Raw genomic sequence first — 57,671 nt, forward strand, 5'->3', positions numbered from 1 at the left:
TAGCATAAATAAATGGTTGAGATTCAATATCTCCAACAGTGCCTCCGACTTCGGTAATGATAAAATTCGCTTTAGATGTTTTTCCCGCCTTTTTTATCTTTTCAATAATTTTATCAGTGACATGAGGAACCACTTGAACTGTGTTTCCGTCAAATTTACCTTGACGTTCTTCATTAAGTAATTCAAACAAAATACTTCCCTGTGTATAACTAGAGTTCTTGGTAAATTTTTCACCAATAAATCTTTCATAATGACCGATATCCAAATCAGTTTCTGCTCCATCTTTTGTAACATAAACCTCACCGTGTTGGTAAGGTGACATTGTTCCTGGATCAGTATTATAATAAGGATCCAATTTTTGAACAAAAACTGAAAAACCAGAGTTCTTAAGCAAGTTACCTAATGAAGCTGCTGAAACACCTTTTCCTAATCCTGATAGAACTCCGCCTGTAACAAATATATATTTTGTTTCCATATTTTCTCCCTAATTTCAATTATATATATATCTAGTTTCTATTTTCAATATAAAAGTTATTTTTTTGATAGAATGTTACTAGAGTCTTTGGGAAATGTGAAAATCATTACCGGTGGTCAAGCCCACGAGCGAAAGCTGATTAGGATAGTTGCCTAAGCCGACGGAATAGTCCGGATAAAGAAGATGATAAGACTCTAGAAAGGGTCTTTTACTATGCCCTATAAAAATATAAATTTTAGAATCGCATTCGCTGGAATATTCCTTGGTGGAGGGCTATTGTTTCAGTTTTTATCAAAATTTATGCCACTAGTTCCACAACTTATGGATATTAATTTATCACTTGTTTTTATTGTTCCTATATTTTTTATATCTGGATACTGAATGGGTATGATGACTTTGATTATTAAATATATCTTAGGTCCAGCCATTGGCAGAGGTTACAATCCGCCTGAAATGATTGGTCAAACTATTTTATTTGTTGCTGGTCTATTATTTATTCATTTATTACTTATCGCACAAAAAGCAAGATTAATAAAAAATAAATATGGAATGTATATCGGTATTACAATTATTACACTTTTCTCATCATTTATCATGACGACATTAAATGGTGTGTTATTTGTTCCACTATATTTTATGGCAGCATCTGATGAACCATTTAAATTTGGTTCCTACAATATATCATGAGGCAATGTGACTCAATATTGAGCTGTTATATACTTGGTATATTTAACTGGTAATATCATTAATTATGGTTTAACATCATTAACTTTGATCGCTATTTTTAAAGTTAAAAAAATATTTTAGCAATTAAGATATTTGATTGCTAATTTGATATAATAATATTAGTTAAAAGGAGATTACATGAAATACACAGTTGTACCTACTAGGGGAGTGATTGTTTTTCCAGGCCATTCATCAGTTGTTGAAGCGGGAAGAAGAGGATCACTAAATGCTGTTGATTTAAGTGTTTTACAATACGAATCAAAACTAGTCATTATTTCCCAAAAGGACCCTATAAAACCTTTTGTGGAAAATGAGGAAGACCTTTATAAGGTTGGAACACTAGTTTCAATTAAAGTTGAAAAAAAATCTGAAAATGGTTCTAAATCGATTTCAATGTATGGAATAAAAAGGGTGAAAATCAAATCAATTGAAATAACTGACAATTTAATAGAAGCTGATGTTGTTGAATTAGCCAGCAAAAGTGTATCATCTGAAGATGAGCAAAAAGTTGTTGATTTAATCTCGCAAAAAATGCAAAACATTATGTCTTCAATGGCTCCAATGCCAAAGGATGTTCTTTCATCACTAGCCACAGGTATTACTGCTGGTGAACTAACCGATTTAGTTGCTCATTATGTACCTTTTAAATTTTCTGATAAGCAAGAAATATTAGAATCATTTGTTTTATATAAAAGACTTGAATTAGTTAATGGCTTATTAATATCTAAAACAAAAGAAAGAGAAGTTGATCACTCTGTTGATATGAAAGTTAAAAAAACACTTGATGATCAACAACGCGAATTTCTTTTAAGAGAAAAACAAAAAGCAATTAAAGAAGAGTTGGGTGAGCTTTCTTCAAAAGATTCAGAAATAGATGAATGAAACAAAAAACTTCAAGATAAAAAATATCCCCATAACGTTAGAGATGTTGTTTTACAAGAAATGAGAAGATATGAATCCATGCCATCAATTTCTGCTGAAGCACATGTTTCAAAGGGATATATTGAATGAATAATGAAATTACCATGAGATACATATAGTGAAGATTTATCTGATTTAAGAAAGGCTCAGAAAGTTTTGGATTCTAATCATTATGGCTTAAAAGAAGTTAAGTCAAGAATTATAGAACATCTTGCTGTCAAGATAAAGACAAATTCTCACTCATCTCCAATTTTAACATTGGTTGGTCCCCCTGGAGTTGGTAAAACATCATTGGCAAAATCAATTTCTCAAACACTTGGAAGAGAAATGATTAAAGTTTCACTTGGTGGAGTTAAAGATGAATCTGAAATTAGAGGTCATAGAAGAACTTATGTAGGAGCAATGCCCGGTAAAATTATTCAAGCAATTAATCGTGCTAAAACTTCTAACCCCATTATTTTATTAGATGAAATTGATAAAATGTCATCTGATTATAAAGGTGATCCCACTTCTGCTATGTTGGAGGTTCTTGACCCAGAGCAAAACAAAAAATTTCAAGACAACTATATCGAACTTGAATATGATTTGTCAAATGTGATGTTTTTAGCAACTGCTAACTACATTGATCAAATACCTAATCCATTAATGGATCGTGTAGAATTGATTAGATTAAATCAATATACAACAGATGAGAAAATTGAAATTGCTAAAAGACACATTATTAGTGATGTCATCAAAGAAAATGGGCTTACAAAAAATTTGTTTAATATTTCTGATGCTACAATTGAATATGTTATTAATAAGTACACACTTGAAGCAGGTGTTCGTGGATTAAAAAGAACATTATCTAAATTAGCAAGGAAAATTGTTGTTCTAAAATTAAATGGAGATGTCAAAAGTTCTTATGTCATCACTATAGAAAAAGCTAAAAAATTATTAGGCAAAGAAAAAGTAACTAAAGAAGTGTTGAAGGGTAAATCAGAAGTGGGGTTGACAAACGGAATGTATTTTTCAAATGTTGGTGGTGGAATACTTCCGATTGAAGTCAAAACATATGCATCGAAAGCAGGAAACATTATATTGACTGGCTCGATTAAAGATGTTATGAAAGAATCACTCACTATAGCAATTGCCTATATTAGATCAAATGCTAAAAAGTTTGGTATTAAATTTGATTTTGAAAAAAATGTTATTCAAGTTCATGTTCCTGAAGGGGCAACGCCAAAAGACGGCCCATCAGCTGGTATTGCTTTTACAACAGCTGTCTTATCGGCACTTTTAGGCAAACCAGTTAAAAGAGATATCGCTCTTACTGGTGAAATAACATTAAGAGGTAAGGTGTTAGAGATCGGTGGATTGAAAGAAAAAACTATTGGTGCAGTTGAAGCAGGAGTTAAAATCATATTCATTCCCGAAACAAACAAAAAAGATATTTCTGATCTTTCTAAAAAGGTCAAGGAAATAGCAAAGATTATTACGGTCTCGAAATATGAAGATGTATATAATAAAATATTCGCCTAGGGCGAATATTTTATTAATCTTTTATTTATAAAGAGTTTTTTTATACTCTGTATTATTAAACATTTTAATGAATTCAACTAGTAAATCCACAGTGGCATCAAAATCTTTTATAGAACCAATTTCAAATGGTGTATGTAAATATCTTGTTGGAATTGCGATTGAGACAACAGGAATTCCACCTTTAGAATATTGTGTAACTCCAGAATCATTTCCTCCCCCAGCTGAAACATATTTGTAAGCCGGTATTTTGTGTTTTTTAGACAAATCAAACAACATGTTAGCAAGCGTTGGATTTGCAATAGCACTATTGTCTTTCATTGTAACTGCAACTCCATGCCCTAATTTAGTATCTCCCTTGATAATACCTGGGGTATCATGAGAAACTGTTGTATCAATGGCAATTGCTATATCTGGTTGAATATGTTGGGTTGATGCTTTGCCACCTCTTAAACCCACTTCTTCTTGAGCAGTTGCAACAGCATAAATAACATTATCGTGTTTGACACCTTTAAGTCTTTCTACGATTTTAGCGATAATGGCAACACCGATTCTGTTATCAACGGCTTTGGCCATATATTTATCACCATCAGCTAGTAATTCAGCTGTTGACATTCTAACAACTTGATCTCCCACATCAATTCCTGCTTTTTTTACTTCTTCAACAGAACCCAACCCAAGGTCAACATAAACATCCATCATTTTCATAACTTTAGTTCTAACTTCAGGTTGTAAAACATGAACAGATGTAGATCCAACTACACCAATGAACTCTTTACCTTTAGTATTAATGACTTTCACCTTCATAGCTAAGATAGTATGTACCCAGTGACCACCAACTGGTGATATTCTTAGCATTCCTTCTTTTTCAATTTGTTGCACAACAAATCCAACTTCATCCATGTGAGCAGCTAACATAATTTTAGGACCTTTTGTTCCTATTTTTGCTATTACTGAACCAAATCCATCTCGTTCAATTATTGCACCGCTTTTCTTAACTTCAGCTTTATATGCTGCAGCGATATCACTTTCATATCCTGAGATTCCATCTCTGTTTAGAAAGTTAGATATATACTTAAATGTTTCTTTATTTGCCATGTTCATCTCCTTGCCATTTATTATATATAATAAAACTATGAATAATGAAAAATTAAGTTTTTATATTGATAAGAAAATAATATATGTTGAAATCGAAAGAACAATCAATAATAATATGTATTTAAAGATCAAAAATAATGCTATCGTGGTTTCTGCTAATAAGATGATAAGAACCAGTTTTATAAGAAAATTTGTAGAAGAACACATTGAAAAGTTTGTTAAGCATTTAGATGATAAGAAAAAGAGTGAACTATATTCATTGGTTGATAATTATATTTGGATTTCAGGAGTTAAATTAAAAATTACGGTATTAACCGGATTTAATAAACCATTAGCTGTTGTTGAAGGAAAAAAATTTTATATCAGGAGCAAAAACGGGACTAACTCTGAATCAATTGAAGTTATCAAACATTTTTTGAAGGAAGACATACTTAAAAGAGTTGACATAATCCAAAGAATATGAGAGAAAAATATGGAAATACCAAAACATACATCATCTGCATCCTACAAAAATTCTTCATGAGCAAGTAATAGCTTAAGAAAACAAAACATCAATTATTCATCGAAGCTATCTCATTACAATGATGAGATTATCAATTATGTTGTTATTCATGAACTTGCTCACTATAAAGTACCAAATCACTCATCATCTTTTTGAAACATAGTTAATCAATATGAACCCAATTACAAAGAAATTAGAGATCGCTTAAAAGATAGTAAAGTACCTATAAAATAATTTTGATTTAACACAAAATAACTCTTTATTTTGTAAAATAATTTTTTTATTCTAAAAATACAAAATCAATATCTAATAGTGCTTTTACTTTATAATTTAAACATATGTTAGATTTTCTAGGAAAAAGACTGCAAAAATCCATGTCAAAAATGAAAGTTAAAACAACTTTATCTGAAGTTGATATTTTAGAAGTCACAAGAGAAATAAAAATGGCCTTATTGGAAGCGGATGTCAATTTAATTGTCGTGAAAGAATTTATTAAATCAATCAAGGAAAAAGCAATTGGTTCAAATATTATTGGGAAATTGAACCCATCTCAGCAAATGGTAAAAATTGTTAAAGATGAATTAACTGATACTCTTGGCGGTGAAACAAAAAGAGCAACAATAAAAAATAAACCACATTTAATCATGATGACAGGACTTCAAGGTTCAGGTAAGACAACTACATCAGCTAAGCTTGCAAAATATTTCATGAAAAAGCTGGACATAAAAAAACCGTTAATGATTGCTGCTGACGTTTATAGACCGGCGGCCATTGAACAACTAATTACCCTTGGTAAGGAATTGAATATTGATGTTTATTCAGAAGGAACAAATGTTGATCCTGTACTTATTGTTCACAACGGACTTAAGAAAGCTAAAATAGATGATTATGACTTGGTTATTATTGACACAGCGGGTAGATTATCAGTTGATGAAAAGTTGATGCAAGAATTGGTGTTAATTAAGAAAGCATCAAAACCAAATGAAATATTCTTTGTTGCAGATGCCTTATCTGGACAAGATATTATTAATGTGGCAAAAATATTTAATGAAAAATTAAATATCACAGGCTCCATTATTACTAAGCTTGATTCTGACGCTAGAGGTGGAGCAACACTATCTATTAGAAAAATGCTAAACATACCGATTAGATTTATTGGTACAGGCGAAAAAATATCTAATCTTGATTTATTTCATCCTAATAGAATGGCCGAAAGAATTCTTGGCATGGGCGATGTATTGTCTTTGATTGAAAAAGCTGAAGAATTTATCGATGAAAAACAGTCGAATAGAATGATGAATAGAATGGTGTCAGGTCATTTTGATTTAAATGATTTATTGGCACAACTTGAACAAATGAAGAAATTCGGTAAAATATCAAAAATTATGAATATGATTCCGGGGATGAGTGGGAAAATATCCAAGGATAAATTAGATGGGGCTGAAGTTAAATTAAAATTATATGAAATACTAATTACATCTATGACAAACCAGGAAAGAAAGAATCCAAAATTATTAAAGACGGCTTCACGCAAAGGCAGAATACTTAAAGGTTCCGGTAGAAGTCCACAAGAGTATAACCAATTAGTAAATGAGTTTGAGAGAATGTCTAAGCAAATGAAATCTGTTGCTAAATCTATGAAAGATGGCTCATTTAATCCTGGAATGATGAATGGGATGATGTAATGAAGACAAGAATGGAACTTTGAAAATCATATCGTGATGATATCCAAAGGAACAATGAGTTGCAAAATGCAGTTCGTCTTTCAAATGCAAAATTCAGGACGCTTTTCGAAAGGCTATCAAAGGTAGATCCATCGTTTGATGAAAAATATTTTAAACAAAATTATAAAAACGATTTTTTATTGAAGGATATTGGCAAGCATAATGAGCTTTCTCATGATAAAATATATGAATTGCTAAATCTCATTAATAAGACTGAAGAAAAATATTCATATTCGCTCAATTACATTGATAAAATTACTTTTTCATCTGAGGAATTGATAGATATATTCGAATCCATGAAAGACGGCATATCAAAAAAAATGGAATATATTGATGATAATACAGCTGTTGACATTTCTATTGAAACAAAAGTAGTCAACTTAGGGAGGCTGAATATGAAATTAAATATCGCGATTGATGGTCCTTCCGGGACTGGTAAATCTTCAGTTGCAAAATTAGTTGCTGAAAAATTTAAGTTAAAATATATTAATACAGGACTTGTTTATAGGTCCATCGCCTTAAATGCTATTGAGCTTAAAGTTGATTTAGATAAACCCGCAAACATCATTGAAGCATTAAAAAATCTCACCATCGAATTATTAGATAATGAAGAAGTTAAAATTAATGATGTGAAGGTCACAAAAAAATTAAGAGGGGACGATGTTTCACAAGCTTCTTCAAAGGTAGCAGCAATTCCAGAAGTAAGAATGTTTGCCCTAAAGATAATGAAGGATGCTGCAAAATATGGTGGAATAATCATGGATGGTAGAGACACAACATTTAGAGTACTACCCAATGCTGATTTAAAATTTTTTATCACAACAGACATCATAACTAGAACAAAAAGAAGAGTTAAGCAAAATAAAAAACTCGGACTTAATGTAGATTATGATAAGGTTTTTAATGAAATACAAAAACGTGATAATAGGGATACCACAAGGGAATTCGATCCTCTTCATGTCGTTGAAGACGCGGTTTTAGTTGATTCATCTAATATGACTCTTAATGATGTGGTTGACGTCATATCCATGAACATAGAGAATTTATTAAAAAGGAGAAAAAATGGATAATCTAGTTGCGATAGTCGGTAGACCAAATGTCGGAAAATCCACATTATTCAACAAGTTAATTGGCAAAAGAGTGTCAATTGTGCATGATCAACCCGGAATAACTCGCGATCGTCTTTACCATGATGCAGAATGAATTGGTAAGAATTTTAAGATTATTGATACTGGTGGCATCACAATAGGTAAGGATGATTTTCAAGAAGATATTGTAATCCAAGCTAGAATAGCCATTGAAGAATCCAAACTAATTATTCTAGTAGTTGATGGGTTAGTTGGATTAACATTTGCAGATCAATTTGTTATTTCCTTGATCAGAAAGTCTAAGAAGAAAGTATTACTTGCTGTCAATAAATTAGAAGGTAACAAAGACATGGACCCATCTATTTATAGTTCAGGTCTTAAAGATATTTTTCAAATATCTGCCATTCATGGTGAAGGTGTTGGAGATTTGTTAGATGAAGTTGCAAGTAATCTTGACGATATAGTTGAAGATGATCAAAAAATTAATCGACTTGCCATTATTGGTCGTCCTAATGCTGGTAAATCTTCACTTCTTAATTCACTTGCCGGTAAAGAAAGATCAATAGTTTCAGAAATATCGGGCACAACAAGGGATTCTGTTTCATCGATCATTGATATTAATGGTGAAAATTTTAAGGTTATTGACACCGCAGGTATATCTAAGAAATCCAAATTAATTGAATCGGTTGATCACTATGCTCTTGCAAGAGCATTTAGCTCATTGGAAAATGCCCATGTAACACTGCTTATAATTGATGTAACATTGGAATTATCACATTTTGATGCTCGATTAGCAGGATATGCAATGGAGAAACAAAAGCCAATCATTATTGTTATTAACAAATGAGACTTAATTCAAAAAGATGTTATGACAATGAAGAATTTTGAAAAGAAAATTCGTAAAGAGTTTAAATTCATGTCTTGAGCACCAATTGTATTCATTTCTGCAATAAAAAGTGATAGACTTTCTAGTTTAAAAGATATAATAATAATCGTAAAAGAAAATATAAGAAAAAAGGTAAAAACCAGTTTATTAAATGAAATGATTATGGATATTCAGGCAATGCAACCAGCTCCATCTTTTAAAGGCGGGAGATTAAATATTGCATTTGCAAAGCAAGTTGAATCTTCTATTCCTAAATTTATCTTATTTGTTAATAATGAAAAATACTTACATTTTTCTTATAAGAGATATATTGAAAATCAATTTCGAGAATACTTTGGCTTTCTAGGAACGCCAATAAAAATTGTTTTAAGAAATAAAAAGGGGTAGCATGACTAAAGAAAAAATAACTATTATTGGATCCGGAGCATTGGGAACATCATTAGGGAAAGTTCTTTTTGATGGAGGTAGTGAAAATATTGTCTTCTATGGCCTAAATAAGAAAGAACTTTTTGATTTATCTAATGGAAGCAACATTAAATATTTTCCTGATTCCATTAAGTTACCAAAATTTAAAACTACAACTTCACTTAAAGACGCAATTGATGGAGCAAAATATGTATTAATTGCAGTTCCTTCATCAGCGATGTCAATTGTTTATCCACAAATAATTGAAAACATTTCAAGTGAAGTACTTATCATTTGTGGATCAAAGGGTTTCTTTCCCGGTACCAAAAAATCATTACACAAGGGAATGAAAGAATTATCAAAAAGAAACAAAAATATTAGAGGGGTCGTTTCTTTAATTGGCCCATCTCACGCTGAAGAAATTGTTAAAGAGGTTCCAACAAGTATAGCAGCAGTTTCAAGAAGCGACCAAAACAACATTGAAGTGCAAAACTTATTCTCAAACAGGTATATGAGAATTTACACACAAAGAGATGTAAAAGGTGCAGAAGTTGGTGCGGCATATAAGAATGTTATAGCAATTGCATCAGGAATTATAAACGGATTAGGTCTTGGTATTAACTACAGCGCAGCATTATTAACAAGAGGAATGAAAGAGATGAGTGTTTTTAATAAATTTCATAAAGGTAAAAGAGAAACCATAATGGGTCTAACCGGACTAGGTGATTTAATTGTTACTGCAACCTCGGAACTATCAAGAAATTTTACATTCGGTAAAGAACTTATAACTATTGGTAAACAAAAAGCTTTAGCATCAAAAGCCACTATCGAAGGGCTTTTTGCACTGGATATTATTTATTTAATTGGTCAAGAAAATGGTCTTGACTTACCAATTGTTTATGCCTTGCATGATATTATTCGAGGCAAAGATGAACCAGAATTTTTTTATGTAAAACTATCAAACAGAAAGTTGGAAGCAGAATAAAAAAACCATTATTAATGGGTTTTTTGATATAATATTATTGATAACACGATATCACAAAAAACAGAATGGAGATTTTATGAAAAAATTAGAATTAGTATTAGCAATCGCTAATGAAACAGGACTTACAAAAGCTGATGCAGAAAGAGCTCTTAACGCGTTCATCAAGGTCGTTACAGAAGAAGTTAAAAAAGGTAATAAAGTTGCAGTTTCTGGGCTTGGTTCATTTGAGAGAGTGGCAAGAGCAGCAAGAAAAGGCATCAACCCAGCAACAGGAGCATCTATTAACATTAAAGCCAAAAATGCACCTAAATTTAAAGCAGCCAAAGGATTTAAAGACTTAGTAGCTTAATTAAAAAATAGCTTATAAACCCGGAAAAAATATTCTACACCTTTAAATAAAAAGGTAAGTTAGAATAAAATTTATAAACACATTCTATGAAAGGAATGTGTTTTCTATTATGGGAAACAACTATCAAAAGAACAATGACTTTGGTGATTTAAAAAATATGATTCAGGACTTATGAATTGTACGGAATATTTTAAAGCATTGCATTTAGAAGATGTTAGTTATGCAAGACAAAAAAAGACAAGGATCTCAAAGATATAAGGGAGCATTACTAAGGATAGTAGAATTTATGAATAAATACAAATTATGAAAAATAGAGGATAATTTATTTATGAACAGTAAAATTGTAACTAGAGGAAGAAAAAAAGAAGAGATCCAAAAAAAAGATTGTAGAAGTTGTTTCTAATTTAACTGAAGAAGAATTGAAAAAAATTGCAGTAAGATATTTAGAAATTATGGAAAAAAAGAACAAAAATCATGAGATCAGCTTAATTAAAATAAGCAATGCTAGAAGGGCATATATATTCTGATTACATAGAACAACTTTTTATAAAGAAAGCAAAGAGAAGGTATATAAAATTAATTATTTAAAAAATGAAATATTTAAAATTTTCTATGAAAACAATAAAATCTATAGAAGTTTGAGAATAGCTGCTAAATTAAATCAAAACGGTCATTCCATATCTGATAGAACCCTTAGGAACTATATGAATAGATGAAAATTAGAATGCATTACATAGGAAGAAGAAAAAAAGATCTGAAAGCAAAAATACAACCGTAGAATTTCAAGATTTTATCAAAAGAAACTTTAATCTTGTTAAAGATAATATTATCACTACTGACGTCATTTACATAGCAACAAATTTTTGTTTACATTTCTGTCGCCATTAGCCATAAAACTAAACTTATTGAGTCCTATAAAATTAGCTTTAATAACGATACCAAATTAATTTACAATACTTTAATGACTTTAAAAACAAGAGAGAATATGATTGCACATTCAGATCATGGTTCTCAATACAATTCAAATGATGCAAGAATCCTGAGCAAAAAAATATAAAATATTGATATGTTGAGTTAAAAACTCATTAGATAACCAATAATTTGAATATTTCTTTGGTAATTTTAAATTATAATGCTTAAATCATCTTCCAACATACAAATATTCATTCAATGAAATTAAAGTAATTATTGATCATTACATACAATGATATAATGCAAAGTAGACTACAATGAAAAGTAACAACCGATGTCAGTGCATATGCATCCTAAAGTGCAGAAATATCTCCCCTAGATTTATTGTTATTTTTTTATATTATTTTTGTAATATATCCAACAAAATCTAATATGCCAGGATATTCAAGTTTCAGTTCATAACATGTACTTCTAGCTTTTTCGATTGTTAGTGATTTTCTTTCCAATGAATCAATCAACTTTTGTTCAACAATAAAGTATTCATTGTAAAGCGTGTAACCAACAATGTAGAAAGCACATCCTCCGTGTTCAAGAATTGTTTTAATATAATCACTTTGGTGAGATTTAATGTTGGATAATGGTAAATTATCGTTAATGGTGCTTTTTGCCTCAAATGCAACAAAAACACTTTGGTAGATACCATAGTAATCTGCTGTTGATTTAGACGAAACAAATCCGTTCTTCACCTTTAATTTATTATGATGCTTTTCTATCCCGCTAAATTTGATTGGAATATGTTTTTTATGGAATATGCAAATCGATTCTCTTTTATACATAATAATTGTTTTATTTATTAATGACTCAAGCATCATTCCTCTATTCTTCATTTTTACCTCCTATATCTATATGTAACAAAACAAGACATGTTTGATATTTTTTTCAATTTTATTGTGATATACTTAAAAAGCAATAATTCCCTCATTGGGATAGCACAAACTACATCCTTAGGAATTCATACAAGTGTTGCTCCAATGCGGAGTCTTGATGTTCGAACTTTGGAGAAGAAAGAAACGGAGAAACAAAATGGAAAATATCCAACAAAAAGATGATTTTAACAAACCCAGAGTAACAAATGAAGTAAAGAATATTGCCTCAAAAGACAAGCTATTAGAAGCAGGTGTTTATTTTGGGACCAACAAATCTCAGTGAAACCCTAAAATGAAACCTTACATATTAACATCTAAAAAAGGTGTTCATATTATCGATATTCATAAAACTAAAAAAACGCTAGAATTTGCTTATAAAATGGTTGTGAAGTATGCAGAAAATAAAGCTAACTTTATTTTTGTTGGCACTAAAAAACAAGCTAAAGCAACAATTAGGGAAAACGCTCTAAGAACTAATTCGCACTATGCATCAGAAAGATGATTAGGTGGAACATTAACTAACAATAAAACTATTTATAACAGAGTAAGAAGAATGGTGACACTTGAAAAAATGGAAGAGAATAATTATGAAGGTTACACCAAAAAAGAAGGTGTAATGTTTGCTAAAGAACTTGCCAAACTGCAAAAAAACTTAAATGGTATTAGAAACATGAGATTCTTGCCAAATGTCATGATTGTTGCTGATCCAATTGGTGATTTAATTGCTATTAAAGAGGCAAGAAGGTTAGGAATTAAAGTTATTGGTATTGTTGATACTAATGTCGATCCTTCAATTGTTGATATTGCGATTCCGGCTAATGATGATTCAATTAAATCTGTTACTTTAATTGTCACAATTTTAGCTGATGGTATTGCTAAAGCTAAAAACGGTGAACAATTATTTGCCTATCAGGATGATTCAAAAATTATTCTTCCTGAAGAACTGAAGCCCGAATGAAAAATTAAAAAAGAAAAAAGACAACAAGTATTAGAGAAGAGAAAATCTCAGTTCAAAACAAGAGAATCATTTAAAAAAGATGAATCAAAAACCATTCCTCAAAAACCAATGGAGGTTAATAAACATGCTGAGGTTAATAACGAAGTTACTAAAGTTGAAACAAAAGCAGATATAGCTGAAGTTACTAGTGAAAATCACACAAAAACTAATTTTGCATCTTTAAAAGTGGATGAACTAAAAAAACTTATCAAAGAAAAAAATATTGTAGTAGAAGGCAAAGGATTAAAAGGTGACCTTGTGAAAGCGCTTGAGGAGAACGAATAATGGCTGATATAAAGTTAATTAAAGAGTTAAGAGATAGAACTGGATCCGGATTTATAGATGTTAAGAATGCTCTTGAAGCATCAAATAATGATTTGGGTAAAGCGGTTGTATGACTACAAGAGCATGGTGTTGCTAAAGCAGCCAAAAAAGCAGGAAATATAGCTGCAGAAGGTGTTGTTAATATCGCTGAAAATGATAAATCAATTGTAATTTATGAAATTAATTCTCAAACAGATTTTGTTGCACAAACTGATTTATTTAAAGATTTAGTTCAGAAAATTGGAAAATGCTTATTGGAAAATATTTTTACCAATATTGATGAAGCAAATCAAGCCAAAGTTAATGGTAAAACCATTAAAGAGTTGACAGATGATGTAACAGCTACAATAGGCGAAAAAATTATCCTTAGAAGAGCTAAAACTATTGCTAAAGATTCAAGCGTTATTGGCGCATATGTGCATACTAATAACCAAGTTGCAGCAATTGTTCTTGCTGAAGGCGGAGACTCTGCATCAATCCGTAATGTAGCAATGCATGTGGCATCAATGAATCCTCTTTATCTAGATGAAAGTCAAGTTCCATCTGATAAATTGGATTTAATGAAAAATGAAATCAGCAATGATGATTCAATCAAAACTAAACCTGAACATATCCAGGGAAAAATCGCTGAAGGAATGTTAAGAAAACAACTATCAGAAATTACGCTAGTTGATCAAGAGTTTGTTATGGAAAAAATATCTGTTTCAAAATACTTAACTTCTAAAGGGGCTAAAGCAACTAAAATGATTAGATTTGAAGTAGGTGAAGGTGTTGAAGTTAAAGAAGTAGATTTTGCAGCTGAAGTAGTTGGGCAAATGAAATCTAAATAATTATTAAGTTGTAATATTATTTTTTTAATATATCTAAGGATCAAGAATTATTATTTTTTGTTTTTTTTCATAAATTTAAGTTGGATTCTTTTTTTCTTTTCAACTATTTTTTTATTTTTCATTTCTTTATTTACTTGTATTTTTTGGAGTTCTCTTTCAATGTTTCTATTATTGATGAATTTTATTCTAACGCCTCTTTTTATTTTTTCGATTTTATGATTACGTCATTTAATAACTTCGTAGTCATATTCTGGATCATACATTTTATTAAATTTTAGAAGGATAATATTATGTAGTAATGTCATAAGACCAAGCAACACTCAAATCAGAAAAAGTCCCAATAATAGTTTTCAAATGTTGCCACCCATGTTACTATGTAAATAAACTAAGTCATATGGGTCCATTCAAATTTGAGATATTAACATATAGTAAAACATGTAGATGACAGGAAAAATCATTCCCTTGAGAACGAACCCTTCTTTTAATAGAGAAGCATCCTTGTCTCTTAACAAGTGTATAATTCAATAAAGCACAAATATTACTGGTATTACTGTATGAGCGAAAATAGTAATCAAAAATTCAAATATATATAATTTTGGAATAAAAAAATTCTCTTTATTACTAAACATAGTTGATCAAAAGATTACCCCCACAATAATCTCATACATAGCCAAAAGCGACAATGTTCTCTGCGTCATAATTCAACTTAATCATTTTGGTAATCTTTCTTCATATTTAAAAAATCTGAATACTAAGAATAAAAGAATAATAATTGTTGTTATTCAGGTGAACTGTGTGAATGTTCACAAAAAATTAGGGTGATGACTAACCATTATATAAAGAACTTCGTTAACGAGTTTGCCATTTTTTGTTAGTGTTGCTATTCTAATGATTTCTTTATCCAATCAAAATGATTGATGTAAAAGATTAGGGTTTGCTTTATTTGTAAGGTGATCAACACCCAATCCCAAATCTAGCATAATCCCATAAATTAATTTAGCTAAAATTGTTATTGTAACTATAAATACAAAAACACCAATAGTTACTTTGTTAATTTTATTCCTTCTTCTAAGAATTGATTCACTTGTCTGGAGTAATTCTTTTTTCATTGTATTAATACCCATAACAATAGTTTATCATATTTTCTCATTAGCGATATATATAAGTGTAAAGCAAAAATGCTTGACATATACCAAAATATGTTATGATAATAAGGAAATAGGAGGCCAATATGGTTAAGATTAGATTAAAAAGAATAGGAAGCAAATTCAATGCTTTCTACAGAATTATTGCGGCTGACGCAAGAGCGCCAAGAGATGGTAGATTTATTGAAGAAATAGGTTATCATAATCCGCACACTAAAGAAACGTTCATTAATTCAGAATTAAGAGTTAAATGAGAAAAAGAAGGTGCGATTGCAACTGAAACTGTTCAAAATATATTTAAAAAATATGACAAAATGTCTAAGAACGGGAAAAGTGATATTGTTGTTTTTGACAAAAAAGTTAAAAAAGCAAAACCTATTGACGCTAAAATTGAAGTTACTAAAGTTGAAACTCCACCTGCAGAAGTTAAAATTGAAGAAATAAAAACAAAAGAGCAATTATGAAAATAAACTTTATAACATTATTTCCAAGATTCTATGAGCCATTTAAGAAGGAGTCTATCACAAAAAGAGCTATCGAAAAGAAATTGGTTGATATCAATGTAATTGATTTTAGAGCATTTACCAAAAATAAGCATAATAAAGTTGACGATATTGTTTATGGGGGCGGTCACGGAATGTTGTTGATGGTAGAGCCCATAGATAGGGCTATACAAGCAACAAACGGTAAAGTTATATTATTATCACCCCAAGGAAAAACATTTACTCAAGCAAAGGCGAAAGAATTGTCCAAATTAGAGGAAATAACATTTGTTGCTGGACACTATGAGGGTTTTGATGAGAGAGTTAGATCATTAATCGATGAAGAAATATCTATTGGAGATTATGTCTTAACCGGAGGGGAACTTCCGTCAATGGTAATAGCAGACTCAATTGTGAGACTTATTCCCGGAGTCATTAAAGAATTGTCTCATCAAAATGATTCATTTGAAAATGGGTTATTGGATTACCCACAATATACAAAGCCAAGAGAATATAAGGGGATGAGTGTTCCTGATGTATTGCTAAACGGAAATCACAAGTTAATTGATGAATGAAAAAAAAACAACAAATTAAAAAAACAAAGCAGGTGAAGCCTGAATTATTAGAAGGAGAACAAAATGAGAAATAAATTAATTGAAGCACTTGATAAAAAACAAATAAAACAAGTGCCTGAATTTAGGGTTGGTGATAACGTGAAGGTTAATGTCCGGATTAAAGAAGGGAACAAAGAAAGAATCCAAACATTTGAAGGCCTTGTAATTACTAAAAAAGGTCAAGGAACAGGATCTTCGCTTGTTGTAAGAAAAATTTCCTATGGGATTGGGGTCGAAAGAACATTTTTAGTTAATTCACCACTAATTTCTGGAATTGAAGTGATCAGGTCTAATAAAGTAAGAAAAGCTAGATTATTTTATATGAGAGACAGAAAAGGTAAATCAGCAAGACTTAAAGAAATTAAAAGATAACAATGTATTACTTTTAAATATATATGTATATATACTATATTAAAAAAACTACGACAATTGTAACATTAGAGTTTGTTCCAATATAAGTATATGTAAAGTCCTTATTCGGACTAAGATCAATTCCAAGGACCGTAGCTTCTGTTGCGGTTGAAACAATTGGGTCTGTTGTTATGGTAACTATCTCTGTTGATTTAAGACCATTAACTCTTGCTTGTTCAGCATTCAGTTTATCTTGCAGAGCAGCAACCTATTTTTTGTGATTGTTTTTACTTCTTTTTGTCCACATGATACAAGTACAATTGCCATCACGGATGCAAAACATAAATTCAATCATTTTTTCTTTATAAAAACTCCTTTTCTTTAAAAACGCAACTAACTGAAGACAAGTTGTATTATGGTAAAATGCATAATCCAGATTATTCATAGTAATTAATTGATATAGGATAGACATCATTTTATGGTTGCTATGACAGTTTATGAGTTTCGCATAATTCCTTCATACATCTCTGATGTTGCAAAATTATTATATATATTAGCTAATTATTCATTTTCATGCTGAATAAAACGGTTATAAAAAAAATTATTGCATTTTTTATGCAATTAATTCTTCAATTGGGTTACTTTTGTTAGTAATTTTATTTATTTTCTGATATTTAAATGAAAATATTAATCTGCGCATTATATATACTTAGCTAAACATGTCAATATCTTTTCATCCATTATTTATGATTTGTTTATTTTGTGAGCAGAAATGATAGATTTATCAAGGCCTCTTTGTATACTTATTATTTTACTAAAATTCATAATTTATTTATCATATGCTTCTTACAACAAATATATATTTAAGTTATTGCTTCATTTCAAATAATTTGTGCCAAAACAACAAAAAATTAAGTTTTATTAAATAACACATGCTTGACATTCACTTTCCAAAATATTTTCACTACCTTCTAATGATTCTTGCCTTACTCTTACATAATAAATGGTTTTGCATTTCTTTTTAAATGCCCTAATGTAAGCTTTATTTAAGTCCCTTGTTGTTGTAGAATCAGTAACAAATAACGTTAATGATATTCCTTGATCTATGTGTTGTTGAGCAGCAGCAACAATATCAATAACCTGATTTGGTTTTATTTCATATGCCCCGTCATTATAATAAATTTCATTTTGATTATTAATTTTATATGCAGGGACATATACTCTCCCTAAACGCGCTTCTTTCCTAATCTCTACAGAAGAAACAACTGGTTGTAAAGATGGAGAACATGATGATAAATAACTAATAGAACCAGTGGGAGCTATTGCCATTAAATAAGCATTTGCAATTCCATCTTTCTTAATTTTTTTTGTCAATTCTATTCAGTCATGTTTTGTAGGAATTGCTATGTTATATTGTTCAAATTTTTCTTTGATGATTGCAGTTTTAGGTGTTCAAAAATTATCCTCACATGTTGTATATTTTTCAAAATAACTACCATCAGCCAATTTACTGTTTTCAAAATTATCAAAGGAACCATATTTGTGTGCCAGATCCAATGATGCTTTAAAAGCATGATAAGCCATTGTATAAAAGAAAATATTAGTAAAATCAATTGCTTCCTCGGAATTATAATAAATATGATTAGTAGCAAGAAAGCCATGTAAATTCATCGCACCAAGACCAATGGCATGATTGGAAGTATTTCCTTTTTCAATTGAAGGAGCGAATGAAAAATTTGAAACTCTGGATACACGATCTAATGCTTTAATGGAATCATTAACTACTTGTCCAAATTCAATCCCAGATTCCATAACTTTTGCAATGTTTAATGATGCTAAATTACAAACAATGTCTTCTCCTGTTTTTTTATATGACGAATCAGCATTATATTGACTTTCAGTACTTACTTGAAGAATTTCTGAACATAAATTGGACATGACAATTCGACCTGAGTTAGAGTTAAGTTCATTAACAGTATCATCAAACATTAAGTATGGATAACCAGATTCAAAATGTAATTCAGCAATACTTTGGAAAAGTTTGCGAGCACTAATGTATGTTTTTTTGATTTTATCGTTATTAATCATATTATCATATTCCTTAGTAATAGAAATATCGGACATAGGTTTTTTGTAAACCTTGTAGACATCATGTGGAGAAAATAAAGCCATCTTTTCATCATTTTTGGCTAACTCAAATGTTATATCAGGAATAATTATTCCTAAAGAAAGTGATTTAATTCTTATTTTTTCATCTGCATTTTCTCTTTTTGTATCTAAAAATTGTATAATTTCTGGATGATGTGCGTGCAAATAAACAGCGCCCGCTCCTTGCCTTTGTCCTAGTTGATTAGCATATGAAAAGCAATCTTCCAATAACTTCATCACAGGAACAAGGCCAGTGGATGCTCCACTGATTTTTTTAATTGGGGATCCAAATTCTCTAATATTGGTTAGACATAAAGCGACCCCGCCACCCCTTTTTGAAAGTTGAAGGGAAGAAATAATGCTTTTTCCAATTGATTCCATATTATCTTCAATACGCAATAAATAACAAGAAGAATATTCACCTCTTTGTTTTTTCCCTGCATTTAAAAATGTTGGAGTTGCCGGTTGGAATCTGCCTGTTATTATTTGTTTAATAAAACTATGAGCATCATTAAAATCGCCATTTGCTAAGAACAAAGCATTCATAACCACTCTATGTTCATAACTTTCTAAATATTTTTTATTGTCAAAAGTTTTTAAACAATAACTATCAAAAAATTTCAAAGCTCCCATGAATGAAGGGAATGAATGTTTAAAGGTATAGGCATAATTAGTTAAGTCTTCAATATGTTTATATGAATACATTCCTATTAGCTTTGCATCATAATAATCATTATCCAATAAGAAATTTAACCTGTCTTTAAAGTTTTTAAATTTTTTAGTGTTCTTTTTTACGTGTTTTCCTACGTATAATTGAGCAGCCAAAATATCCGCACCAAAGTTGTTCTCACCATTTATCTTCATTTTACTAGAAGCATTTAATGATACATATTTTTCTTGTCATTTTTTTTCTTCATTTTTTAACATTTTTCCCCTTTTCTTATCAAATCGTTTTTTTGTTGTTTATTAATTTTTCAAAATTTAATCAAAAGTTTTTGCACATCAGTGACATTTTTATTGACACCAGATAATTCCAATTTATATAAAAATGGTATATTCAATTTTTTAGATAAAATTGATCCCGCCAAACCATATGTTTCTCCGAAATTAGTGTTGCCAGTCGCTATAACGCCTTGACAATAGCTACGATTATTTTTATTATTCAAAAATGTAACTACTTGTTTAGGAATAGCTCCTTTGACAATATCTCCTCCTCCGCTATATGTGGGTACAATAATGACATAGTCTTTATTAACGGTAACTGTGTCATGTAAACTAACAGGCAGTCTCACACTTGAAAATCCCAATTTTTCAATAAAGCGGTGTGTGTTTCCTGTAGCAGAAGAGAAATAAACTAAAAGTATGTCATTAATGATGTTGTTTCTTGTGCTTTTTACATTTAACATTATTTAAAAATCTCAATCTTCATCTTCAGTTTCTTCAGAAACACCCATAACATATGAAGATCCATTTCCAGAAAAAAAATCATGATTTTCAGCAGTTTTTGACGATAATTGTGCAAACACTTCCGGAGAAATTTTCGTTTCTTCTTCGCTAAATGGTGATTCATAACCTAAATTTTGTAAAAACTTACCACCATTATAAACGGAAAATCTGATTGCATCATCAGCGATATCAAATCCGTCATACAATTCCGTTAGAAATTTTTTTTCAAGATCAATTAATTTATACAAAAGATTAAAAACAAAATCTTTCATTTCTATTTGTTTTTCAATTGAAAGTTTTGCAATTTTTTTCTGATATTTATAGCCACTATAATAATTGTGAATAACTTTGTCTCTTAGAATTAAACGAATGATGTCACTTGTGTTTGACATATGGCCTCTTGCTGATAAATAAAACGGCAAATAAAAGCCTCCATATAGTAAAAAACCTGGCATTAATGCTGCTGCTACTTTTGATTTCAAGGGATCATTGCCTGTGTAATATGGCAATAAAATACGTGCTCTTGCTTGTAAGCTTTCACAATCAACAACTCATTCTTGAGCCTTTTGAATTTGTGCAGATGAGCACAAAGTAGAAAAAATTGATCCATATGAACGAGCATGGACTCCCACCATAAAAGCAAAATTAGCATAAATAACTTGTTCGTGATCGGTTAAGGCAGAAGGAATTTGTTGAACATCTCCTACAGTAGCTTGAATTGTGTCTAATAAAGTCAACCCAGTGAAGGTCTTTGTCACAAGATTCTGTCATTTAGAATCTAATTTTCTTCAGGAAACTAGATCATTAGAAACTGGAATTTTTTCTGGAAGCCAAAAGTTTTGTGTGATTCTGTTCCAAACTTCTAAGTCTTTTTCGTCGTTGATTATATTTCAGTTAATGGATCGCAACTTTCCCTTATAATTATTTAAACAATATTCAATGGGCGATACCGACATTTTATAATATTTATCTTTCATTACTTAATCCTTTCTTATTTTTTTCGATAATAATTGTGATGCTGTTTGGTCTCAATATGAAAAAAAAAACTAAAGTGTATTTCTTGCATTGATAATATTCTCAAAAATAACTTTATACTGCTTCTTTTAAATATAATTTGTTCCTTAATATTTTGAGTTTTAAATTTTAAAATCATAATATTGTTCATAACATTACTAATATCATTAACTGTTATCTTTTTGTAAATGATATTGTCATCATAGTTCATATTTAAAATCAACCAATACATATGTTATTAACATTTCATACTCTTTATTCTTTTAGAAAATGCAACTCATGGAAGATGAGTTGCATTATAGTAAAAATACATAATTCAAATCATCCGTAATAATTAATTGATATATGATAAACCCAAATTTAAGGTTGCTAGGACAGTTTATGAGTTTTACATAATTCCTTCATATATATTTGATATTCATTTGTTGCAAAATCATTATATATATATAAATATCCCCGTAGTCAAATATGATGTTATATGTACATAACAACATAAAAAATTCCACATATTTAAAAATTTTGGATCTTTATGCGATGTTTTTTTTGTAAATAATTCTAAATGTTAATGAAATAAGTACAACTTCTATGACTAACCACACTACATATGGATACCATAAGGGAATACTTTGTTTAGATTTTATTTCAACTGCAAATGAAATTACTTTTTCGCTTTCTTTATCACGTATAACATTATTAAAGACAACACTTGACTCATTTCTTGAATAAATCTTTGTATACTATCAATATTTTTTTGGCTACTTGAATATGATGCTCCAAAACATTCTACCCCAATGTGAAGATGGATCAATCCATTTAATAACATCATAAACTTGTACTGAATTAGCATCAGCCATTTTATCATACAGCGAATTAACATCATTATCAGTTCCCATATTAGATTTGCTAGCAATTCCTTTATCTATATTTAGCTTAGATGATTTATCAATATTTAACACTTGCACTATTTTAGATTCACTGATTACTTTTAAAAATGCACTCAAACCAAACAACATATAAGATCCTGTGCTAAATAAACAAAACATAATATCAATAAAAGCTTTATCTTTAAGGGAAATACTAAGATTTAATGCAATGGCACCTACAATTAATCTTATTAATATTTCAATTAATATTGTTACTATTGGCGCTGTAATGTTATATTTACCATCAATAAAATAGATTATTGATAAGGGAACAAGAATTTCGATTATCGATACAATTACTATCATGGTAAATAGTGCTAATGTTCCTTCTGTAATCATTTTTTTCTTAAGCACAGGCTTTGATTGCAATATTAATAGATTTTATCTTCAATTTCATCCCTGAATATTTGACTAGTCTTATATGAAATAAATATTAGGAAGATAGCGAAAGTTAGGAAAGCAATAAAACCATATACATATAAAGGTAAAACTGTTTTTATGGCATCAAACACAAATGCCCACATAATGATGCAAAAAAACCAGTAACATATGTTGAAATAAATTTCACCATTTTATTTAGTGTATATTTATAAAAATCATTATTGAAATTCCTTTTCATAGATGTCCTGAATTGATATTTTATAAAACTCAATTTTATCCATATCACTTTTTTACTTGCTAACTCAGCTACTAAGCTATAAATAGATTTTTTTGTTTTATCAATAGCCTTAATGTATTGGACTTCCTTTTCCATTTTCATTTTTTATACCACTAATCACTTTAGCTTCATTTTTTGAATTAACATATATTTTTAGACTGTATGTTTTCGTAGTTTTCATTCTTTTAGAAATAGTATCAATGGTGCCTGAATATAAGAAATTCTTTTTTTGGCTTCTATTGTATTACAATCATAACCACATACTAAAATCTTTGATTTTTTTGTTCTTGTAGTGTAAGCATCAATAATATTTTTAATTGTTGTAGTTTTTCGGCATCGTTTGGCCTCAATAAACCATGTATCTCACCATTTTTTACTTTAAAAGAAACATTAGAAACAGTTTCTTAATTATGTTTGTCTTAATCAAAAAAAGATAAAAATATGAGAGATTTAGATTATTCAAATTTAATTAAACAAACTGGTGTTGAAATTGAACAAAAGCAAAACAATTTACCATAGTAATATGGTTTTTATTAAAATTTTATTTTAACTTTTATTTATATAATGTTAAAAGGAGGTACTAATGGCAATATTATTAGATGGTAAAAAGTTAAGAGAGAAAAAATACTCAGAAATAGTCAAAAGAGTTAGTAATTTAAAAAATAAAGGTATTACTCCTCATCTTGCCGTTGTGCAAGTGGGTAATGATATGGCCTCTTCTATTTACATTAAACATAAGGAAAATGCCTGCAAGAATATGGGCATTAATTTCACAAAAATAAATTTAGAAGATTCTATAAGTTATAAGAAGCTCAAGGACGAAGTTGCTAAACTAAATGAAAATCCTTTAATTCATGGCATTATAATTCAATTTCCTCTTCCAAAGCAACTCACCGATAAAAATATTAATGCTTTAGTTGATGTTTGAAAAGATGCTGATGGTATTCACCCATTCAATCAAGGTGTGCACATGACAAGAGTTAATACTTATGCTCCTAAATCATGTACTCCTAATGGAATCATGGAATTTTTTAAAGAATATAAAATTGATTTAGAGGGAAAACATGTTGTTGTTGTTGGAAGGTCAAACATTGTTGGAAGACCAATTGCTTATTTAATGGCTAATGAAAATGCCACATTATCACTTTTACATTCTAGAACAACAAAAATAGATTTTCATGCTGAAATTCAAGTTGCGGATATTATTATTTTAGCTACAGGTCAACAAGACATTATTACTCCAGATATGGTGAAGCAAGATGTTATTATCATTGATGTTGGAATCACAAAAACATCCGAAGGAAGACTTCGAGGAGATGTTTTATATAAAGACTTTATGGATAAAGCTTCATATATAACCCCGGTGCCCGGTGGTGTTGGACCCATGACTGTCACAATGCTGATCATTAATGTTGTTGAATTAGCTGAAAAGAGTATTAAGAGAAAATAAATAAGAAGATATTGATCAAAATATTTATTATTAATTTATATATATTAATTACACTATTTTTTCTATGTTTAAAATAGAAAATTACTAATATCAATGAGCATAACAGAAATTTTATAAGAAAGTATAGACAAGCTATTCAAGATCTAGACTTTTATTTTCATAATATCCACAAGCTTGTTGTAAGAGATATTTCAGATACGGATAGCGTTTATTCTTTTATATATAATCGGTGGCCCTTTATTAAAAACAATAATATTTATAGATCTTGATTTGATCTTGCTTTAACTATATTTAAAAATAAAAACCAAATAAAGTAAAATTTAGAGCAAAGCATAATCATTCATTATTAAGATCAATTATACATTGTGGCTAGATTATGACATTAGGATTTAGTCAAGAGCCTTTGGGAGTAAATACAAGAATAAGATAACATTTGGAGCCAAATTACAATACCTAATAGTTAGAATCATATTTTTAAATTTTATTATCAAGTAAGAAAGGAAAATCTTTAAACAAATAATTTATTTCGTAAATTCTTAAAATATATATAATTCAATTACAACAATCATAAAATATAGATTTACTGAAAAAATCAAAACCAGAACAAAACAAGAGAAATATATTTGTGAAAAAATTATCAAGCAACCTAATATGCATATAAAAAATTTAGAAGATTTTTCTGCTATTTTTAAATGCTCAAAGTCCCCTGTTACAAGATTGTCTCAATCTTTAGGATTTCCCTCTTTTCAACATTTTTTTATGAGTTATATGATCAAGAAAATAAAGTTATGAGACATGAAAATAATGACATGGTATGATATAAAGAGCCATCATTAAAATTAGCGTGCAGTTTAAAAAGGAAAATTATTTATTTTCAATTCAAGAAGAACAAAATCCATAGGGAAGTTGATGAGTGAAAGATTTAATAATATTGATATTGATAATGAATATTATCACGACTCTTGGGAAGAACCATACAAGATCAAGTCAAAAGAATTTCTATTAATGATACAGTTATTTTGATAGCAATGAATGGAGCATCGCATCTTGGTGATAAGATTTTACAAGATCTCAAGAAATGTAAAAACATTAGGAAAATTATTGTTTTGACTGCCTCCCATGAAATCCACCCACATGAAAAAATTGAATATTTTTCTTTATCACGAATAGACAAAATAAATTATCAAGTTGACACTTTTGAAAGGTATATTTTTGTTGCCGCTAGAATGATCAGTTTTATTATATGTTTATTAAATGATATATATAAAATACATAAGAAAAATAAATAATTTTTTGAAAAATAGTGATTATTTTACATCATGAATAATTTCTATAAAATCTATTATAATTTTATTATGAAAAAAATTATTGCATTTGATATCGGCGGAAATGGTGTTCAATTTAAATGTGGAAATTATGAAGGTTCTTTTTCTACTATTAATAAAGATAAAGATTTTATATTAAAAAAAATGTCTTCTTTGATAAAAAGACAAAAAGCAACTCACGTTGGCATTTCATCTCCATGTGTTGTAAATTCAAAAACAGGTTATTTAAAAGGACTTTCAGGAATAAAAAATTGGGGTGATTTTAATTTATACGATAGTTTAAGGTCTTTATCCGGAGATGTTGTTATAAAAGCTGTTAATGATGCAAACGCAGCTTTACTTGGTGTTTTATCTTTAGATGAAAATAAAAAATATAAAAATGCGCTAATGATAACGATTGGAACCGGTATTGGAGGAGGTGTTTTTATTAATGGAGATATTTATAATGGAACAAATGGATTCGCAGGAGAATTTGGTTATGGACTAACACAAAATAATGCAGAAAGAAAAAATGTTTCCCTAATATCTTCAGCAAATGCCCTTATGTCAAGAATCAATTCCAAAAACCATGCTATCATTGCAAAAAGTGCAAAAAGTGCATTAAACAGCAATAACGAATTAATCAAAAAAGAAGTAGAAAAATGATTCGAGGACATTGCTAAATTAACTATTACAAAATGATACGATTTTGATCCAGAAGTAATATTTTTGGCTGGAGGAGTATCTAATCATAAAGATTTAGAACCTATTTTAAAAAAATTCATAAAAAATATTTGTTCAGACTACGGTTATGAATATATACCTCATATAAAAATATCTAAAATTAAAAATACGGGAATCTTGGGAGCAGAAACTTTATTTAAAAATTTATAACAAGATTAAATTTTTGATTTTTATTAAATTGGTTAGACGTATTTTGAATTAATAGGAATTTTTTCCATAATATGTATTTTTATCTTTTTATATTTATAATTCAAAAGTAAATAATATTTAGGAGATTTTATGAAATTCAAAATTCACTTAGTTCCTCACACACATTGAGATAGAGAATGGTATTTTACATTTGATTCATCCAATGTATTGTTAAATAATGCCCTTAATGATTTGAAGCATCATAAAAATCAAAAATGACTAATTGATGGGCAGTGATCTTTGTTGGATGACTATATTAAATGAAACCCCAATAAAAAAAATATTATAAAAAAATTGTTAAGGAAAAAATCAATAACGTCTGGACCTTTATATTCTCAACCAGATGTTTTTAATTCACAAGCAGAAACTATTTTTAGAAATTTTGAAATAGGAAAAAACGTGGCTGATTCTTTTGGGATAAAACAAGTAAAAACGGCTTATTTACCTGATACATTTGGATTCGGAGAAAATATACCACAAATATTCAATTTGTCCGGAATTACTAATTTTGTTTTTTGAAGAGGATTATGTCAAGATCAATTGGATAAAAGTGACCATTTTATTTGAGAAGGTCCAAATAACTCAAAGTTAAAATCATTTGTATTAAGGGAAGGATACTATGCTCTTGGAATGTATTATCCATATAACAAAAATAAACTTAATAAAATGAAAAAAAATCCAAATATATTTTTGGGAAAAGTCCAAAAATTAATATCTACTATGAAAGTGGATGGTGAAAATAGTTTGATTTTACCTCTTGGAGGAGATCAAGCGCCTTTCATGATTGATCAAAACAACTTTGTTAATGAATTGAATAAAATATCTGATAAATATGAATTTATTTTGGAATCAAGTTATGATGATTACTTTAAGGACAAAAAGATCAATAGCAAAATATGCGGAGACTTAAGAGAACCGATAACTGGAAAAATTCACAGAACAATTACATCTTCTAGATATGATATTAAAAAAACTTTTAGAAATATAGAAGATTCATTATATTACTTATTAGAACCCCTGGAAATATATTACAAACAATTTGATAGAAACTATGACTTTGAAAATTTTAAAAACGAGAACATAATGAAACCAATGTTAATCGCACAAACTCATGATTCTCTGGGGGGTTGTAATACCGATATAACAAACAACCATCAAATGAATAGAATTGAAAGAGTTAATGAGAATATTTTTTCACAAATAGATTTACTTATAAAAAAAATAATTCAAGAAAGAAATATCAAAGAAGAAAACATAATAATCTTTAATCCCGCTCCATTTAAAACTAGTTTAGTTCAGAAAAAAATAATTTATTCTGCAGTGAATAAAGCAATAAATATATCAAATAAAAATTTCTCTATTTTTACAATAAAGTCAGAAAACATTTCATTAAATCCCAATAAACCATTATATAAACAAGAAACAATCATAATAGCCAATAATTTAAAACCACTTTCTTTTAATGTGTTTAATGTTGCAATGTCTGATGATAGTAAAATAAAATTAACAACTAAAAGCATAGTTCAAAATTATTTCGAAATAAGTAAAAATGTTCATTTTAAATTAAAACTGATTGAAGATAATGGAGATTCTTATGATTTCAGCCCTGGTAAAGATATTCCCTTGAAATTAGAAAATGTTTTCCTTAAAAAAACTTCAATCAAAAAAATAGATATATATATATTATATGGTTTCATAAATAAATCGTTCTTTGAAGTGTTTGCATCAAAAATAAATGGCAATTTTGAATTTGAAATAAATTTAGATAATAAGTTGAAAAATACAAAATTATCATTGATATTTCCAAAAAATACCAAAATAAAAAAATCTTTAAATCTTACATTAACAGATTTTGAGTATAAAGACATTCCGAATAATTGAGAAGACAAATATCAAGAATATCCCGCTAATGTTGGAGCGAATGATGGGCTGATATCTTTTAACGGGATAAACATTTTAACATCGGGAACTAATGAAGTCTTTAATCATAAAGATAAAATGGAATTAACATTATTTAGAACATATGATAAAGTTACAAAAGGAAATATGGAGTGAAGAAAAACCACAAGTGGATTAAGTTGATCAGAAGATTCAATTGATTCTCAGTTGCAAAAAAAACTCACATTTCATTTGGGGTTATATAAATCAGAGCCAATTAATTCTCTTAACATGTTTAAATATAAACCTTATATATATAAAGAACAATCAAGAAATTTTACTGCTAATAAAATGACAAAATTTGTGATCAATAATATTATCAATAAACAAAAAAAGATTATAACGGTTGATTTTTGTAAAGATGTTTTTATATCTTCAATGAGGCAAAATGGAAAAAATATAATTGTCAGAGCTGCAAATATGAAAAACAAAAATATCAAAGCGATATTTAAAATAAATAATCATGCACATGGATATGATTTTAAACCATACGAAATAAAATTATTTACATTAAATATAAAGGAGAATTATGAATAATAAAAAGTTAAATGTACATATGGTACAACACACACACTGGGATAGAGAATGGTATTTTACATCAGATGATAGTAGGACAATGTTATATTATGATATGAAATTTCTTATAGAATATTTAGAAAATCATGATGATAAATTTACGTTTGATGGTCAGTCTTCCATTATTGACGATTTCTTAAAATTTTCTCCCGATTGAGAAGATCGTTTCAAAAGAGTTGTCAAAGATGGAAAAATTTTGATTGGACCTTTTTATACTCAAACTGACAATGTTTTACCCAATGGCGAATCTATAATTCGAAACATTGAAATAGGCAATGCAATGGCAAAAAAGATTGGTCACAGTATGCAAGTTGGATATTTACCAGACACATTTGGGCATAATAATCAAACACCTCAAATTTTAAGACTGAATGGCATAGACAATTTTTCCTTTTATAGAGGTTTAGATCCAGAAGACACAAATGACACACTTTATTTTACATATAAAGGATTAGATGGTAGTGAAGTATTGGGCCATTGGCAAACCCACTATTCAACAAAAGGCGGTGCTTTTGATTACACATTAGAAGCATTTGATAAGAATATTGTTAGTGACTATGAAAAACCAGGAGAATTTTCTCCATCTGTAAAATCTTATGCAAAAAGAAATCACAGCTTGCCTATAGCCATTCCAGTTGGCAGTGATCAAAAACCATTTAGAAAAGAAGTAAAAAATATTTTAAAAGATTTAAATAAAAAATATATAGAATTTAACTTCATTGCTTCTGATTATGAAACTATGATTAAGGAAATCGTTAAAGATGTAAAAGAAAACAAAATTGAACTACCAATTATTCAAACAGAATTAAGACAAGCTTTAACCGGTAGAGTTCACCGAAGTGTTTTATCATCAAGAATGGATATAAAGCAACTGATTTTTGAATTAGAAACACTCCTTATTGATACATTTGAACCACTATCAATTTTATGTACTATGAATGGGATTGATGTTCCATGAAAAATAATAGAACACTCTTGAAAAGAGTTATTTAAATCATCTGCTCATGATTCATATGGAACAACTAATGAAGATTTCTCCAATCTAAAATTAAAATCTAGACTTGTTAATGCTATTAGAACATCCAATGGCGCTATAGCAATGTTGACCAGAATTTACGCTAATTCTATTATCAAAGAAAAAAAAGATGCATATAATAAACTTATTTTATTTAATTTTCTTCCTAAAAAATATAGTGGTATATATCAATTTACAACTACAGTTAAATCTGGATTTGAAAATAATAAATTTAAAATATTTGATGATAAAAAAGAAATCACATATTCAATTTTAAAGAGAAATAATGTGGGAACACACGAAAGAGATGCTTTAACTTTGTTAATTAACGTTGAAGATGTAGCTGCTTTTTCGCACAAATTATTATCAATTAAATATTTTAAAAATAAACAATATAATTTAACACAAAAAGATGAAATATCTAAAAACGGAGTATATATTCAAGTAAAAAATAATACTATTATCATTAATAATTCAGGAAAAATAAGCAAAAACATGTTTAAAGTAGCAATGGATCCATCTGTCGGAGATACATATGATCATTCTCCCATTACTCATAACGATAAAAAATATTTATTAAATAATTATGATATTATTGAAACTAACAAGGAGGCAGGGTACATTAAATTTAAGGCAAGTGGAATCATCCCTACAACAAAAAATAATTGAGAAAACAATATCGCTACAGAAAAACAAGAACTAACTATTCAATTAACAATAGTGAATAAAAATATTCATGCTAAAATAATTGTCCAAAATAATATCGACGATGGAAGAATGATTTTAATTGTAGATTCTTTTTCTGATTCAGAGGCTTGAAAACACGACCAACAATTTGGTACATATAAAAGGAATATTCATAATAAGTATATGGACACATGAAAAAAACCAAATAAATACGGATACAAATGAGATGAATATCCAACAAATCTTTCTCCACATCAATCATTTATAACTAATAATGAATCCAATTTTACTATATATACAAAAGGGACCAAGGAACACGAATTAATAAAATATAACAATAAAAATCAATTTGCCATTACTTTATATCGTGCTTTTGGTGTATTTGGAAGATCAAAGTTTTTATATAGACCCGGAAGAGGATCAGGAGCACATACAGATGCACCAGATTGCCAAATGAAGAATGATGTTCTTGAGTTTGATTTTATATTTGTTTTCAGTAAAGTTAATGAGTATCAACAGTTTGAATATGCCAAACAATTAGCTAATAAAACATTTTATATACCAAGACAATGAGGCCTTGATAGAACCATTCTTCGTTGGGACACAAATATAGATTATTATGATAAAACAAAAAAAAGAGGAAAGAAATTAGACATTCCACAAAAAATATTAAATAATAATTTTATATCTACTGCTCTATATAAAGATCCAAATAACAGAATTATCGCTAGATTTCTAAATTTAGGAAAAGAAATTATTATTCCAGGATTAGACTATAAAATTTCAAGAAATGTTGTAGAATTTAAAAACAAAGATGTGTCCGTACCCACTTATGGACTTATAAATGTTTGGATCAGGGAGGACTAATGATTTTCAATATACAACACATTTTTTTAGATAAAAAATTTAAAATAAAAAAAGAACTTTTTGATTTTCTTGGAGAAGAAGCTGTTAAAAAAGGTGTTTCAAATAGTTCAAAAGCAATTATAGATTCTTTCTTAAAGAGAGAAAATGAAGGAACAACTGGGTTTGAAGATGGGTTCGCTATTCCTCATGCAAGAGTTGCTGAGGTGGCAAATCCGTCTATATTTATTATTAGGAATGCCAATAAATTTGATGATTGAGATTCATTAGATCATAACGGAGTTAAATATTTAATTGCATTAATGATACCCAGTGAAGCTGGGTCCCTTCATATGGAAATTCTTTCTTCTATAGCGACAAAATTAATGAGTGAAGATTTCAGAAAGATTATAAAAACGGGTAACAATAAAGAAATATTTAAAGAATTTGATATTTTATTATCTAATATTTCCAAAAAAGAAAAACCAATTAAAAAACATATCAATTCAGATAAAAAAACATTGATAGGTATTTCTGCTTGTCCCGCAGGAATTGCTCACACATTTATGGCTAAACAGAAAATGGTAGATGCTGCTAATGAGTTGGGAATGAATGCCAAATGAGAAACACAAGGGGCAAATGGGAAAAAAAGTGCTCTTTCAAAAGAAGATATTGACAATGCAGACACAATAATAATAGCAACAGACATAGAATTAGATCTTACTAGATTTATAGGCAAAAATATTTTGATCACTAGTACAAACGATGCAATAAAAAATGGCGCCAAATTAATAAAGAGAGCCAAAAAAGATGCTTATAAATATAATGGAATTAATGATAACCATAAAAATTTTTTATTTTCCTTCTTTTCTTTAATGAAAAAATCTTTTCATTCTTCCTTCGGAAGACCATGAGTTTATTTATCAATTACTGGCTTAATGCTTTCATTATTTGCTTTAATTGGGAATTCTATGTATGGAACAGATTGATCCATTGATCCTGAAGGAAGGAATCAAACTTTATTCAAATTACAAGAGATATCTAAATTTGCATTATATTTATCAATGCCATTTATAGCTGGTAAAATTGCAAAAAATGCCACAAATAGAGAAGAGGCATTTGCGCTCGTTTTCATTGCCACGCTACTAATGAATATGCCAACATTTATGACTGGATGAAATGCCATAACTGGTGGTGAACAGCAAAATGTTAATATCTTTTTCGAATGAAACGGATTATTTTCAAAAGAAGAATTGAATCATGGCTCAAACATAATAGGTGCGATAGTAATAACATTTTTATCAATATTATTATTTAAAGCTATTTTTGGTATAAAATGTTTTATTGATTTAAAATTCAAAGGAAGAGTATCTCATTATGTAATAGGAGGTTATTCTCATTTCCTAACAATTCTTATTCCTTCCATTGTGATTTTAATTGGAATAGTATTTACTTTTGGAGCCCCTCTTTCTTTTGTGTCCTCAAAAATTACATACGGAATTGTAGACTATGCTTCTGATCACTGATGATTAAAATTCATCATAGGTGGATGTTTTGGGATATTGATTGCTTCTGATTTAGGTGGAATAATTAATAAAGTCGGTCTAATTTCTTTGATTGGACTGGCTCAATATGATTTAAAGTTTGCTGCTCTTATTGCAGTTGGTATTCCGGTCGCTTCAATTGGTTATGGATTTTCTTATTCTTTATTTAAAAATAAATATAAAGATATAGATGCAAAAGATGCATGCCTATCTTTCAAAAAAGGATTAAATGGAATGACTGAGGGTCCGTTGTTTTTAACAAATAAATACGGGCTTAGAGTGATAATCCCCAATTTGCTTTCTACATTTTTAGCTACTGGATTATCATTAATGTTGGGACTTTATGTTTTTAAAGGAGGGCACATAGGGATTCTATTTTTAGGGGCACAGGCAGATTTATCTCACGCAAATAGTATTTCATGATTGGATACACTTCTTCCAAAAGGAGATGGATTCATAACTGCAATTTGCTCTATAACTTATGGAATTATTGGATATTATTTAGTTATGTTTTTATCTTGTGTTACTTATGCAGGAATTTCAAGAATAACTTTTGCATTGCCTGGTCCAAAAAAAGTGTTTAAATAGAATAGCAAAAAATGACAATTAATAAAAAAATAGAAGAAATAAAAAAATTGAAAAGGTAGTTTTTATCATTGCATTCCTTATTGCCCTGCAAGGAGTTCTTCTTTAGCTAGTTCAACTTGTCGATAACTTATTTATTGGCAAGCTTCAATTTGCAAAAGATTATGGAATGATTATTTTCCCATATTTATTAATTATTTAGTTATCATTTTTCCTTTTTTGTTTAGAGAAAACAAAAAAACAAAATTGTCTATGTATGTTCATGTGTTGTTATTGTTTGTAAATTCATCTTTGAATTATCCCTTTATGTATACGTTTGGATGAGGAATTAAAAGTTCTGCTTATGCAATATTAATCTGAACTCATCTTATAAAATTCCTGCTGCAGAAACGGGCTCAGTGGGTATTGCAAGTATATTGAACAACCTTGTTTATTAGTTCAAGATAGTCATTAAAATGTTAAAATATATTTATCATTATTTGATAAAGACTTTTGAATTAAACTTATTTAGAGGATTAAGCATAATTTATCTAAAATGTTTAAAAGCAAAAATTCCTACTAAATAATTCTGCGCACCATTTCTATCTTAAAAGTGTTCGATTATGTTAAAATTATTATAATGATTGATGGAAGCTATTCTTGAATTATTTCTTTACTGCTAACACTAACACTAATACTTATATATTACACTTCAAATATTTATTTTGGGTATATATATTGAATAGTCGGTGTTTCATTTATATTAAAAACACTTATTCTAAATATATTTTTGAATAAAAAAATTGACAGCTATAAATCATTATTAAAAAAGGAGGTAAAAAATGTCTAAAATATTATTTCCCCAAACTTTCTTTGAGGTAACGCTTGATCCACTAAAGAAACTAAAGGATTGGGTATGACAAAAAAGGCTTCATATCAAATAAATATAGAATTGCATTTATTAAACGAGCATCTTTTTCACCTTCATAGATTATGATGTTAATGTAATGGGTTTGCATCTTTGATGTGCTAGCTTGTTGGTCTTGAAATAATGTTTTCAAAAGATACATACCGTGACTGAAGTTAACACAAATATCACGGAAAAAATTATAAAAGCTTTAGGTTATTTTTTAAGGACACAATATTAAAATATTGATTTGAAGATAAATTTAAGAAAAAAGAAAATTATGATGATTTGATTAACGTAAGTTTTCAAAATCTTGCGGTGCTTAATTATTATTTTAAAAACTAGAAAATAGGAGAATAATATGGATATAAAAAAAACAATTTACCAAATTTACCCCTTATCATTCAAGGGTTCACGAGGAAAAGGACATGGAAATATAAAAGGCATTATAGAAAAGTTAGATTATATAAAAAAATTATCAGTTGATATGATTTGAATATCGCCAATAACATCTTCACCTATGAAAGATAATGGTTATGATGTATCTAATTACAAAAATATTAATCCTCTTTTTGGTAATATGAATGATTTTAAAACTCTTGTGAATAAAGCTAAAAATTTAGATATGGGAATTATGATGGATATAGTAATGAATCACACAAGCAATGAACATGAATGGTTTAAAAAATCTATTAATTCAATTGCACCATATGATAAATATTATGTATGAAGGGATAAACCAATAGAAAAATTTAATTCTCAATTTCAGAATAGTGCATGGACATATAACAAAATCAGAAAACAGTGATATTTACATCACTTTGCATCTGAACAACCAGATCTTAACTGGGAAAATGATGATTTAATTGAAGAATTCATTGGTGTTATCAATTTTTGAATTTCACATGGTGTTCAGGGTTTTAGATTTGATGTCATAGATATGCTTGGAAAGCAAATAGATTTGGGTAAAACAATAAACATTGATAGAGCTTATAAAATAATAAAAAAAATAGGGCTTAATACATGATTAAAAAATGACCTTTTCACAGTTGGGGAATGCTGAAGTACTTCTCGAGAAAATGTTAAAAAATATGTAAATAAAACAAATGGTTTATTTACAACAGCATTCAATGCAAGATATATGTTTGAAGGTTGATTTGACAGCAGATGAGATTTGATTCCTCCTAAAGGAAAAAACTTTATTGAAATGAAAAAATGAATTTTTGAAACAAGAAAAAGAATTGAAGCAGATTGCAATATTCCAAATTTCATCGAAAACCATGATTTTCCTAGGTCTATTTCTAGATTGTTTTCAGCTGATGGTTATGAGGCTTCAAAAGCAAAATTAATATTGATATCCTTTTTCGGATTTAATGGACACAACTTTATTTATCAAGGACAAGAATTAGGATTGACTAATCCGATTTTTGATATAAAAAATTATAACGATCCAGAAACAAAAAAATTCATTAATAATAAGCCGATTAATTTAAATTTATCATATAGAGCAAACGCAGGAACCAGAGACAATGCAAGGGCATTAATTCCATGAGAGTATAAAAAGTTTAAAAAATCATGATTAAAATTTGAATATGATGATTCAGTTATTACTCAGGCTGATCAAGAAAAGAATTTGCATTCAGTTTTATTATTTTATAAATGGTTTTTAAAATGAAAAAAATGTGAAAATAAATTTTTTTCAAAAGCAAAATTAATACCTATGTTAATTGAAAATGAAGGTATTTTTGCCTATAAATACAAAACAAAAGATAAAGAAATTGTTTTTATTAGTAATTGGAGTAATAAAAACGTGAAGATAAACATTAAAATCGGAAAAGTGATTATTGGTGAAATTGAAAATCAATGATTGTCTAAATATGGATATATAATAACGGAAATAAATAATACGAAATAATGTTATAAAATTTAGCACAACAATAACGAAAAATGATTGTGGAATTTTTTCCATGATTATTTTTAGTAATCATAATAGTTTTATAATTTAAGATGTAATAATATTAAAAGATAAAATTACATGTTCACTCTTACGTTTAAGCTTAGGAATGAACCACACACAATAAAGAAATTAAGGAGTATTACATATATGAAAAAAACTTTAAAAATTTTAGTACCGATTGGTACGGCAGGTATGATCGCATTACCATTGCTATCTACGATTTCTTGTGGATCAAAGTCCAACAACGATATAACAATTGGTATAAGACCAGAAGACCAACCCCTTTGAAATAAAGTTGCTGAACAATTTAAAAAAGCAACTGGAAAATCCGTCGGGTTTAAATGAGTCAGGGACCAAAATAATGATTATTCACTTTGATCTCCATCCGGACAAATGCCTGATATTAGTATAGCCGATTCTGGCTGAGCAAAAAGTGGAATTGAAAGAGACTGGTTCCAACATATAGATTACAAAGATATAGCTACAAATGCAGCCTTCAGAATTACTGGTCAAGATGCTGCATTTCAGGAAAAAGATATTGATGTTAGTAATATAAATGAGACTTTTGAAACAGCAATGATGGATACAATGAAAACTGATGCAATGGGCTACAATGGATTGGCGGTAATTTATGGTCCAAAAATATCTTATGCATGAAAAGCTCTTCCTACACAGAATGACCATGGAGATCCTGATGGACAACTTTTTGATATTTATGATGGCGAGACAAAATTGGAGTGATATGTTCCTTTAGATGACGGAAATGTTGAAAGAGTCACTGATTTTGATAACGGAAATTTTGAAACATCTCCTCTATTTTCTCATAAACCAGGTCATCACAGATTAATGAATACAATACCGGATGTTCAAGAATTTTTATCAAATGCAGCATCTATTGGAGATCTAAAGTTTAATAATGCCTTTAGTACATATACACATGACATTTTAGGAAATAGTGGACCTGGACAGAATGGTGCTTTGTCAAAAATAATTGCGACTGGGGTAATAGGATATGGGCAAAGATTAGCTTCCATTTCTAAAACAATATATGATAAGGTAAAAGAAGCAGATAATATCCTTGGTGGAACTTCTTCTTTATCCGGAGGGGCATATGTAGATATAGCTCCAAGTTGAGGAATGCTTGCTTATGGAGAAAAATTAATTCAAGATGATCAAAACGCAGTAGATTCTGCTAACACAAATTTAGATGAAAATAATTCTTTAAATGAGAACAAAGTATTTAACAAAGGAAAAGATTCAATGAAATGAGATTTTTCAAGTAACCCAATAATGAAAGATGACATATCTCAGTATCAAACACTTTCTTGATTACAATCAATTGGATATGCAAATAACAATTCACATGCAATAATTAATGGGTTTAAGCAAAATGGTAATGATTCTCAAGTTGGTTTTGCTAAATTGAACACATTATTTATTGGCGGAGGAGCTCTATGGCAATGAGGTGGTATTAAGACTAAAGTTGAAAGTAAATTCCCTGGCCACAATGCTGATGAGTTGCTTACCTCATTTGGACAACCTATTCAAATAACTGGGGTTGATGGATATTCGCTTAGAAAAGATTTAACCGACGATAAATTGTTACTAGCAAAAAAATTCCTTCGTTTCTTAATGCAAGAAAAAGTCGCAGCTGAAATCACAGGTAATAAAGCTAAATCAACTATAAAACCCGCGCAAAAACTTCAAGTACAAATTGAAGGAGCAAGAAAAGTTGGGTTGAATAATGCAGGTACAACTCATATTGCTGATGGAATAAGAAATGTGCCATTTACATTGGCAAAACATTCATTTGCAACCAATATGTTAAATGGAACAGATGACACATCAATTTATGATCAGTATTCTAATTTTTGGATTACAGGCACTGAACATAATTTAGAAGTAGCAACTTTAAGAACTTATGAAAATGCAATTGGTATATATAATAAAAAATACTTGAATTCATTAATAACATAATTAATAAATTAGAAAAGAAGCATAATAAAATTTATGAATAGAAAAAAAATAAAATTTAGGAAAAACGGATATATTATTGAATTTTGAAAATTTGATTCTCAAATAATTTTATATTTTTTGAGAAAGTCCTTATCATTTTTAATTGACCTAATAATTTTTATAATTGCTATAACTCTGTTAATATTTGTATTTAAAGCAAGTTTAATAAGTTCGTTCCTAATAACCTATTTTATTTTTTTTATTTATTTATTTTCTTCATGTTTATTGCTCAAAAATAGAACATTTGGAATGTTATTTACTAATTTAGTAATCGGAAGTTACGATGGTGTTGAAATTTCTAGAGGTAAATTAATAAACAGAATTTTTATAACATCCATATATTCTATACCGATTATTGGATGGGGATTACTTTTTATCACATGTATTTCAGGAATTATAAACAAGGGTATCACGCCTGTTGATATAATGTCCAAGACACAAATATTTACAAAATATTTTCACATCGAAACATGTAATATATTTAATAATATTAATTAAAAAAGGAGATATTATGGATGTAATAAAATCTGAAAGAAAATTGTATTCAAAATTAAAATACAATAAATATCAAAAAAAAGAAATCATTTTAGAGACAGTTACTGGTTGATCATTTCTTTCTCCTCTACTTGTAGTTGCTATAATATTTTCCTCTACAACTATAGTGATAGCATTTTGATTAACATTTCAAAATGGAGTATCTCTTGGAAATCTTCATTTTGTTGGTTTTGATAATTGAAAAAAAATATTTAATCCTGCTTTAGGATTAAAACATGCATTTATGAACACATTATTATATGCCGTGGTTTCTGTGCCAATAATTTTAATTATGGCACTAATAATTTCGGGTATTTTAAATGCTAGTTGAATTAAAGGCAAAAGAACATTTTTAGCCATATTCTTTCTGCCACAAGTCACATCAGCTATTGCTTCAACACTTATTTTCAAACAATTGTTTTCTAAAGGCGGAATTATTACAATTGATTATATATCAAATCCCAATATGGTAATTTGAGTTGTTATAATTTCTGCAATTTGAGGTTCTGTAGCTGGATCTTTAATTACATTTAATACAGCTTTTGCTACAATAAATAAAGATCAATATGAAGCTGCAGATTTAGATGGGGCAAATGGATTAAAAAAATTCTTAAACATATCAATGCCATCAATAGGGCCCATAATTTCATACGCCTTAATTATGGGAATTATTGGCGGTTTTGGTGTTTTTGATGGTCCATACTTGTTTGCTGCAACAACTGGTGTAGATCAAGAAAAAATGGCAACTCTTATATTCAAAGGTTTCCAATGGATAATACCGGCATCCGCCACATCAAGAGTTAACTGAGGCTTGGGAACAACAGTTTTATTCATGACTGCTATTTTAATAGCTCTAGCAACATTTATAGGTAATTTATTTTTCCCAATGTCAAAAAGAACAAATTAACAATTTGACTTTTGAATATTAATTAAAAACTAAAGATTGGAGGATCATGTTTTATACAAAAGAAGAAATATCTAAAAGACGAGTACAAATTGAAGCAAAAAATGCAAAATGAATAAATGTTTCAAAGTTGACATTTTCAAAAATAGGGGCTTATTCTATCTTAATCAGTTATGTTTTCATTTCTGTGTATCCATTTTTTTGAGCTCTATTTACATCCTTTAAGGATCCTCATTTATTGAATATAACCGGGTTAAATCCCATACCTAAAATGTGAACCACTAAAAATTATACGACATTATTTAATGGTGCAGCTTCTGATTATATTGTCCCATGAATGCAAAATACAATCATTTATTCTTTGTCAAGTTCACTTTTAAATGCAACGCTGAATTTATTGGGAGGTTATGCATTGGCACAAATAGCTCTAAAAGGAAAGAGAATTATCATGAGTTATTTCATGGTTTCAATATTGGTTCCTTCACAAGCGACTTTTGTACCAACATATTATATATTTCAAAAAATAGGAATAATAGACATTAATATATCTCCCAATTTTTTCATATTAATGATTGTATTCTCGGGAATGGCTAATATTGTTCTTACATTTATGGCAAGACAATTCTTTATGACTCAAACTAATGAGTTGGAACAAGCTGGCTCAATAGAAGGTTATAACAGAATACAAGTATTCTTCAAGGTAACGATCAGAAAAATGCTTCCATTATTTTTTACTCAAATAGTACTAGTTTTTATGGGCTCATGAAATAATTATTTAACTTTTACGCTTTTTGCAACTGGAGATCCGAATAAAATGACTATAAACTCAGGTGTATTAGTCATTGCAAGAACTGCGATAGATAAAGAAGTGGGTTATGGGCAAATGTTGGCAATGTCAAATATATCATTTGCACCCATGATGCTCATATACTTAATTTCTTTAAAAGTTCAACTAAGAGGTATAAAGGGAGGAAATAAATAATGATACAGTTAATTAAACACCAAATTCATAAATATAATAAGGCGAATCCAAAAAAAGAAATAAAAAAGAAATATGAAAGTTTTTTTAAAGATGACATAAGTGAATCAAAAAAACAATCAATAAAATTCAACGGAGTTACTAAGGTATACGAAAACGGAATCAAAGCTATAGATGATTTAAATCTTGAGATTAGCCCGGGAGAGTTTGTTGTTTTATTGGGTCCATCTGGATGTGGAAAATCGACTTTATTAAGGATGATAGCAGGATTAGAAACCGTTTCCGATGGTCACATAAAATTTAATAATACAATTGTAAACGCCGTAGCAGCAAAAGATAGAGATATCGCAATGGTTTTCCAAAATTATGCATTATATCCATTTATGTCGGTAGCCGGAAACATATCTTTTGGTCTAAAAAATAAAATGTATAAAAATAAAGTTTATAAAAATTTGAAAAAAAAAGTTAAAGAATTAAAAAATTCAAATTACAATGAAATTTCAAATTTAAAAATAGAACTAAATCTATTGAGAAACGTTGACTCTAATTTAATTGATGAATTTAAAAGGGCCCAAAGATTATTAAAAGTAGCAAAGATTAATAATGCACAAAAAGAAATTTCTAAGTATGACAAACAATGTAAAACAATGAAATTAAAAATTGATGCGGGAAAAAATGATTTAGAAAAAAAACACAAGATAAGGCAGCTAAAAATAAAAATAAAAGAATTGAAAAAATCAAAAACATCTAGCGATAGAAAGACGATTATGATTGCAGTTGCAAAAAAATTAGAATCAGCTGTTATTTGAAAAAAATATATTCCTCAAAAAGTTGAAGATGTAACAAGCATGTTGGGGATAAATATGTACCTTAAAAGAAAACCTGCAGATTTATCTGGAGGACAGCGCCAAAGGGTTGCATTAGCAAGAGCCATTTCAAAAAAAACAGGTTTATTTTTATTTGATGAACCTTTATCAAATCTTGATTCTAAATTAAGATCAAAAATGAGAACAGAAATAAGAGATATCCATGAAAAACTTTCTTCAACAAGTATTTATGTTACTCACGATCAGATTGAGGCAATGTCTATGGCGGATAAAATAGTTGTTATGAATAAAGGTTATATTCAGCAAGTAGGTACCCCATTGCAACTATTAGAAAATCCTAATAATCTTTTTGTGGCTAAATTCATAGGAAACACGGAAATAAATATTTTAAATATCAAATATAAATCATCAAATAATTTTATAAGTGATAAAAAAGGTGAGATTAGTATAACAAAATTCAATCACAAAAATAACGACATTAAAAATAATGCAAGAATTGTAGCGGGTATTAGACCCGAACATATTATTGTAGATCCTCAAATTGTTAGAAATTTTAAAATGAATAAATTTGAAGGTGAAATAGTAAAAATTGAGATTCTAGGAAATGAAGTGCTGCTAACTGTTGATTCTAAAACACTTGGCATCATAAGGTTAATATCTACAGTAGCTTATTCTCATAAAAGAGGAGAAAAAATAAAATTTGTTATAAACCCAAATAAAATTCATATATATGATAATAAAACCGGATATAATTTATTGAAAAATTTTGATGCTGAAAATGATAGAGCAAGAGATGTTTGGATAAAAGGTGAAGAAGAAAGAAAGAAAAATATATATTTAATGACAAAAGAAAAAGGTCATGTTTCATCAGTAATGCTATTAGGACTTTATATCACAAGTTTATATTCAAGCACCTCAAGAGAAATTCTAAAAACAAGAAAAGAAAAAATTGATTATGGTGATCAATTAAAAGCATCTTAATATTTATTAACTATATTTTTATATCATAATCTTTGTTCTACTTTGGGATATAATTCACACATGAATACATATGAAGCAATTGTTGTGGGTGGAGGACACGCTGGAGTTGAGGCAGTATTTGCTCTAGCTAATAAAGGACATAAAGTTGTCCTTATTACTCTTCATCAAGCCAAAATAGGGATGATGCCTTGTAATCCATCACTTGGTGGACCAGCAAAAGGTATTATCACAAGAGATGTTGATGCCCTCGGCGGAATGCAAGGAGTTTTTTCTGATCGGGCAATGATTCAAATCAAAATGTTGAATGCTTCCAAAGGGCCAGCTGTTAGGGCTTTGAGAACACAAATTGATAAAGATAAGTATTCAGAAATTATTGTTGAGGAAATGTTACAACATAAAAATATTACAATCATTGAATCAAGAGCTGATTCAATCATGTCAAAAAATAATAAAGTTACTGGCATTAAATTAGCAAATGGCAACATCATTCATTCAGATATTTTAATTTTAACAACAGGAACTTATATGGATTCATATGTTTTAGAAGGTGCTAACAAAACCTCATCAGGACCCGATGGCCAAGAGACATCTAAAGATATTTCTCAATCGCTTAGAGATTTAGGTTTAACATTGCAAAGATTAAAAACCGGGACACCACCACGAGTTCTAACTGAATCCATTGATTTTTCCAAAGTAGAAGAAGAAGATTTGGAAGTTAACGATTTTTCATTCTCTAACCGGACAAACATTAAATTGGAAAGTCAAGTTAATTGTTTTTTGACATATACAAATGAAGATACACACAAAATTATTAGAGAACATATGAATGAGTCATCTATGTATTCTGGATCAATTAATGGTGTTGGTCCTAGATATTGTCCTTCTATTGAAGATAAGGTTGTAAGATTTCATGATAAACCTAGACACCAAATTTTCTATGAACCTGAAACATCAAAAGGCGATGTCATTTATGTCAATGGTTTTTCCACATCAATGCCCATTGCTGTTCAAGCACAAATGATTAAAACACTTCCAGGGATGGAAAATGCCAAAGTGCTTAAATGAGCTTATGCTATTGAATATGATGCCATTGATCCGATGCAATTAAAACCATCACTTGAATTAAAAAATATTGAAGGGTTATTTATGGCTGGACAAATTAATGGAACTTCAGGATATGAAGAAGCAGCAGGTCAGGGAATTATTGCTGGGATTAATGCTGGACTAAAACTTGAAGGTAAAGAAGCAATTATCTTAAGAAGAGACCAATCATATATTGGTGTTATGATAGATGATTTAACAACCAAAGGCACAAATGAACCATATCGAGTTTTAACATCTAGAGCAGAGTATAGATTGCTACTTAGAAATGAAAATGCTGATGATAGGTTAAGCGAAATTGGTTACAAAGTTGGATTGCTTGATAAATCATTTTACGAAGGAGTTATTAAAAAATACAGACTTATCAATGAAAAAATTGAGGAGTTTCAAAAAGAACACCTTTCTTCTAAAACGCCTTTAGCTATTAAATATAATATTACTAATGGTCCTTCGTTATTCCAAGTTGTGGCTCGTCCAGAAGTTGATTATCATGATGTTTCTGATTTTGAATATATGTATGAAGTGTGAGTAAGAATCAGATTACATGGTTATATTAAAAAACAGAAAACAACGGCAAAGAAAATGATACGTCTCGAGAGTCTTAAGATTCCTGAAGATATTAATTATAATCAAGTGCAAAACCTAGCAACAGAGGCTATTCAAAAACTATTGGTTATTAAACCTATTACAATCGGGCAAGCTTCAAGAATATCTGGTATTAATCCTGCTGATATCCAAATGTTAATGTTTCACATGAACATAAGGCACAAAAATAATGAAGATTAATATCATTGCAGTTGGTAAATTACAAAATAATTTAAAAGTGCAATTCAATGATTACATGAAAAAAATTAATTTTTATGCTAATCTAAATGTTATTGAACTCAAGGAAATCAATCATAAAAATACAGCTGTCCAAATTTGCAAGGAAACCAATGAAATTATTGACCACATCCCAAAAGCTTCTAAAGTCTTTTTGTGTTCTTTGGCAGGGCCACAATATACTTCCAAGGAATTCAGTGAATTTCTTAATGAGGATAATATGACATTTATTATTGGTGGATCTTATGGTGTTGATGAAAATCAATTTAAAACAAAAATAGCCTTTTCAAAAATGACACTCCCTCATCAAATGTTTAGAGTTATGCTTGTTGAGCAAATATTCCGCGGCTTATCAATTAAAAATGGTAGCAAGTACCACAAATAAAGATTGTAAAAAATACCCATTTTAATAGGGTGTTTTATAGTCTATTTTTTAGATAATTGGGAATGTTATTTAAATTAATGTGACAATAACCCGATTTATTTTTATCAAGATATTCTTGGTGATTTTCTTCAGCGGTAACATAATTTTTAATTGACGTTATTTCAATTACACTTTCATCGTTATTCTTTTCTCATGTCTTAAGACATTCTTTTAATGAGTTAAGTAAATTATTATCACTAGAATAAAGACCAACACAATATTGAATTCCAATATCATTGCCTTGTTTATTTAATGAATAAGGATCAATGATTCTTATATAAGAATCAAAAAGATCTTGAATAGATAATATTTTTTCATCAAACTCCACCCTTGCAACTTCTGAATGTCCAAGAGCATTGCAAACCTCTTCGTAAGTGGCTTTATCAACAGGGCCATTAGCATAACCAACTTCAGTATTGGCCACACCTTTTATTTTGCTATAGTATTTCTCTACACCTCAAAAACACCCGGCACCAATATATATTATTTTCATAAATTTATTATATACCTTTGGGAAATAACCTTCTCCATTTAATTTTATGATTATTTTGAACATCTATAAGCATTTAAAAATGTATAGTTAAATTTTAAATCTTAAGAGATTTATTTTGTTATTAATGCAAATATTATTTTTTAATTTATCTCTCTTAATAGCAAGTGGTGATAAGTGAGTTGCATCATCCAATTCTAATATAAATTCATATTCAAAATAATAATGATCATTCTCCAAATAATAATCGCAAAAAATAAAATCAAAATGCATTTTATAGGAAGAAAAATAATCTATATTTAGTATTTTTTTCATACTTACACATGGTAATATAATTTTTTTTGCTTTTAGTTTTTCTGCTATTTTTTTTCACCAAAATAATTCTCTTTTAGACATAATTTTTTTGACTTTGTTAATCAAAGGATTATATTTTAAATTTGTAAATGAAAGTTTTTCATAAGATAAGAAATTATTTGATGAATATATAATTTCATCATTGTTAATTACCATATGTATGGTTCCTTTATCATCAAAAATAATAATATCAAATATTTCTTTTGAATATTTAATATCTTTTATTTCATTATCTACATCAATATCTCTAACACCGAATGATATAAATAGACCATTATTGACTGCAATATCGAATAACTTTTTATTAATTTTTTCAAAAAATGAATTTTGTTCTTCTAAAAAATTTCTTATTTTCGGTTTATTAGATCATGAACTTATTTGAGAATTCAATATATCTGATGAATTATTTACATTATTAACTGATTTAATATAATCAATCAAAGAATTTAATTCATTAGCACTTTTATTTTCTATATTTTTAAGGCTTTCAAGTGTTTTACTACCAATGACTAAATGGAATCTATTTTTAGCCCTTGATACAGCCACATTCAATAATCGGGGGTTATTTAAAAACTTATTAATATTATTCTTATTAAGAAATTTATTTTCAATATAATAAATAATCGTGTCATTTTCATATCCTTGGAATTTATGTGTTGTTCCAGTTTTTGATATAAGTGTTTTTACTTTATCAATACTCCTGTAAGGGCTCATTAGTGCAATTTTTTGATCTTTCATTTTGATTAATGAATCATATTTCTTTTCAATAACATTGATATATTCAGAAAAATCACCTTCATATATATCTAACAACATATTTTTATTTTTATTTTTATTTTTATTTTTATTTTGATTATTATCAGCTCGCATTATTTTTAATTCATAATTATAATATCTGTTGAAAAAATTTGCAATCCACGGAACACATCTTCAATGATCTTTAAGCATTATTGTTGCATTTTTAGGTAATCCATTTTCTATTATGTTTGGAACAGAATTTTTAACATTTCGATACAACAAAGGTATTTGTGTTTTTTGGAAAATTTCTTCTTCTTTTTTTTCATCCAAAGGAACAACAGCCTCCAATTGTTCTGTGTCTCCTAATAAAATTATATTTTTAAAATATTGAGATATACCAAAAATAGAATGTATGCTTGTTTGAGCTGCCTCATCCACGATTAAATAATCAATTTTTTCTTTTTGGTTGACAAAAGAGGTTATAGATAATGTTGTTGTGAATACAATAGGAAATAAATCCGAAAGAGAAGTATTATTACATTTTCGTTCATTAAAAACTTTTTTTAATATATTTGCTCCAGAAGTATTTTTGGTATTTAAATTATTCATATAAGATACGATTTTTGGTAATACTTTATTTCTCTTTCTCAGGAATTCATTATTGTATTTTTTAACATGGTTTTGTGTTATTTTTGAAGTGTTTATTATATCTTGAAAAATTTCAGTAATTTTTTTGTCATTTTCAGAATTATAATATCCTAAAATTGTATCCAAATGAGAAATAATAATTTTTAATTTTTCAAGTGCAACAATTTCTTTTCCATCGTTATAGTGAAATTGAAAAGGGTTTATTTTATAGACCCTTATTTGATTAAGAAGTTTTCTTTTTTTCTTTTTTTTCAATATATTAACTATAAAAAATCAGTGATGTTTATTTGTTTTAGTCATTTTTAAAATTAAATCTCTTAATTCCTTTGTTTTTAAGTATAAATTCAACGCTTCATTTCTAGGGTCTTTTTTGTTATTAATTTCATTGAATTCTTCTGATAATCCAACGAAATCATTAAAAAATGATAATGAATTTTTTTTAACGGTATGATTAAAATTTGCTTCTTGAAGACTGCTAATTTTTGAAGACACATCAATTAAATTTTTCTTAACAACGCTCTCATATTCTTCTTTTTCAACAATTGATTTGCAAAACTTTTCTTTAAACAATTCATTAAGTATATCATTATTGCCCAATCTTATAGTAGGCATGTTTTTGAGGATATCATCTTTATTTAATGAATTCAATATGTTATCAACTGCTTCATTGTTTGAACTTGCCACAAAAACTCTTTTCTTATTCAAATACAAAGAAGCCAATAAATCTTTTATAAGAGTTGTTTTTCCTGTTCCAGGAGGACCTTTTATATTTAAAATTTTTCTTTTATGTGATAAATTTAGTGCTATGAGTTGTTCAATGTTTAATGGATTTCCTGATGTTTCATTAGAATAAACAAAAGTTTTTAAATTATCGGAATTTAAATATTTATTACTTTTTTTATTATTTTTTTTAAATAATAAATTAATTACTTCATTATTTTTATCAACAAAAGAACTTTGAAGATGATTATCCAGAAAATTTTGCTGAAAATTGGATCCATTTCCTTTATTTTCTTGTTTTTTCAAATTCAACATGGTGTTTATGTTTCAATAATAATCAAGCAAGTGATCTTTCCTTCTGCCCTTTGCTTTTATGTCTTCTTCAAGGGTTGCCTTGTTTCTCTTTTTTCAATGTTCTCTAACTATATTTCACAATTCATTATTTTCCTCATTTTCAATACTTTTAAATCCTATTTTAAGATAATTAAGTTTATGATTATCATTACTGAAATCGTGTTTTTTATTGAATAACTTCATTGTTTCTTGGAAAAAAAATAAAAATATTTCTGATTCTGTTAATTCAATATAGTTTTTTTTCTTATTTACTCAAAATACAAAGTTTTCTTTTGTTTTTTTTAAAGTATCATCAAATAAAAATTCATATGATTTCATATAATAATTTTACACTAAATAGTAATATACTTTAAAAGTTAGCTGTTTCTACTTATTAGTGATTTAGTATTTATATCATCAGATGATTCTACTTTTGATTAGCAACTTTAAAAGCGCCATTATGTTTTTTATAAATAGATTTTGTTTTTAAAGGATTTTTAATAATATCTTGCCACATCATATTTTGTCCTCTAGTGTCATAACTCTGTTTGACATTCTTTTCAATAAAAAGAATGTCATTGTTAATGATACTTAATGAACTAGATGTTCTTAATTGTAAGATACATAGCTCAAAAGATGTATATCACAATATGGTAGTGGTTATTGTGCCCCTTTGAATATCCATTCCCACTGAACCCATTAATAAGATATCAAGACCTAAATTAATAAAAATGGGTATAGGCATCGCAAGTAATATTTCTTTATTTCTAGTTTTAGCTCTAAATAAACCAACTATGATTTGATTAAAGACCATAAATGGTGATCATATAATCATCCGTCAATCATACCTATAAGCTTGTTCAGAAACTATTTTGGCATTATGACTATCAGTAAACATTGAACTCATTCATGTTTTTGAGACTAGCATTAAGATTGGTATCATAACGATTGAAGTAAGCATACCAGTTCTCATGGTATTAATAGCTTTCTTTTCTTTATTGGTTCCTAAGTTAATGGAGAACCTAATGGTAACTCATGCCGCAAATAATAACACAAGACCCATTAGCAAGGCATTAATAGGACCAAATTATTCCATAAATGTTCTTACCCCATTTGCTCATTAAACATAGGGTTTGTTGATGTATAAGAATCATTAACAAACTTAACAGAAAGGATTGCATTTGAAAAAGTATATAGACCAAAAATATCATCATCACAATAGTAGGAATAGACATTTTGAAAATAGTTTTTCATAAATTACTTTTCAAAAACAATTTATCTTGTGCTGTTTTATGTGTTTGATTCATATAAAGTCCTTTTTAGGTAGTGCCAATTAAACTTTATTACTTAGAAAATAAATTTAATTGGAGTTTATTGTATTAATTTAAAAAAGGTTGCTTCATGCAAAATCAACTGACATCATTATGACCAAAACATTATTAAACATACAAATCATTATGAGTAGACCTTAAATAAACGATATCTTTATAAAATTACTAAAGAATTAAATATCAGAATATAAAGGTTCAATTATTAATAATTTATGTTAATTTTGTTGATTATTAATAACTTTATGTTGATTTTTTTGTTTCCATTTCAATATATAATAAGACTATGGAAAAAATTAAAGCATTTTTTAGTAAACACAAATTAGAGAGAAGTTGAACTAATAAAAAAATGGCTTTTATATCAATCTTGATTGCAACATCCGTGGCATTTGTGTTAGTTTTTGTGGCGATAATCCCCTTAACTGCATTACCACAATTTAAATTAGCAATTGGTGGTCTACCAATCAAATTAACTGGATATATTTTTGGACCAATTGTAGGTGGATTAACAGGCCTTCTATCTGATTTAATATCTTTTATGTTTGTCCCAACCTATTATCATTACTACTATACTATTGCCTGAATAGCGGCCGGTTTTGTACCTGGCATGGTCGGATTTATGATGAATAGGTCTAAAAGAAAACGTGATAGAATTGCAAGAGAAAATAATGAAAATGTTATTGAACAATATTCGATTGCTAATTTTATCGTGACTCTATTTGTTCTTGCAACAGTTTTCTTTACCTTATTTACTTTCATATATATGACACCAGAAGAAACATTTGCTTTGCAAAAACTTATTACAAGTAAGTATGTATTTATGGCTTTAACTTTAATTGGTGTTGCTACCATCTTTGTTGGGTTAATTATTGTGAGATTTATTTTAAAAGCAAAAACATTTAATGCCTTATTACCCATTGTGGTACTTACGGTCATTTTGGAACTCATTAATACTCCGCTTCTTGGACTTGGTGATCAAAGATCTACCTTGCAAAATGCATCATTAATAACAACAATGACCCCCCACTTGTTGATGTCACCGTTAAAGATGTGGGGTAATATTATTATTATCTCTGTCGCATTTAGAATTCTTTCACCTCTTATTTACAATAAAACTAATAACGGTTGAAATAAATAATTTTTATGTTTATAATATTTGTATGAACATATATTTATGTGGACCAACGGTTTATTCAGAAGTACATATTGGTAATTTAAAACCAATATTAACATTTGATATCTTTATAAGGTCACTTCGTTACTTAGATAAGAAAGTGATTTTTATTCATAACATCACAGATATTGATGATAATATAATTACCAAGGCAAGCTCACTGGGGGTTACAGAAATAGAAATTTCTGAAAAATATGCTAATCTATATTTAGAAGAACTAAAGACATATAATATTATTGAACCAAATGAAATGCCTAAGGTAACAACAAATATTGAAGGGATCGTTAATTTAATTTCTAGGCTCATTAAAACTAAGAGTGCTTACATCGTTAATAGCAATGTTTATTTTGATGTTAATAGTCAAAATGGTTATGGAAAACTTTCCAATAGGAGTTTAGAGACCATCAGGTCATCATCATCTTCCGAAAAACGCAATGATGAAGATTTCGCCTTATGAAAAAGCACTGACATGGGTGTGCAATTTAATTCTCCTTGAGGCAAAGGTAGACCAGGATGGCACACTGAATGTGCCTATTTCATTGAAAAGTATACCAGGAACCAGGGAAGTGATCTTCATGGTGGTGGTATTGACTTACTATTTCCGCATCATGAAAACGAGAATATTCAGTTCATCGCACTGCATAATAAGCCTATTACTAAAGAATGAAAGCATATTGGTCATGTAATGATGGATGATGCTAAAATGTCAAAATCTCTAGGAAATGTATTTGGTTCAAAAGAATTTGCTCAGGAATTTGGAGCTGATACATTAAGATTTTTATACTTAACCTCATCTATAACTGCACCAGTTAATTTAAAACAAACAGAAATTGAGCAAGCAAAAAATAAAATTGATAGCTTTCATAAAGTATTTAATAAAGCTCAACTTGTTGGCATGGCACCATTAGCAAGTGAAAAAATTAAAGAAATAGCTATTCATATTTCGCAATGGAAATTTTCCAAGGCTCTTAAAAATGTCTATCAAATTATTAAATTTTTTAATAATAATCCCAGTCCCGAATCAGCTAAAGATGTTTATGAAATAATAAAATTACTAGGATTTAGCTTCACTAACAACAAAATTTCTGAAAATGATAAAAACGATTACCATGAGTGGAAATGTTTATTGGTAAATAAAAATTTCGATATGGCTGATAAGGTTAGAACAAAATTAATTAAAAATAAAATAATTTAATAATAAAAAGGTGGTTTATAGTGGGAAAATTAATATGTGGAAAAAACTCATTGTTGGATGCAATAAAAGGACAATTGCCGATAAGGAAGATTTATATATCTAATTCATTAGGGATTAAAGTTGATAGTAGCATCGAAGTTATTATCAAGTCTAAAAAAGAATTGGACATGATGACAAACCTAAATCATCAAGGTTATATTGCAGAAATTGCAGACATTCATTATTACTCATTTGATGAGCTTATGAACGATAAACCGGCAAGAGTTATTATTCTTGATCACATTCAAGACCCACACAATTTTGGAGCTATCATACGAACAGCAAATGTTTTTGGGATTAAACACATTATTATTCCCAAAGATCGGGCAGTTTCAGTTACGGATACTGTTTTAAAAATAGCTTCAGGCGGTATTGTCAGTATGAAAATAATTAAAGTGTCTTCAATAAGTTCAATCGTGACAAAATTAAAAAAAGGAGGTTTTTGAATATATGGCACCGCAATAGAAAATGGTTTAAACATCGATCAAATATCATTCAATTATCCTCTTGCACTTATTTTTGGCAATGAGGGTAGTGGAGTTTCAAAACCACTGTTGAAGATGTCTGATCAAAACATTTTTATTAAAATGAGTGGTACTGTTCAATCATTGAATGTTTCTGTTGCTGCCGGTGTCATAATATTTAAAACAAGAAATGAATAAACAATTATTTATGAAAGAAATAGACGCTAAATATAAATTTTTATTTAGAAAAGTAATTAGGCAAAATTTAAGCAAGTTTAATGGTGTGCCTATTGACTGAGAGGATGTTTATTATGAATTTCTGTATTATGTTGAAGAAATTAATGCCAAATACGATTCTTCAAAAGGGGTTAATGAGGCATCATACCTAGCTCTTCAAGCAAAGTATTTTACATTAAATAAATGCAGATTTTATTCCACAAATAAATTCAAGATTCTTAATCAAGCTATATCTCTTGAAGACATTTATTTACCATTATCTGATGTTGGAGTTGAAATAAAAGAAAACCAATTTGATTTATCAGTTCTGAATAACTTAGAGATTTTTGTTTACAAAAATAATATTCTTGATGGTATTAGCATCCGTAAAATATCAAAGGAATGCGGCGTAAGTTATGCTGCTTTAAGGAGAGCGAGAATATCATTAAAAAATAAAATGGGTAAACAAATTGAATAATTAATTGTATATAATTAGTTCATGTCAAAAAAAAAGTTTGCATTAGCATGCACAATTTGTAAGCAAAAAAATTACTTTGAAACCAAGTCCAATGGGCCGAGGTTGGAAAAGCAAAAATTTTGTAAAAAATGTGCCACTAAAACATTGCACAAGGAAGAAAAATAATGAATTGATTAAAAAAAATAGTTAAAGAAATCAAAAGAGTAAGATGGCCAACTGCAAATGATGCCAATAGAACATACGTCATTACATTGATTTTTATGATAATTTCCTCATTAATTTTATTTGGGGTAGCAATTGGTTTTACGACATTATGAAGCACATGAGGAGTTGGTTTAAATGGATAAAAAATGATATATGGTTACAACTATTTCTGGAAAAGAAGAAAAAGTTATTGAATCTTTAAAAAACAGAATTGTGGCTGAGGATCTTAAAGAATTTGTGATTGATGATTTCAAGATTATGCTTGTTCCACATTTATCGCCTAAAGAATTTGATAAGAAAAACCATGGGGAAGAATTTAAAGTTAGAGAAAAAAATCTTTTCCCGGGTTATATATTTCTTAAAATGGATATGACAAATGAAGCATGATTTATTGTGCGTAATACTCAATATGTCACTGGCCTAGTTGGATCATCAGGTCATAGAGCTAAACCAACACCTGTTTCAAACTTAGAAATTAGAAGAATGGAAAAGGCTGTTGAAAAAGCAAGAAATGATTTTGATGAAGGAAAAATTAAATCACCTTTTCTTGTGGGAACAATTGTAGAAGTCGTTGATGGTCCTACAAAAGGTCAATCAGGTCCTGTTATTGAAACAAATGATGATCGTGGAGTTTCTGTTGTGGAATTAATTCTTTTTGAAAGAAAAACTGCTACAGAAATTGAACATAAATATCTGAAAGTAAAATAATTTTTGTATATAATAATTAAGCACTAATTTTTAGTGTTTTAATGTGGGGGGATAGCAAAGCGGTCAAATGCGGGTGGCTGTAACCCACTTCCTTCTGGTTCGGGGGTTCGAATCCCTCTCCCCCCACCATATTATTGCCCCTTAGCCAAGCGGTAAGGCATCGGTTTTTGGTATCGACATGCGTTGGTTCGAATCCAGCAGGGGCAGCCATATCACCTTTAGGGGTGTTTTTTTTATTTTTATTTTAAATATGTTAAAATTCTTTGGTACATAAAGTGTACTCTAGGCATGTAGGAGGCTAAGGCCGTTAGGACTACACAGAGAATGAAAGGAAATTGCTCGTGGCTAAGATAATTACACGTATTGCTAAATTACAATTTAATGCAGGACAAGCAAAACCAGGACCAGAATTAGCTGGATTAGGAATTGTGATGCCTGAATTTACCAAACAATTTAATGACGCAACAAGAGATAGAAGTTCAGAACCTGTTCCTGTATCTATTACAGTTTATAATGATAGATCATTTACATTTAAAACTTATACAGCACCAAGTTCATATAAATTGAAAGAGGCTGCTGGAATTAAAAAAGGATCAGATAATTCAAAAACAACTAAAGTTGCAACTATTAAAAAACAACAGTTACAAGAAATTGCTGAATATAAAATAGTTGACATGAATACTGATGACATTGAACAAGCAATGAAACAAGTTGCTGGAACAGCTAAAAATATGGGAATATTAATAGAAGGAATTGATAATATTGCTGAAGAAAAGGCTAAAGCCGCTGCTGCAACTGCATCTAATGTTGCTGCTGCTATTGCTGAAGCTGCCCTTGATGCTGCTGCCGAAGCTACTCTTGAAAATAAAGATGCTTCAGCTGAAGTTGAAACTACTAGTCAAAAAGAAGCTCCAGTTGATGATGAAGGCAATGAAAAATCAGATGAAAGTGGTAAATAATGGCAATAAAACTTTCTAAAAATCTAGAAGTAGTTAAAAAATTAGTCAATGAAGAAAAATTTTATAAATTAGATGAAGCTATTACCCTCGCTAAGAAAACATCATTTGTTAAATTTGATGCAACATTAGATATTGCCTTCAAGTTAAATCTTGACACAAAACAAGCTGATCAACAATTAAGAGGTTCTGTTTCATTACCTAATGGTACTGGTAAAAGTGTTAAAGTACTTGCTGCAACAGAGGATGCAGAAGCTCAAAAAAGTGCCAAAACTGCTGGAGCTGATATTGTTGTTGGAACAATTGGATTAACAGAAATCTTAAAATCAGAAAAATTTGATTTTGATTTAATTGTAACTGATCCAAAAATGATGCCAACCCTTGGTAGATTCGGAAAAGCACTTGGTCCCAAGGGATTAATGCCCAATCCAAAAACAGGAACAGTTACACCTAATTTAGCTAAAGCGATTAAAGAAATCAAAAAAGGTAAGGCTAATTACAGAACTGAAAAGAACGGCATTATTCATACGATTATTGGTAAAGTTTCAATGGATGACAAAAAATTACTTGAAAATGCAAATGTAATTTTTGAAACAATCATGAAACTTAAACCCAACAGTATCAAAGGTAATTATTTAAAAACATTCTCCATTTCTACTACAATGGGGCCTTCAATAAAAATACTTATTGAAAGATAGACGTACGCATAAGAATTTAGTAGGAATAACAGAAAAAAGTCTTCATTTTGGTGAGGATTTTTTGTTTTTGAAAAAAAATATCCCAATGAAGGGATAGTCCTTTAAAATAATGGTAACTAAGCCAAGAAAGGAAACTTTTATTTTAAATAAAAAGAAAAACAATTTTGAAAAAAGAAATTTTCTTCCAATGGCAAGATCACAAAAGAAGTGGTTTAAGAACGACCGAAGAGAAATTTGCTAAGCAAGAAGAATAGTTTCATGGAACTATAAATACAAATCTATATTATGTCAAGGGGAAAAGAAAAAGAACAATTTTCACTCTCTTTGAAAACATCATTATTGAAAGAAGAATATATTTAGATCGAGCTACCAAAAGATGCGTGATTCTATTTGATAAGTTTATTGGGCTTGAGCCATGAACATATATCCAAAAATGTTTTTATCATTTTTTTACTAAAGCTGTAAATTCAGTAACTTCTTATTAAGGCACTTGTCAAAATATTGAAAGAAAAAATCAGTTCATATCAAATTACTAAAATAATGAAGCAATAGGAATTTTATTTCAAGCCAGTGAAGTTGACAACAAAAGTAAGCACATTAACTATCAATGTGGATGATATCTATCTTCTAGAAAATAAGGCCAGCAAATACGAAAATAAATTTGCTGTCATGTATACAAACACCATACCAACAATATAGATGAATTAACAAAACTAAGAAAAGATCAAAGCCAAGAAAAATCAAAAAAAGGATTCGCAAGATGTTAGTTAATAAAACTTGTTCACTTTAAAAAAGGGGTAAAAACAGAGGATATAGTCATAATATTTGATAAATACATCAAGTATGTTTATGGTGATGTAAAAAAATAGTTATTGTTGGAGATGGGGCTACTTGAATAACCAGAGTAGCAGATCAACTTAACGCCAGAAGAGAAATAGATCAATATCACTATACCCAATTTGTACAAAACTTGGTAGGTAAAAGAATTAAGATCAACTGAAATATAATTCAACACAAAACAATGAAGGAAGTAAATAAATATATTTTATCTTTAATAATAATGATAAATTAAACATTAATCATGAAACTGGAGAAGTTTGATTTACAAAAATCCAAAATGAGAATATGGGCAAGATGAAAAAAATTTCTTGATTCATATCAGAGATGTTTCAGGG

Annotated in this window: 50 protein-coding genes, 2 tRNA genes and 1 riboswitch (2 of these 53 running past the window's edge); of the genes, 40 read left to right on the forward strand and 12 right to left on the reverse strand. The window is 28.8% G+C overall.

From position 1 onward, the window contains the following. A protein-coding gene (pyrG, locus tag O3I44_RS00835; RefSeq protein WP_303717308.1) for a CTP synthase crosses the window boundary here: on the reverse strand, positions 1 to 475 show its start. Its footprint begins 1,124 nt before the window's first position; only the first 475 of its 1,599 coding nucleotides appear in the window; its start codon is at positions 473 to 475; its stop codon lies off the left edge, out of view. A 78-nt stretch (positions 476 to 553) separates the two neighbouring features. Continuing rightward, a riboswitch (FMN riboswitch) is annotated at positions 554 to 665 on the forward strand. A 23-nt stretch (positions 666 to 688) separates the two neighbouring features. Between pyrG and O3I44_RS00840 the strand changes: the two genes are divergently transcribed. Then, complete coding sequence (locus O3I44_RS00840) at positions 689 to 1,282, forward strand: MPN527 family putative ECF transporter permease subunit (protein ID WP_303717309.1); 594 nt, start codon at positions 689 to 691, stop codon at positions 1,280 to 1,282. Between the two features lie 57 nt (positions 1,283 to 1,339). After that, a complete protein-coding gene (gene lon, locus O3I44_RS00845; RefSeq protein ID WP_303717310.1) occupies positions 1,340 to 3,643 on the forward strand; it encodes an endopeptidase La in 2,304 nt (767 codons plus the stop codon). A 21-nt stretch (positions 3,644 to 3,664) separates the two neighbouring features. Here lon and O3I44_RS00850 read toward each other — a convergent pair whose 3' ends face one another. Next, on the reverse strand, positions 3,665 to 4,738 hold the full coding sequence (locus O3I44_RS00850) for a M42 family metallopeptidase (protein WP_303717311.1): 1,074 nt from the start codon (positions 4,736 to 4,738) through the stop codon (positions 3,665 to 3,667). Positions 4,739 to 4,775: 37 nt separating this feature from the next. Between O3I44_RS00850 and O3I44_RS00855 the strand changes: the two genes are divergently transcribed. The 7 genes from O3I44_RS00855 (at position 4,776) to O3I44_RS00885 (ending at position 11,414) form a co-directional block, all read left to right on the forward strand. After that, entirely contained in the window at positions 4,776 to 5,474 is a 699-nt protein-coding gene (locus O3I44_RS00855; protein ID WP_303717312.1) for a YgjP-like metallopeptidase domain-containing protein, read from the forward strand. A 104-nt stretch (positions 5,475 to 5,578) separates the two neighbouring features. Then, positions 5,579 to 6,925 (forward strand): signal recognition particle protein, encoded by a 1,347-nt coding sequence (gene ffh, locus O3I44_RS00860; RefSeq protein ID WP_303717313.1) that lies wholly within the window; start codon positions 5,579 to 5,581, stop codon positions 6,923 to 6,925. Further along, on the forward strand, positions 6,925 to 8,034 hold the full coding sequence (gene cmk, locus O3I44_RS00865) for a (d)CMP kinase (RefSeq protein ID WP_303717314.1): 1,110 nt from the start codon (positions 6,925 to 6,927) through the stop codon (positions 8,032 to 8,034). Before ffh ends, cmk begins: the two co-directional genes overlap by 1 nt. After that, positions 8,027 to 9,325 (forward strand): ribosome biogenesis GTPase Der, encoded by a 1,299-nt coding sequence (der, locus tag O3I44_RS00870; protein WP_303717315.1) that lies wholly within the window; start codon positions 8,027 to 8,029, stop codon positions 9,323 to 9,325. The genes cmk and der overlap by 8 nt, the downstream gene beginning before the upstream one ends. 1 nt (position 9,326) lies before the next feature. Next, positions 9,327 to 10,328 (forward strand): NAD(P)H-dependent glycerol-3-phosphate dehydrogenase, encoded by a 1,002-nt coding sequence (locus tag O3I44_RS00875; protein WP_303717316.1) that lies wholly within the window; start codon positions 9,327 to 9,329, stop codon positions 10,326 to 10,328. Between the two features lie 76 nt (positions 10,329 to 10,404). Beyond that, on the forward strand, positions 10,405 to 10,677 hold the full coding sequence (locus tag O3I44_RS00880; protein WP_303717317.1) for an HU family DNA-binding protein: 273 nt from the start codon (positions 10,405 to 10,407) through the stop codon (positions 10,675 to 10,677). 419 nt (positions 10,678 to 11,096) lie between these two features. Continuing rightward, positions 11,097 to 11,414, forward strand: coding sequence for a hypothetical protein (locus O3I44_RS00885; RefSeq protein WP_303717318.1), 318 nt, complete (start codon positions 11,097 to 11,099; stop codon positions 11,412 to 11,414). A gap of 570 nt (positions 11,415 to 11,984) precedes the next feature. Here the strand turns inward: O3I44_RS00885 and recU are convergent. Beyond that, the gene (gene recU / locus O3I44_RS00890; RefSeq protein ID WP_303717319.1) at positions 11,985 to 12,476 is read right to left on the reverse strand and encodes a Holliday junction resolvase RecU; all 492 of its coding nucleotides are present in this window, start codon (positions 12,474 to 12,476) and stop codon (positions 11,985 to 11,987) included. A gap of 196 nt (positions 12,477 to 12,672) precedes the next feature. Between recU and rpsB the strand changes: the two genes are divergently transcribed. After that, complete coding sequence (rpsB, locus tag O3I44_RS00895; protein ID WP_373317537.1) at positions 12,673 to 13,797, forward strand: 30S ribosomal protein S2; 1,125 nt, start codon at positions 12,673 to 12,675, stop codon at positions 13,795 to 13,797. After that, complete coding sequence (gene tsf / locus O3I44_RS00900; RefSeq protein ID WP_303717320.1) at positions 13,797 to 14,666, forward strand: translation elongation factor Ts; 870 nt, start codon at positions 13,797 to 13,799, stop codon at positions 14,664 to 14,666. Before rpsB ends, tsf begins: the two co-directional genes overlap by 1 nt. Before the next feature lie 50 nt (positions 14,667 to 14,716). Here tsf and O3I44_RS00905 read toward each other — a convergent pair whose 3' ends face one another. Continuing rightward, a complete protein-coding gene (locus O3I44_RS00905) occupies positions 14,717 to 15,790 on the reverse strand; it encodes a hypothetical protein (protein ID WP_303717321.1) in 1,074 nt (357 codons plus the stop codon). A gap of 107 nt (positions 15,791 to 15,897) precedes the next feature. Here O3I44_RS00905 and rpsP point away from each other — a divergent pair, with 107 nt between their 5' ends. From rpsP to rplS, 3 genes are read left to right on the forward strand one after another with little or no spacing between them, the layout of a single operon-like run. Beyond that, positions 15,898 to 16,281: a 30S ribosomal protein S16 gene (rpsP, locus tag O3I44_RS03690; RefSeq protein ID WP_444542273.1), complete on the forward strand. Its 384-nt coding sequence runs from the start codon at positions 15,898 to 15,900 to the stop codon at positions 16,279 to 16,281. Continuing rightward, positions 16,272 to 16,919, forward strand: a complete 648-nt coding sequence (trmD, locus tag O3I44_RS00915; protein ID WP_373317538.1) for a tRNA (guanosine(37)-N1)-methyltransferase TrmD — start codon at positions 16,272 to 16,274, stop codon at positions 16,917 to 16,919. Before rpsP ends, trmD begins: the two co-directional genes overlap by 10 nt. 12 nt (positions 16,920 to 16,931) lie before the next feature. Beyond that, positions 16,932 to 17,279, forward strand: a complete 348-nt coding sequence (gene rplS / locus O3I44_RS00920) for a 50S ribosomal protein L19 (protein WP_303717322.1) — start codon at positions 16,932 to 16,934, stop codon at positions 17,277 to 17,279. A 900-nt stretch (positions 17,280 to 18,179) separates the two neighbouring features. Here the strand turns inward: rplS and nrdE are convergent. The 5 genes from nrdE to O3I44_RS00945 all read right to left on the reverse strand — a co-directional run bounded on the left by nrdE (position 18,180) and on the right by O3I44_RS00945 (position 23,543). After that, positions 18,180 to 20,333 (reverse strand): class 1b ribonucleoside-diphosphate reductase subunit alpha, encoded by a 2,154-nt coding sequence (gene nrdE, locus O3I44_RS00925; protein WP_303717323.1) that lies wholly within the window; start codon positions 20,331 to 20,333, stop codon positions 18,180 to 18,182. Next, the gene (gene nrdI / locus O3I44_RS00930) at positions 20,327 to 20,812 is read right to left on the reverse strand and encodes a class Ib ribonucleoside-diphosphate reductase assembly flavoprotein NrdI (RefSeq protein WP_303717324.1); all 486 of its coding nucleotides are present in this window, start codon (positions 20,810 to 20,812) and stop codon (positions 20,327 to 20,329) included. Before nrdI ends, nrdE begins: the two co-directional genes overlap by 7 nt. 3 nt (positions 20,813 to 20,815) lie before the next feature. Then, entirely contained in the window at positions 20,816 to 21,829 is a 1,014-nt protein-coding gene (nrdF, locus tag O3I44_RS00935) for a class 1b ribonucleoside-diphosphate reductase subunit beta (RefSeq protein WP_303717325.1), read from the reverse strand. Positions 21,830 to 22,621: 792 nt separating this feature from the next. After that, the gene (locus O3I44_RS00940; RefSeq protein WP_303717326.1) at positions 22,622 to 23,158 is read right to left on the reverse strand and encodes a hypothetical protein; all 537 of its coding nucleotides are present in this window, start codon (positions 23,156 to 23,158) and stop codon (positions 22,622 to 22,624) included. 127 nt (positions 23,159 to 23,285) lie between these two features. Next, the gene (locus O3I44_RS00945) at positions 23,286 to 23,543 is read right to left on the reverse strand and encodes a hypothetical protein (RefSeq protein ID WP_303717327.1); all 258 of its coding nucleotides are present in this window, start codon (positions 23,541 to 23,543) and stop codon (positions 23,286 to 23,288) included. A gap of 487 nt (positions 23,544 to 24,030) precedes the next feature. On the opposite strand from O3I44_RS00945, the gene O3I44_RS00950 reads away from it, so the two are divergent. From O3I44_RS00950 to O3I44_RS01010, 13 genes are all read left to right on the forward strand, one after another. Further along, the gene (locus O3I44_RS00950) at positions 24,031 to 24,897 is read left to right on the forward strand and encodes a bifunctional 5,10-methylenetetrahydrofolate dehydrogenase/5,10-methenyltetrahydrofolate cyclohydrolase (protein ID WP_303717328.1); all 867 of its coding nucleotides are present in this window, start codon (positions 24,031 to 24,033) and stop codon (positions 24,895 to 24,897) included. A gap of 962 nt (positions 24,898 to 25,859) precedes the next feature. Next, positions 25,860 to 26,186: a hypothetical protein gene (locus O3I44_RS00955; protein ID WP_303717329.1), complete on the forward strand. Its 327-nt coding sequence runs from the start codon at positions 25,860 to 25,862 to the stop codon at positions 26,184 to 26,186. A gap of 66 nt (positions 26,187 to 26,252) precedes the next feature. Then, complete coding sequence (locus O3I44_RS00960; RefSeq protein ID WP_303717330.1) at positions 26,253 to 27,095, forward strand: ROK family protein; 843 nt, start codon at positions 26,253 to 26,255, stop codon at positions 27,093 to 27,095. A gap of 129 nt (positions 27,096 to 27,224) precedes the next feature. Then, positions 27,225 to 29,609 carry a glycoside hydrolase family 38 N-terminal domain-containing protein gene (locus tag O3I44_RS00965; RefSeq protein ID WP_303717331.1) on the forward strand — a complete coding sequence of 795 codons (2,385 nt, stop codon included), beginning with the start codon at positions 27,225 to 27,227 and terminating at the stop codon, positions 29,607 to 29,609. Continuing rightward, positions 29,602 to 32,217 carry a glycoside hydrolase family 38 N-terminal domain-containing protein gene (locus O3I44_RS00970; RefSeq protein ID WP_303717332.1) on the forward strand — a complete coding sequence of 872 codons (2,616 nt, stop codon included), beginning with the start codon at positions 29,602 to 29,604 and terminating at the stop codon, positions 32,215 to 32,217. Before O3I44_RS00965 ends, O3I44_RS00970 begins: the two co-directional genes overlap by 8 nt. Continuing rightward, positions 32,217 to 34,325 (forward strand): fructose PTS transporter subunit IIA, encoded by a 2,109-nt coding sequence (locus tag O3I44_RS00975; protein ID WP_303717333.1) that lies wholly within the window; start codon positions 32,217 to 32,219, stop codon positions 34,323 to 34,325. The genes O3I44_RS00970 and O3I44_RS00975 overlap by 1 nt, the downstream gene beginning before the upstream one ends. A gap of 1,244 nt (positions 34,326 to 35,569) precedes the next feature. Then, the gene (locus O3I44_RS00980) at positions 35,570 to 37,123 is read left to right on the forward strand and encodes an alpha-amylase family glycosyl hydrolase (RefSeq protein WP_303717334.1); all 1,554 of its coding nucleotides are present in this window, start codon (positions 35,570 to 35,572) and stop codon (positions 37,121 to 37,123) included. A gap of 189 nt (positions 37,124 to 37,312) precedes the next feature. Next, positions 37,313 to 39,142 (forward strand): hypothetical protein, encoded by a 1,830-nt coding sequence (locus O3I44_RS00985; protein WP_303717335.1) that lies wholly within the window; start codon positions 37,313 to 37,315, stop codon positions 39,140 to 39,142. 550 nt (positions 39,143 to 39,692) lie between these two features. Beyond that, a complete protein-coding gene (locus O3I44_RS00990; protein WP_303717336.1) occupies positions 39,693 to 40,622 on the forward strand; it encodes a carbohydrate ABC transporter permease in 930 nt (309 codons plus the stop codon). 46 nt (positions 40,623 to 40,668) lie between these two features. After that, entirely contained in the window at positions 40,669 to 41,601 is a 933-nt protein-coding gene (locus tag O3I44_RS00995) for a carbohydrate ABC transporter permease (protein ID WP_303717337.1), read from the forward strand. Next, positions 41,601 to 43,406 carry an ABC transporter ATP-binding protein gene (locus O3I44_RS01000; RefSeq protein WP_303717338.1) on the forward strand — a complete coding sequence of 602 codons (1,806 nt, stop codon included), beginning with the start codon at positions 41,601 to 41,603 and terminating at the stop codon, positions 43,404 to 43,406. Before O3I44_RS00995 ends, O3I44_RS01000 begins: the two co-directional genes overlap by 1 nt. A gap of 60 nt (positions 43,407 to 43,466) precedes the next feature. Then, a complete protein-coding gene (gene mnmG / locus O3I44_RS01005) occupies positions 43,467 to 45,293 on the forward strand; it encodes a tRNA uridine-5-carboxymethylaminomethyl(34) synthesis enzyme MnmG (RefSeq protein ID WP_303717339.1) in 1,827 nt (608 codons plus the stop codon). Beyond that, positions 45,283 to 45,714, forward strand: coding sequence for a 23S rRNA (pseudouridine(1915)-N(3))-methyltransferase RlmH (locus O3I44_RS01010; protein WP_303717340.1), 432 nt, complete (start codon positions 45,283 to 45,285; stop codon positions 45,712 to 45,714). The genes mnmG and O3I44_RS01010 overlap by 11 nt, the downstream gene beginning before the upstream one ends. Positions 45,715 to 45,748: 34 nt before the next feature. On the opposite strand, the gene msrA is transcribed toward O3I44_RS01010, so the two are convergent. The 3 genes from msrA to O3I44_RS01025 form a co-directional block, all read right to left on the reverse strand. Beyond that, a complete protein-coding gene (msrA, locus tag O3I44_RS01015) occupies positions 45,749 to 46,246 on the reverse strand; it encodes a peptide-methionine (S)-S-oxide reductase MsrA (RefSeq protein WP_303717341.1) in 498 nt (165 codons plus the stop codon). Between the two features lie 87 nt (positions 46,247 to 46,333). After that, the gene (locus O3I44_RS01020) at positions 46,334 to 49,375 is read right to left on the reverse strand and encodes a DEAD/DEAH box helicase (RefSeq protein WP_303717342.1); all 3,042 of its coding nucleotides are present in this window, start codon (positions 49,373 to 49,375) and stop codon (positions 46,334 to 46,336) included. Between the two features lie 88 nt (positions 49,376 to 49,463). After that, entirely contained in the window at positions 49,464 to 50,099 is a 636-nt protein-coding gene (locus O3I44_RS01025) for an MATE family efflux transporter (RefSeq protein ID WP_303717343.1), read from the reverse strand. Between the two features lie 551 nt (positions 50,100 to 50,650). Between O3I44_RS01025 and O3I44_RS01030 the strand changes: the two genes are divergently transcribed. The 13 genes from O3I44_RS01030 to O3I44_RS01085 form a co-directional block, all read left to right on the forward strand. Further along, positions 50,651 to 51,502, forward strand: coding sequence for an ECF transporter S component (locus tag O3I44_RS01030; protein ID WP_303717344.1), 852 nt, complete (start codon positions 50,651 to 50,653; stop codon positions 51,500 to 51,502). Between the two features lie 22 nt (positions 51,503 to 51,524). Next, on the forward strand, positions 51,525 to 52,733 hold the full coding sequence (gene cysS, locus O3I44_RS01035) for a cysteine--tRNA ligase (RefSeq protein WP_303717345.1): 1,209 nt from the start codon (positions 51,525 to 51,527) through the stop codon (positions 52,731 to 52,733). 20 nt (positions 52,734 to 52,753) lie between these two features. After that, complete coding sequence (gene rlmB, locus O3I44_RS01040; protein ID WP_303717346.1) at positions 52,754 to 53,434, forward strand: 23S rRNA (guanosine(2251)-2'-O)-methyltransferase RlmB; 681 nt, start codon at positions 52,754 to 52,756, stop codon at positions 53,432 to 53,434. Then, positions 53,427 to 53,930 carry a hypothetical protein gene (locus tag O3I44_RS01045; RefSeq protein ID WP_303717347.1) on the forward strand — a complete coding sequence of 168 codons (504 nt, stop codon included), beginning with the start codon at positions 53,427 to 53,429 and terminating at the stop codon, positions 53,928 to 53,930. Before rlmB ends, O3I44_RS01045 begins: the two co-directional genes overlap by 8 nt. Positions 53,931 to 53,951: 21 nt before the next feature. Further along, on the forward strand, positions 53,952 to 54,095 hold the full coding sequence (gene rpmG / locus O3I44_RS01050; protein WP_303717348.1) for a 50S ribosomal protein L33: 144 nt from the start codon (positions 53,952 to 53,954) through the stop codon (positions 54,093 to 54,095). After that, a complete protein-coding gene (gene secE, locus O3I44_RS01055) occupies positions 54,095 to 54,277 on the forward strand; it encodes a preprotein translocase subunit SecE (protein ID WP_303717349.1) in 183 nt (60 codons plus the stop codon). The genes rpmG and secE overlap by 1 nt, the downstream gene beginning before the upstream one ends. After that, positions 54,270 to 54,842: a transcription termination/antitermination protein NusG gene (gene nusG / locus O3I44_RS01060; RefSeq protein ID WP_303717350.1), complete on the forward strand. Its 573-nt coding sequence runs from the start codon at positions 54,270 to 54,272 to the stop codon at positions 54,840 to 54,842. The genes secE and nusG overlap by 8 nt, the downstream gene beginning before the upstream one ends. 45 nt (positions 54,843 to 54,887) lie before the next feature. Beyond that, positions 54,888 to 54,971: transfer RNA gene (locus O3I44_RS01065), tRNA-Tyr, on the forward strand. A gap of 6 nt (positions 54,972 to 54,977) precedes the next feature. Then, positions 54,978 to 55,052: transfer RNA gene (locus O3I44_RS01070), tRNA-Gln, on the forward strand. A 131-nt stretch (positions 55,053 to 55,183) separates the two neighbouring features. Then, positions 55,184 to 55,801 carry a 50S ribosomal protein L11 gene (rplK, locus tag O3I44_RS01075; protein ID WP_303717351.1) on the forward strand — a complete coding sequence of 206 codons (618 nt, stop codon included), beginning with the start codon at positions 55,184 to 55,186 and terminating at the stop codon, positions 55,799 to 55,801. Beyond that, positions 55,801 to 56,496: a 50S ribosomal protein L1 gene (rplA, locus tag O3I44_RS01080; protein WP_303717352.1), complete on the forward strand. Its 696-nt coding sequence runs from the start codon at positions 55,801 to 55,803 to the stop codon at positions 56,494 to 56,496. Before rplK ends, rplA begins: the two co-directional genes overlap by 1 nt. Positions 56,497 to 56,762: 266 nt before the next feature. Continuing rightward, positions 56,763 to 56,981 (forward strand): UPF0236 family transposase-like protein, encoded by a 219-nt coding sequence (locus O3I44_RS03640; protein ID WP_373317546.1) that lies wholly within the window; start codon positions 56,763 to 56,765, stop codon positions 56,979 to 56,981. A gap of 596 nt (positions 56,982 to 57,577) precedes the next feature. Further along, positions 57,578 to 57,671: the beginning of a hypothetical protein gene (locus tag O3I44_RS01085; protein ID WP_303717353.1), read on the forward strand. The gene runs 299 nt beyond the window's last position; only the first 94 of its 393 coding nucleotides appear in the window; its start codon is at positions 57,578 to 57,580; its stop codon lies beyond the right edge, outside the window.

Origin of the sequence: Candidatus Mycoplasma mahonii, from assembly GCF_030550815.1 — a bacterium.
In the GTDB taxonomy this organism is placed as follows: Bacteria; Bacillota_I; Bacilli_A; order Mycoplasmatales; family Metamycoplasmataceae; genus Mycoplasma_O; species Mycoplasma_O mahonii.